The sequence below is a fragment of the Arthrobacter sp. UYCu723 genome, assembly GCF_054059215.1.
The window spans coordinates 114,295-171,965 of sequence record NZ_JBSSBW010000002.1; the positions used below are offsets into that span (position 1 = coordinate 114,295).

The following is a 57,671-nucleotide window of genomic DNA, read 5'->3' on the forward strand; positions in this document are numbered from 1 at the left end:
GAAGAGGCGTGAGAACAGGACGGAGAAGTGCTGACCCTTAACACCCACGTTGTGCAGTCCGTCAATGACTGTCAGCTTTTCGCCACGACGTGCTACTGGCAGAGTCTGCGCCTCGTTCTTGAACACTCCCTGGTCGTAGGCCAAGACGTGCCCGGAGGGCGCCCAACGCGTTTCCTGGCGGAGACGGAAGGACACGTCAACGGTGTACTCGCCGGCTGCCTCCGGTAAGTCGAATGGGAGCGGGTACGACTCCTGCTCTCCAGGGGCCACCGATGTGACCACCGCAGCTCGCTGGAGTTCGCGTCCTTCGCTCCGCAGCGCGACGACACAATCAAACTCGGCGGAGTCGGTAAACAGGAACCGGTTCGTGACCTCGAAGCGGTCCCGCAGCACGTCGATACCGAGGCCCTGATAGAGGTACTTGACTTCCTGCAGCTTTGGGGTGGGCGAATGATCAGTGAAATAGATGCCATTGGCGCTGAACTCGAAGTCGTGCGGCGCTTCCTTATTGTCCCCTCCGTAACCGAAGAACTCCTTGCCGTGCCGGTCGCGCATGCGGATGGCCTGGTCCGCGAAGTCCCAGATGAAGGCACCCTGGAACAGCGGCTCGCGACGCGTCAGGTCCATGTACTTGTCGACGGCGCCAAACGAATTGCCCATGGCGTGCGCGTACTCGCACAGGATGAACGGCTTGCCCCTCGCGGAGCGCAGGAACTCCTCGACGTCAGCAGCCGTGCTGTACATGTTGCTCTCGATGTCGGTGGTGTCGGGGTAGCGGGGGTCCCAGTGCACATGTTCGTAGTGCACGGGCCGCGAGTCATGCTCCCGGAAGTAGTTGGCGACCTCAAGGAGGTTCTCGCCGCCCAGCGATTCATTGCCGACGGACCAGATCACGATGCTGGGATGGTTCTTGTCCCTCTGCAGCATGTTGGCCGCTCGATCCAGCAGTGTGTCCCGCCACTCCGGTCGCGACCCCGGCACCAGCTCCTCGAGCGTTGCCCGTCCCATGGTGACCGCGTCCCACTGGGCGTGCGACTCCAGGTTCATCTCGTCCATGACGTAGAGCCCGTACTCGTCACACAGGTCGTAGAAGAAGGAGTTGTTGGGGTAGTGACTGGTGCGGACCGCGTTGAACCCGGCGGCCTTGAGCATCTGTACGTCCGCCTCGGTTTCGTCGTAGGACACTGCGCGTCCCTGCAGGCCGAACTCGTGCCGGTTGACGCCATTGAAGACCACACGCTTGCCGTTGATCTTCAGCAAGGTGTTCTCGATGGCGAAGCGGCGGATGCCGACACGCTGGGGAATGATTTCGCTGACAGTGCCGTCCTCAGCCGTCACGGTGATCAGGAGCTGGTACAGGTATGGCTTCTCCGCGCTCCACAAAAGTGGCTCTTTGACGGTGATCACCATCGCGCCGTCCCCATCGTCGCTGAACTCCCCCACACCCTCCAGCGTTGCCGTGACGGTTGCGGCGACGCTCGTTTCGGCAGTCACCCGTACGGTTGCCGTGGCGAAGTCGTCGTCGAGATCTGTGACGACGCGGAGGTCATTCAAGTGGGCTGCCGGGCGTCGATGGAGCACGACATCGCGAAAGAGCCCAGAGAATCGGTAGAAGTCCTGGTCCTCTACCCAAGAAGTGCCGCTCCACTTGATCACTTGGGCAGCGAGCTTGTTCTCACCGTCCACGAGGGCGTCGGTGATGTCGAACTCCGACGGGGTGAATGTGTCAGTGGCGTACCCGATGTAGGAGCCGTTCAGCCACACCGCGATCGCGCTCTCCGCCCCCTTGAAGCAGATGGAGACGCGCTCCCCGTCGTCGACGGCACGGTCAAGTGTGAACAGCCGCACGTAGCTTCCGACCGGATTGAAGCCCTGCGGGATCTCACCGGGCTGGATGTCCTCGTGACCATCCCAGGGGTACTGCGTGTTCGCGTACTGCGGACGGTCGTAGCCGTGCATCTGGATGTGCGACGGCACCGGTATGTCATCCCAAGTGGAGCAGTCGACGTCCACGGCTTCGAATCCCGGCAACGTGTGAGAGAAGTTCCGCGCGTAGTGGAACTTCCACACCCCGTTCAGCGATTGCTCGAAACGGCTCTGCCCCCAGGAAGCCTCTTCCATGCTGGCAAACCATCTGTGGTCCGAACGAGGCGGCAGACGGTTTTCCGCCACGAAGGTGGGATCGGCCACACGGGAGTGATCGAAGGACATGCTTTTCAACTCATTTCTCGAATATTGAACGGCTTGGATCCGTGCTAAGGGAGGTCAATTGCGTGTCGGTCGTGCAACCAGAGCCAGGTCGCCAGGTGCCAGTCCTGATCGTTGGCCAGCGGGTCCGCCAGGTGGGCGGTGCGGCCATCCACGGACGACGGCATGACGAAGGCGGCCGTGGCACTGCCGTCGGGGAAGTAGTTCGCCATCCCGGACCGCATGATGGAGAGTGCCGTTCTTTCGGTGCCCTCGGTGCGCAGCCCCTTCGGCAATCTCTGGAGGACCGTGGCGCTCAAGGCGCTCCAGTGGTGCGGGAAGATGTCGCCCCACAGCCGCTCGATCCCGAACCAGTAGCCATCCCAGTGACGGATGGGGACGTCGAGAAGGCGCGAGTGAGGCTGCGGGCCACCAAAGGCGCGAAGCCAACCGAGCGTCTCCTTCACGGCGTCGAGGTAGATCTGGTCCTGGCTGATTTCGAAGGCGTCGATGAAGAGGTTCACCAGCGGCGCCACGATCGACTGCTCGTACACCACTTCGTGCGCCGGCAGGTCGTATCCCAGATCGAGGAAGTACTTGGCGCTGGCGACGAGGCGCTGTTTCAGCCCTTCGGCTCTGGCCGTGTGTCCGGCTTCCTCCAGCGCCACGCAGATCTCGTGGCAGAACTCCGAGCTCATCACACCGAGGAAATGTTCCGCACCCAAGGCAAAGTAGCGCTCGTACAGCTTCGCTGCGATATCGAGGTGCCGCTCCTCCCCTGTGTGGCGGTAGCGGGTGAGGAAAAACTGCCCATGCCACGGCAGGTCGTAGAGTCGCGTCTCGCTGCCACTGTGGACCTGCGAGCCGCGATGCGGGGTGAGTTCCTCCTCGAGCAGTGAGTCCAGGCAAAACTCCTCCCATGCTTGGACGGCGTCAGCTGCCTCCTGCCCCATCCACCCGTTGGTGACTGCCCGCTGCATGAGGACGGCCATGCCGATGCGCTCAGAACCGTCCGACCAGTCGCTCCAGTCATTGGCTGTCTGGGTGAGCCCGGTGCGGGTGTCGAGAGGCACGAATGCATGGGCCAGCAGGCCAGAGCGTTCGCGGGGGCGCTGCCTGTCGAGAATGTACTGGCAACGCGCGACCACGGTGTCTTGCACGCTGCGGTGGAACAGGACCTCGGTGTGACTCTGTTCACCAATGCGCACAATAACAGGCTTGGCCACCGTGGACGAGATGCGGTGGGTCTGCCCGTCCGAGGAGATCTTCACATCGTCGTCCTGCGTTGTGACGCTGACGTCCGTGGCGGTGGTGAGGAGTACGTCCTCCCCCACCTTCGCGGCGATGCCGTCCAGCTTGGCCGGCGCATTGGTGGCGGCGATGAAGTCGTCCTTGCTGCTGAACCACTGCAGCTCCCACTCGACAACGTAGTCCTCACCGGCGCCGATGACGATCACCGGCTGGCCGCCGAAGGCATGGGGGGAGCGGGCACGGTCGGTGGGCTGCAGCACGAAGTGACCCCGGGCGTTGGACAGGGTGTTGTGGTTGCGCGTCTCCAGCGAGTACGCGTTCAGCTCACCCTTTCGAAGGATGAGTCCGAGCATGGGCGCGGCACCGTTCATCGGCTGCGCCAGCACCCACGCCCATCGCCCTCCGGTGAAGGCGTGCACGTTGACGGCCTGGCTGAGGGATTGGCGCGCTGTGGCGTAGTGGTCGGCCAGCGGTGTCTGGATGCCGAGTCCGGTGACGGTGACGGCCTCGGCGGTGGTGTTGGAGAACCGGTAGGTCTCCACCAGGACATCGCCGAACGTGCGGGTCACGGTGAGGGTGAGGGCATCACCCAGCGGGAACGTCCCCTGCAGTGCGTCGTCCTCGATGACGATGACGGAGGGAGTGTGCCACCGCGCGCTGCCCTTGTCCGTGGTGATGAAGCCCGCACCCCACTGGTGTTCGTCGGAGTGCCACAGCACCTCGTCATCCAGTAGGTAGCGCCGTTCGGTATCCTCGTCGCACGTGAACTGCATCAGCGCTCCGCTGGCAGGATGGACAAGAACTTGACCTCGACCGAAGTCACGCTTCAGAAGCGCGTCACGTCCGTTCTTCATGATTCATAGACTTTCGTTAGCGGTGTTTTACACAATGTGGGTTGGGCGGCTGTGCAGTGTATGCGGAGGACCCAGCAGGGCTGGAACCGACTGGGTTCGCACCGTGCTGGGTCCGCCGCATTCACGGGCGGAGTAGAAGCGTCACCCCTTGACCGCGCCACTGAGCAGACCCGACACGATCCACTTCTGGGCGAGGACGAAGAAGATGAACACTGGCACGAGTGCGATCACCGTGATGGACATGAACAATGGATAGTTCGTGGTGAATTGCCCAATCGCCGCATAAACTTGGAGTGGGATGGTCCGCTTCTCGGGCGACGCCAGGTAGATGTTCGGGATCAGGAAGTCGTTCCAGATGTAGAGCGTCTGGAACACGATCACCGTCGTCAGGATGGGTCGGGTGAGCGGAAGGACGATCTTCCAGTAGATGCGGAGCGGCCCCGCACCGTCCATCTTGGCGGCCTCGAATAGCTCTGCCGGCAGCGCTCGCATGTACCCGATGATCAGGAAGTAGCAGAAGAGTGAACCGCCCGTGTAGAGCAGGACCAGCCCCCACAGACTGTCGGTCAGGTGCAGGTTGGCGAAGATGACGTACTGGGGTACTAGCGTCGACTGGAGGGGTATGGCAAACGCGATGGCCAGCAGTGCGCCCAGGGCGACTGTGAGCTTAGTTTTGGCCAAAATCACCCCATACGCCGCCATCGAGCCAATGAAGACTTGGACGCCGACGCCGAGCACCGTGACAAACAGCGAGTTCAGGAGACTCAGCATCAGCGTGCTCTGCGAGAATGCCTCGGCGTAGTTCCCGAACTGCCAGGTAGTGGGCAGCGACAGGGGGTGCTGGAACATGTCGATCGACTTCTTGAAGGAGCTGATCAATACGTAGTAAAGGGGGACGGCTGCAATGGCGGCCACCAGAAGGACCGGCACAGACCTCATCGCGCTACGAATTTTCTTGTTTCTGCCGTATCTCACGAGAACCTCCGAGTGATCGCCCGCAGTGCCCCGAACTGGGCTGCGACTACGAGCAGGGTGGCAAGGGTGAACACCGTAGCCAGTGCGGACCCGATGCCGTATTCGGACTGACGCACGCCTCGCTGGATGATTGCCTGCGTGATGGTGCTCGTGGCATAGCCCGGGCCGCCACTGGTCAGGGTGAACGGCAGATCGTAGATCTTTAGGCCTCCTGTCACCAGCAGGAACGTCGATACCGCGATGGCCGGGACGAGGTAGGGAAGGGTGATGCTGACGAACTGCTGGAGCGGGTTTGCGCCGTCCATGGTCGACTGTTCATACAGGTCTCCGGGAATGGACTGCATGTAGGCCAAGTACAGGGTCGCGTGCCATCCCACGCCTGCCCAGACCGCGATCAGGATGACCGACCAGCGGGCCAAGTTCTCGTCAGCCAGCCACGGCAGGCCTTCAAGGCCAAGGTTGATGAGGAACTGATTGGCTACGCCATTGTCCAACGGGGAAAGGATGAAGCGCCAGACCAGGCCGAGGATGGCGAGTGAGGGAACGCCGAGGAAGAAGAAGACAGATCGGGCGAGGTCGCGTCCGAAAAAACTCTTGTTCAGCACCACAGCCAGAAGGATCGCGAGGACTGTGATGATGAGGGTGGTGGCAATGGCGAACATCAAGGTGAAGGTCAGTGCTGACATCAGGCTTGGATCGCTGAAGACCACTTTGTAGTTGTCCAACCGGACGAAGGCGAAGTCGGCGCTGACTCCGTCGTAGTCAGTGAAGGACCAGAACGTCGAAATGGCCAACGGCAGCGCAGTCAGTGTTGCGAAGACGACCAAGACGGGGATCACAAAATACGTTGATGCAATGCGATCCGCTCTATCGCGACGGCCACGCTTGGCCGGAGGCTTGTTCTTGGGGAGAACCCCGCCCAAGGTTTCGTCAATCGTTGCAGAGGAACTCATCGTTGTTACCTCATTTCCATGTGGGGATTGGGGAGGGGCGGCGGTCTCTGTGAGTCCGCCGCCCCCAGGGGCCTACTTCTTGAAGGCCGCATCCATCGCTTTTGTGAATTCCGCTGGCGATGCTTTTCCTTGGATCATGAGCTGTTGCTGCGTGGTCATGGTGTCGACCATGATCGCTGAGTTCTGGCTCCATTCGATCCAGTAGGACCGGCCGGTGCGCAGGTACTTCTTATACACATCGCGGAACTCTTCGCCCGGGTCGGACGTGAAGTTCTCCGAGATCGATGACGCACCTTGGCCCTTGACGAGAAGGCTCACGCCCTCTTCTCCGGCGAGGTAGGAAAGGAACTTCGTCGCAGCTTCCTGCTTCTCAGTGGATGACTTCGACGAGATGGCGTAAGGCGGGTCTCCGCCACCGTTGATGAAGGGCACCCCGTTGGACGCGGCCGGGAACGGGGCAACGGCGAAGTTGACACCGGAGTCTTGCAAATCCTTCAAGTCCCAGTTGCCGCTGCGGAAGATCGCGGTCTGCCCGGTCAGGAAGGCTGCCTTGATGCCCTCGGCGTCGATGCCGAGGGTGGCGTCAGGCAGCATCTCCGAATCAACGATCTTGGACCAGTCCTCCAGCGCCGGCGTCCACGCGTCAGAGAAGGTCGCAGCCTCGGGCTTGGCGTTGATAGAGAAGTCGCTCATCTTTTCGCCCTCGCCAACTTGGCCGCTGGCGAGCAAAGCGATCAAGGACCCCGAGGGGATGGACTGGTCCTCGAGGAACGGAACCACTTTGTTGTCCTGCAGGGCTTTGCCGAGCTTGACGTACTCCTCGATGGTGGAGGGGAATTCTGTGAATCCAGCTTGCTCCACCAGGTCCTTGTTGTAGATGAGGGTACCCATCCATGCGGTGAACGTGATGGCGTAGACCTTTTCACCCACGGTGTAGTCCGCGAGGAAGGCGGGATCCACTGTTTTGATGAAGTCGGTGCCAGAAAGGTCCACGGCGAGCTCGCCGCCAAGAATGCTGTTGCGGTTCGCCGAAACAATCTGGAAGATATCGGGCGTCTGACCGCCAGTGATACGCGTCTGTAGAGTCTCGGCGTATTGCTCTGAGGCGTCGCTCGCCTTGATCTTGATATTCGGGTTTTCTGCCTCGAACTTTTCGATGATGGGGCCGACCACCTTCATGCCCTGGTAGGGCATGAAGGTGAGTTCGATCTGATCCCCGCCATCCCCACCGCCACCGCCTGAGCAGGCGGACATGGAGGCCGCGAGTGCGATGGCCACAGCGGTAGCCGCCAGCCTGGAAAGCCGGGAAAGTTTCATCTGTCGCTCCCTTGCAACGATTGTTGGCGCCTCGGTTCGGCTGAGCCAGAAGAGGTGGGGATCCGACGCCTGCCCGAAGAGGGGGGTGGTGTCGTCCTTGGATCTTCCGCCTCAGTTGATCCGTTGTCGATGCGTATCGACTGTGGCACAAAATAGTCCCACGCCGCCCCTGTGAAAGTCAAGCCCGGCGGCAAGTCACGCAAAAATCTCGCACGATAACCTGCCGCCGACACGACGGCGGTCGGCTCCACTCAGGCAGGGTGGACGCTCGGCCGCGAGCGTTAGTAGTTGCCTGGCGGCCGACTGTGCACCCGGGTGAACTCGGGGTGATCGACTTCAGGAGTCCGGCATCGTTTCCCACCACTTTCTCCCTGATGCTAGGGGCGGATCCGAGCTGAGCGGCCCCAGTTGGGCGTAAGAGCGCTCATCCGGCAGTCCACGGGTCGTGGGCTGAATTTGTCCGGCGCCGGATACGGGGAGTGCCCAGCCGGAAGCGCCTGGTCGGGTGTGGTCGTTGAAGCGTCGCTTCAACTCCGTCGACAGCAACTGTTGATCATCAGTCACGGACGGGTCGTCGAAGAGGTTGTCCCGCTCCTCTGGATCCCGCTGAAGGTCATAGAACTCACCTGGACCGTCGAAGCGTTCGATGAGCTTGCGCCGTTTGTCGGTGATCATCCGCGCCCGGCCGTACTCACTGGCGACGACCACGAAGTCCTCACCATCGGGGCCCCCGCCCCGCAAGACGTTGGCAAAGGAGGCACCCGCACCCCACCTATCGTCGGGAACTTCAATCCCTGCCAAGTCACAGACAGTGTGGTGCAGGGAAACGCTCGACAGCAGCGCGTCGCTGGTTCCCGTGGCGCCGCCGGCACGTGGACCACGCACGGCACCCGCACGGAATTTTCCCAGAAGTTCAGCGGGTATGTCCCGTTGCCCTTCCCCCAGATGCCATGGTGACCGCAGCTGAAACCGTTGTCGGAGAGGGACACCACCACCGTGTCGCCACTGACACCCTCTTCCTGCAGCAATGAACGGATGCGGCCCAACGAACGGTCCACGGCCGTCAGCGACGCGCAGTAACCAGCGAGGTGCGGGTGCGGGTCCGCGAAGGCATCGGCGAAATCCGCCTTGCGGGGCTCCACCCAAGGGTGTGGCTGCTCGCGCGGCACCGACGGGAAGTCAGTGTCGGCATACAGATCCACCAACTCCTGCGGGTGGTTGTCGATCCACGGGTCGTGCGGTGCGGTGAAGTTCACCTGCAGATAGAACGGTCGCCGACGATCGCGCGTCGCAAGGAAGTCCAACGCGTTTTCGGCCACCGCGTCGGTGAAATACGCCGGCTCAGTTGCCGGTTGCCCATCCCGCCAGATCGGCGCCCCATAATACGGGCCACCGCCATAGCGGTGCGCGAACCAGAACTCGAACCCCGGGGCCGGCTCCTGCGAATGCCCGACGTGCCACTTCCCGCTCATCGCGCACTGGTAACCGGCGTCGTCGAGCACCTCGGGGGTGGTCGGCTGACCTTCCAAATACCGATCGGGGTGCGCGTCGGGATGGCGCCCCCCGATCAGCCAGTCATGTACACCGTGCGCCGACGGCATCCGACCCGTCATCATCGATGCCCGCGACGGAGAACAGACCGGGGAAGCGCAGTACATCCGATCTAGTTCCAGCGACTCCTCCAGAAACCTTTCCATGTGGGGCATCACCAGCTCAGGCATGCGGTGGGGCATCGCCCACCGGCCTTGGTCGTCGGTGAGGATCACCACGAAGTTGGGTCGCGACTCCACCGGTTGATTGCTCATTGCCTCATCCTTTCGCTCCCCTGGCCACAGCAGGGGGGTTGCTTGCCTGCGATTCCGGTCGTAGCCGCCGGGCTGGCGGGCCTTGGACGCTTCCATCCACCGATCCCCCTGAACGTTTCGCCTTGCCTCGGTCTTGCTCAGCCGGTAACGATTTCCAACACAAGAGCGGTCCGGGATTGGCGTCATCCTCAACTTGACCTAGCTTGCCCATGGTAGTCGATGCGCATCGAAAGTATATGCCGGTGGTGCCGGCCCAAGCCAGGATGGACTTCCGAGCACCACGAGAGCCAGGCCACGGGCGTTGGGGCATCTCAGCACCGCGCAACCCTCGTCAACCTGATCGCCGTTCAGCGCAGGACTGCCCACATCCCATTCAGGTGTGAGGGGGTGGGGGCGTCACCGATTGTTCAGCGGAAGATGCCGCTCGTCGAGCGCCTAGCCAATCGGGGACGGACCAGTTGGACCGCGGGCTCGTTGGACTGACCCTTGAGCAGCGAGAACAACACATCGCTCGCCAGGCGCGCTATTTCAGAGGGCTCGGGTGACACGTTGGTGACGGCAACCCGCGTGCTCAACGCGTAGTCGTCGGTGCACAGACCGACCAATGGCACTTCAGTTCCCGGTGCGATGTCCTCTGCGAGAAACGACTGCAGGATGACATCGATGGCTCCGGGGACGCGCGCGACGACGCCCACCCTGCCGTCCCGCCAAAGGCGGACCTGCTCGCGAATGGCGTCTAGGTCGGATGCCCGACGACAGGAGAAGTTCGCGATTTCCAGGTCGAGATCACGCTCGGCCGCCACCTGCAGAGCGCCCGACTCGAATCGGCGGACGTGGTTCGACAGGTTCTGGATGTCGGTGCTCGGAGTCTCCCCTGCCAGAACCACCCTGCTGCAGCCCGACTCGGCCAATTCCTGCACCGCGAGTCGCCCAGCCAGCTCGCCGTCGATGTCGACGCAGTAGAGACCCATCGGCCGATCGGGCATGCCGATTAGCACGACGGGAATATCGAGCGACTTGACGAGATCGACGCGCGGGTCCCGAGAGGTGATGTCCATGAGAATCATGCCGTCAACGATGGCGTGGCCGGCGAGGCGCTCGAGACCGCGAGGGCCTTCGTCCCCTGTGACCAGGACGACGTCGTAGTCCTGACGCCGAGCTTCCCGGGTGATTGTCCTGATGAACGGCAGGGTGCTGGGTATTGCCGTGTCGTCCCCCAACTGCAGGACAAGGCCCAGCACGTTGGTGCGTCTGCTCGCGAGAGCGCGAGCGCTCGCGTTCGGTTGATACGACAATTCCTTCATCGCGTTCTCGACGCGGGTTCGGGTTGCTTCGGAGATGGATCGCGCACCACTCATCACATACGACACGGTGCTTTGTGAGACACCGGCCAAGCGGGCCACGTCCTTGCTGGTCGCCACCGACCCTCCTTGTGAATCTGATGTCACACGCATCGCACCCTCCTTAGGTCATGAGCTTGTCCCCACTCAGCACTGTACGGGCAAAGCCGCCTCGGAATTTGTCAAGGTGAATAACACAGGTTTTTATGGCGTGTCGGATGGCTTGATGGCGTAGTTCCATTCTGGATGGAATTCATGGCGGGTGAGTGGCAGGGCCTCGATGTCCCGGGTGGCGTATTTGAGGCCGGTGGGGTATTCGCCGGTGTCCAGGACGCATTCGACGGTCAGTCCGGTGGAGGTGGTGGTGTTGTCGCTGGTGCTGCAATCACCCGTCCAGAAGACACGATCGTAGTAGTCACGGGCGACGGTGGCGGACTGATGGGCCTGCCTGACCTGGACTCGCTAATACGCACGGCAGAGTCCGCCGTCGTTCTGGTCTTCAATGACGCGGCCTACGGTGCTGAAGTTCATCAGTACGGCTCCCAGGGTATCTCGGAAGCAATCATGCATATCGAACAGATCGACTTCGCCGCTGTCGCGCGAGGTATGGGCGCCCAATCCGCCTGCATCAAAACACCCGGAGACCTCGATCAATTAGAGCAGTGGATTGATCAAGGTGCGACCGGGACCTTCCTAGCTGACCTGCATGTCAGCCAACAGGTAGTCGCCCCATACATCCAGGAAATCATCAATCTGGCCCTGAAGAAGCCAGCGCTGCCGTCCAAATAGCAGCTCCAAGGACCGCCGGGGTTCACCATCTCCGTACGCGGGTTGTGGCTCATCACAGGACTGCCTCGGCGTGACCTTCCCACGGGCTGACGCTGGCCGCACCGCGGCCAAAGCATCTGCCGGTAATGAGAAAGGAACCCTCGGCCATGATGAGTACCGTCGCACATTTCTACCCGTTCGTTATCGGCGTGGATAACCACGCCCGCACCCATACCTATGCCGTGCTTGCCGCCAACGGCGCACATTTGGGAACCGAAGCGTTCCCCAACACCCACGCGGGCAGAACCCGTGCGATCGCCTGGGCATCCCGCCGCACTGGAGGCGACCTTGAAGCCCTCTGGGCCATCGAAGGGACCGGAAGCTACGGGGCACTGCTCGCCGGCACGGTCGCGCGGACTGGATACCGCGTGGTGGAAGCACCCAGGGTCAGGGCCTACGCATCAGCACGTCGCGGGGCAGGGAAATCCGATCCGTTGGACGCTGCCGCGATCGCCGCGTCAGTTCTCGTGCTCGAACAATCCCAGCTGCGCAATCCCCGACACAACGATGGCGTCCGTGCTGCACTGCGAGTCTTGGTCTCAGCGCGGGAGCAGATGACGATCGAGCGCACGGCGAAGGTCAAAGCCCTCACTGCCCTCTTGCGCACTGTCGATCTTGGCGTCGACGCACGCAGGCCGCTTCCTGATACCAAGATCACTGAGATCTCCCATTGGCGCGTTCGAGATGAGCCCATCGCCGCTGCCACTGCACGGGCTGAGGCTCTCCGGCTCGCCAAGCGCATCACCGTGCTTGATTCCGAGCTCAAGGAAAACCACGCCCGTACCACCGAGCTCCTCGAAGCCAGCCCTGCCGCTCCCTTGCTCGAGGAGAGGGGTATTGGTCCTGTCACGGCCGCAGTTGTTTACACAGCGTGGTCGCATTTGGGCCGGGTGCGTTCTGAGGCCGCTTTCGCCGCTCTCGCTGGAGTAAACCCGATTCCCGCATCCTCGGGAAACACCACTCGGCACAGGCTAAATCGCGGCGGTGACAGACGTCTGAACAGAGCCCTACATTTGGCCACGGTCGTTAGAACGGTCCATGATCCCGCTACCCGTGCCTACATGGAACGCAGGAAATCTGAAGGCAAGAGCACACGCTAGATCAGGCGGTGCCTCAAGCGGTACCTGGCCCGCCATCTTTACCGCGCCCTGAATGCACTCCACGCTGCTACTGAAGCGATCCCAATCGCAGCTTGACAGATATAGAAGATTCACCCCTAGATGCCCCTAGATGGTCTCAATCGTCACGGGCGCGGCGTTCGTCAGGTTGGGGCACACCCCAAACAGACGTAAACCCGATGTAGCGCGACCCCAATGAATACGTGTCAACCTGAGGTCCGAATCAACATTTCTTGACACATGAGTGGCAGGCTCTTAGAGTTGACCTGACATTATTTGGGCGGATGGGAACAATGACTGGTCAAACTTTCGGTTACGTGCGGGTCAGCACATTGGACCAGAACACGATCCGGCAACTTGACGGCGAGCAGCTCGACCGGGTTTTCACCGACCAGGCATCCGGGAAAGACCAGAACCGTCCACAGCTGGAAGCCTTGATCGACTTCGCCCGCGACGGCGACACCGTCCTGGTGCATTCAATGGATCGCCTGGCCCGGAATCTCGACGACCTCCGCGCCATCGTCCGGCGACTCAACGACAAGAAGGTCAAGGTCGTATTCGTGAAGGAAAACCTGACCTTCACCGGAGACGACACCGCGATGGCCACATTCCTGCTTTCCGTCATGGGCGCCTTCGCCGAGTTCGAACGAGCCCTCATCCGAGAACGGCAACGCGAGGGCATCACCCTGGCCAAGAAGGCCGGCGTCTACAAAGGCAGGGGCAAGATGCTGAACGCCGAGCAGGCGGCCGCGCTCATTCGGCGCGCCGCCGCCGGCGAAGCGAAAGCCTCACTCGCACGAGAATTCGGGATCAGCCGCCAAACCGTCTACCAATACCTTCAACCAGAACCCAAATAGAACGCCGCGGTCGAATCATGCAGGCGTGTACTGCGCAAACGGACGTTCCGTGCAGACGAGTACGGACAACCCACCGCTCAACACCCGCCTGCACAACCCCGGAAACACGCTGCCCGCCGTGCAGACGGGTACTGAAAATGACAACATGTCAGCAGGCTCCCGCAGCACGGTGATCGACCGGCTTACGGGCAGCATCGCCAAGCTTGGGGAATGAGATCCTCAGTGATCACGGAGGGTCCACGGAGCGCTAGAAGTTCTTTCCCATCAAACGTTCCGACCGCTCAGTTCGCCTGGCCTGTGGAAGACGGTCGTGGACCTCGAGCTCGCGACCCTCGGATGGTTCTATGGCACAACACCTAGCGCCTCCACTGCTAAATCGGCGATTCCCGTCCGCTGAGTTCAAATAGGCGTTCTATGCTGGGCCAAGCCGACCGCAATCAGCTGGTGGTAATTAAACAGCGCGAGTCTCCATCAGACCCAGGGCGCTTGAGTGAGACGGAGGCTTGGATTTGATCCTCTTCGATACGAATGCCGTGAATCTTCTGCCGCCCAACGGCCCCCGGGCCGACATCATCCGGAAGCTGCGGGAGTCCGGGCACCATAGGATTGCCGTGCCGTGGATGGTTTTGGAAGAGATGGCTGCGCATCAGGCGGCGTTCTACCCAGACAGGCATAAGTCAGCAGTAACCGTCCTGCAGAAGCTAAGGGAAATGCTTCCGTGGGAGCTGGAGAGTTCCCTGGAACCACTTGATTTGGAACGCCTCCTGAACCACTGGCGAGATGCTTACCGCGAGATCTTCGAAGTGATCGACATGAGTGGTGACACCGCACGCAGGGCCTTGGCTCGCGAAGCAATGTCGCTTCCGCCGGCGAAGCGTAATAAGGACCATTCTGAGGGTGCACGGGATGTGGCCATCTGGTTCTCCATCCTGGAATTTCTCAAGGAAAACCCCGAAGAGCACGTCTGCTTCGTTACAAGCAATACCAACGACTTCGGAGATGGGACCGCCTATCCCTATCCGATGGATGAGGACGTCCGCGGCCTTGAGGACAGGCTCACGCATCTTGCGGATTTCGACCAGGTGGTCTCCCAGTTCACCAAGGAAGTCTCTGGTAAGGAGGCGGAAACTGCTGCAGGAGACCTGCTCCGATCAGTTCCGATACAGTCTCGGCTGGCTCAGACAGCTGTCGAGATTCTCACCTCGCCCACGGGTTTCGTAGGCATGGGCGTCACTGATGGTGTGGTGCAGTGGCGTTCATGGATGACCCCGCCCGAAGCAGAACTCCTTGGCGTCACGGACGTCGTCGGCCATGAGATCGAGGGGGACGTCTGGTATACGGCCAAGGCGCGGTGGCTGCTGTACGGGGTTGTGACCGACGGCAACGACACACAGAGCATCGCCTGTGTATGGGAGGTGAAAGTCCTCTTCTCGGCAAGCGAAGAGGACCAGACGCCAACTCTCCTCACGCCTGGAGAGCCCTCGATGCCTGACATGGCTGACGAGGGGTGCGCGGAGGCTCTAAAGAGACTCAAAGGAAAGGCGGCAGACGTGGCTCGGCGAAGCCTCGCCAATTTGTCTGCGCAGTCTTCTGCAGCTGGAAGTTACCTGGCTCAGCAGATGGCCGCCGCCATGCCCAAGCTCGACATCGCTGGCTTCATGGGCACCGCGAACCTGGCTCAGCAGATGGCCGCCGCCATGCCCAAGTACGACATCGCTGGCCTCATGGGCACCGCGAACCTGGCTCAGCAGATGGCCGCCGCCATGCCCAAGTACGACATCGCTGGCCTCATGGGCACCGCGAACCTGGCTCAGCAGATGGCCGCCGCCATGCCCAAGCTCGACATTGCAGGGCTCTTGCCCAGCGTGAACTTGGCTCAGCAGCTCGCTGCGTCTATGCCCAAGTACGACGTCAGTGGGTTGCCGTACTTGGCGAGAGCAACCGAGCCGTCCTCGGACGAAGAGACGGAGTCGAACGAAGACGAAGAGACCGAAGAAGACTAAGGAGATTCGCCGCAGCCATCGAGTCGAGCGCCCATGCGTAAGGCGTGGTAACCGGGACGAATGGATCCTAGGAGGCATGCAGATTCTCACGGCCGGTGCCCTGCTCTCGCCTGAAGTCTTGGCGAAAGCAAACGCCCGGTGAAGGATCGGCTTACGGGCGCGGGGACGACATCAAGCGATCACAGAACGCCGCCAAATAGCGATCAAATCCACAACGCAAAGCGGCGGCTTGGTCCGATATTTTTGGTCAGAACCCGTTCCCGGTATCAAAGCTGGGCGGAACGCGGCGCCGGCCACGGCCCCATCAGTTTGAGTGCTTGTCTTGCGGCCCCTATTTGGTGTCGGAAAGGCCGTTGTCGACATTTCCTTGGTCCAAAACCGGTGGATGTCGCTGCTCTGCTATATGTTTTACGAAGTGTCTGAAATTGGGGGAAGCATTGGAATTTGAAGTTGTGCCGCCGGGGCCGCAGCTCATGGAATCCATGAGGGCTGTGGGGTATTCACTGAAGACGGCGATCGCGGATGTCATCGATAACTCGATCACGGCAGAAGCGACAGCAGTCGACATCAGCTTCAGCGCAGAACCGGGCAACACCTACGTATCGATCAGCGATAACGGGTTTGGCATGGACGCCGCCGCGGTGCGTCACGCGATGAAACTTGCTGGCCGGAACTCCACGTCCGCCAGAGACGCCGGCGATCTTGGACGGTTCGGTCTTGGCCTGAAGACAGCATCTCTCTCACAGTGCCGAGTCCTGACACTGATAAGTAAGCAGAATGGAAACCTGGTCGGCGTCCAATGGAATCTTGACCGTCTCGCCGAATCCGGCCAGTGGCAGCTGTTTATCCTTTCCGACGATGATCTCGTCGGGTTGCCACATGCCCGCTATCTCGACGACAAAGTGTCGGGGACCGTTGTGCTGTGGGAAGAGATCGACATTTCGGACCCCGACCACGCTAGGTTCACTGAAGATTTTACGGCCAGGATGGCTGCTACCAAGGAGCATCTTGCCCTTGTCTATCACCGGTTCCTTGAAGGTGAAGATGGGCAGAAAATCAGCATCAGTCTGAACCTAGACAGAATCGAACCAGCGGACCCGTTTCTCAGTCGCAACAGGGCTACCCAGCCAGGGCACCGGGAACGGATCCGTGTCGAGGGCGGGGCGATTACCTTTCGGCCGTACACCCTGCCGTTCATCAACAAAATGTCTGCCAAAGAACGGAGCCAGGCCCAGATCAACGGTCCGCTGAGGGACAACCAAGGATTCTATATTTACCGGGCCAAGCGTCTGGTGATCTGGGGAACATGGTTCCGGTTGATTCCGAGAGGTGAGCTGGGGAAGCTCGCCCGGGTACAGGTGGACATTCCCAACACCTTGGACCACCTGTGGGCCTTGGACATCAAGAAGTCCGCAGCCAGTCCTCCGCCTGCGATTCGACAGGCTTTGAAACAGGTCATCGACCGCATCATCCAGCCGAGTGAACGCGCCTTCCGGCATAAAGGCGTCGCTGAAGATGCACGGCGGGGCGTGATGCGCACCTGGCTGGGGTTGAGCAGCAGAGAGGGGTTCTACTACCAGATCAACCGGGATCATCCTCTCGTGGAAAACCTCGTGGATCAGCTCAACGCTGAGCAGTTGCTTGCCCTTGATACGGCTTTGAAAGCCATCGAGTCTTCCTTCCCCGTTACGGATGCCTACGTCAAGCTGAGCGGGGACCAGCCGCAGAAGGCGCCGGAAACTACAGAGGCTGCCTTGAGGGACCTTGCCATCGAATATTGGCGGCAGTGGTCCGCCGGCGGAGGATCCGCTGAGGACTTCATTAACGGGTTCAAGGCCGCAGAATGTTCGTCTGACAGCAATCCGCTCACTGTTCGCCTACGCCGCGTTGCGTCATCCGGAGCATGCGCTGCTGATCCAGCGTGTTCTCGCCATCCCGCCGAAACGGTTCGACAAGCGCATCGTGACGTTCCTGACCCCGCCCGAGATCGACGCCATCGTCGCGGCCCCGGATCAGTCCAGATGGGAGGGCCGGCGCGACAGGGCACTGATACTCCTCGCCATCCAGACCGGGCTGCGGGTTTCCGAGCTCACGGGTCTGAACTGCGCCGATGTCATGCTGGGCACCGGCGCGAACGTCCGCTGCGAAGGCAAAGGACGCAAACAACGCGCAGTTCCACTCGCCACTCCCGTCGAGGGACTGCTGCGTTCCTGGCTGGCAGAACGAGCCGGAAAACCACACGAACCAGTGTTCCCGACCCGGACCGGGCGGCGGCTCTCCCGCGATGCCGTCGCGCTGCGGGTCAGCACACACGCGGCGACCGCTGCCCGAACATGTCCATCGCTATCGGGCAAGAAAATCCACCCTCACGTGTTTCGTCACAGCTGCGCGATGACCTTGCTTCAAGCCGGGGTCGACACGTCGGTGATCGCCCTCTGGCTCGGCCACGCCGGAGTCCGGTCCACCGACGCGTACGTCCATGCCGACATCACCATTAAGGAGAAAGCCCTCGCTCTCACCGCCCCAACATCCGCGAGCCCTGGCCGATACCACCCAACAGACAAGATCCTCGCGTTCCTCGAGAGCCTGTAACTATGCCGAGCCGCAAGTCGCAGGGTCCCCGCACACCAGCCCGGGCCGGCGGCAGCCTCGGCATAGTCGCGGGCTCGGCATAGGTCGATCTATGCGGATGTCCGCATAGATTGACGAACTGGGCTACCTGCCGATCGACACCGAAGGGGCCCGGCTGTTGTTCCAGGTGATCGCGGACGGGTATGAAAAACGCAGCCTCATCATCACCACCAACCTGGAGTTTTCCCGCTGGGGAACGGTGTTCGGAGATGACAACATGGCCGCCGCTGTCATCGACCGCTTGGTCCACCACGGACGCCTCCTGCAATTCCGCGGAGAGTCCTACCGGGTCAAGAACGCCCTCATGAAATAGCCAACTGCTGAAATGGACTAAAAACGTGCCGCGGTGGCCTAATCCTTAGCGCCGAAATGGCCTACTTAAAGTTGACGAAACACAAGGGGTTCCCAAAGACCGGGAATTCGCCACGAAACCGGTGCTGGCCGCGGACATGATTGACCGGGCCCTCGCGGCCGGGATACCGGCCCGCTGGGCCACCGGCGACGCGGTCTACGGGCAGCACACGGGGCTGCGCCGCCGACTGGAAGCCAAGGGCCTGCACTACGTGCTGGCCGTTCCCATGAACCAAAACATCATCGCCCCCACCGCCGGGATCGGCGAACAATGGCGCGCCGATAAACTCATCGCTTCCCTGCGCGGCACTGCCTGGCGGACCCGGACCGCCGGGGCCGGAACCAAGGGCGACCGCCGTTACTCCTGGGCGCGGACCCGCATCAACGGACCCGCCGAAACCGGGGAACACTGGCTGCTGGCCCGCCGCTCCCTGAAGGACCCCACCAACCTGGCCTACTACATCTGCCACGGCCCAAACCGGGTCTCGCTGGCCGAGCTGGTGAGCATCGCCGGCGCCCGCTGGGCGATCGAGGAAACCTTCCAGACCTCCAAGGGTGAAACCGGGCTGGACCACTACCAGGTTCGGCAATACGCCGGCTGGTACCGCCACATCACCCTCTCCATGCTCGCCCACGCCTTCCTGACCGTCATCCGCTCTAAAAAAGGGGCCCTGCCGCCGGCGACGGGGAACTGATCCGGCTCTCCCTGCCCGAGATCAGGCGCCTGCTGGTCCGGCTGATCTGGTACCGGACACTCCACCCGGACCGGATCCTGGGGCATTCGATCTGGCGGCGGAAACACCAGCAGCGTGCACGATACTGTCATTACAAGGCCCGCGGGCACACCCCATAAACGCGACTGTAGTACTAGCCGGAGCCGTGTGGACCTCCGATGTCTCCCGCGCCCATCACATTGCCCGCGAGGTGAAGGCCGGCACGTTTTGGATCAACTCCTACAAGACCATCCACGTGGCAGTCCCGTTCGGCGGCTTCGGCGATTCCGGCCACGGCCGTTCCTCCGGTCCCGGCGTCCTGGACGAGTACACCCAGACGAAGGCCATCTGGGTGCCCACGCGCGCAGCCGGCTCGCCCTTTCCGTCGCTTTCCTACTAAAGCGCCCCACCGAAGCGTCCTACCAAAGCTTTCTACTAGAGCAGGCAGATACTCATGGAACTGACAGACACAACCGCCGCTATGGCGACCCTGCGCGCCGCCCTCGCTGACGGCGTCGAGGACTGGAAACCGCAGGTCCTGGCCCTGGCGCGGGACATCCACGCCACCAAGGAGGTTTCCTTCGAGGAGGTCCGCTCGGCCGAAGCGGCAGCGGCACTGCTGGCCGTCGGCGGCTTCGAGGTTGAACGCGGCACGGGCGGCCTGCCCACAGCCTTCACCGCGAGTGCCGGCAACGGCGACCTGACGGTGGCCCTGTGCGTGGAATACGATGCGCTCCCCGAAATCGGGCACGCGTGCGGGCACAACCTCATTGCGGGCGCCTCCGTCGCCGCGGCCCTTGCCCTGCAGCCCTTCGTGGACCAGCTGGGCATCACGCTGAAGGCGATCGGAACGCCCGCCGAGGAGCACGGCGGCGGCAAGGCCCTCCTGCTGGAACGGGGAGCGTTCGACGGCGTCGGCCTGGCCCTGATGGTCCATCCCGTCCAGGACGGCCTGACCTACAACCCCGCGGGCACCAGCGCCCAGGCCGTAGGCCGGTACAAGGCGACGTTCACTGGGAAGGCCGCGCACGCAGCAGCAGCCCCGCACCAGGGCGTCAACGCGGCGGACGCGGCCGTGCTGAGCCAGGTGGCCGTCGGGCTGCTGCGCCAGCAGATCCCCGGCGACCACCGCGTAGCCATGTACGTGGCCGAGGCCGGGCACGTCACCAACATCATTCCGGAACGGGCCGTGGTCCAGTTTGAGTGCCGGGCCTTCACCCTTCCGGAATACGAGGCCCTGCTGGACCGCGTGCGCCGCTGCTTCGAAGGAGCCGCCCTCGCCACCGGCACCACGCTGGCCATCGAGGCAACGGAACCCCTCTACGAACCCCTGCTCCAGGACAACGCACTGGCCGCGCACTGGACCGAGGCAATGGAGGCGTTCGGCAAGGACACCTCGCCCTCGGCCGGCCTCAGCGGCGGCTCAACCGACATGGGCAACATCTCCCAGGTCATCCCGTCCCTGCATCCCTGGCTGAGCATTCCCGGTGCGGACGTGCCCATCCACTCCCACGCGTTCGCCGCGCTTGCAGACTCCCCGGAGGCGTACGGGGTGATGTTCGAGGCAGCCACCGCGCTGGCCTGGACCGTCGCCGCAGCAGCCTCAACCCCCACCGAACGAGCACGCTTCATCAAAGCGGCATACCGCCGTCGTACTTTCACCCAGGAAGGCACCTCATGAGTACCAGCACCCCAAACGCGCGGATAGACAAAGCTGGTGCCCGGATGACACTGCCGGTCGCCGCCTTGGCCTTTGTCATTGCCGTAGCCGTCCAGCTGATCGGCCAGGCCAAGATTGACCTCGGAATCGGCGCAATCGTCATCTTCCCCATGGTCTGGGGCCTCATCCTTGGGCTTTTGGTCTCCATCCAGAAGTTCAAGCCGCTGGGCCTGGACTTGCAACGGATCGCGGCCGCCCTGGTGGGCGTGGCCGTTCTGCTCCTGGTGGCCAGGCTGGCGTTCAACATCGGCCCCAGCCTCCCCAGCCTGATCAAGGCCGGGCCCGCCCTGCTTTTGCAGGAAGTGGGCCACCTGCTGGGCACCATCGCGCTGGCCCTCCCGCTGGCTGTCCTGCTCCGGATGGGCAAGGCAACGGTAGGGGCCACGTTCTCCCTGGACCGCGAACCGTCCTTCGCCATGGTCTCCGAAAAGTACGGTCCCGATTCGGACCAGTACCGGGGCGTGCTGGCCATGTACGTTTTCGGAACCCTCTTTGGCGCCGTGTTCATCACGCTGCTCACCTCGCTTGTGGCCAACTGGAAGATCTTCGACCCCCTGGCCCTGGCCATGGGTGCCGGCGTGGGGTCCGGCTCCATGATGGCGGCAGCCTCGGCCAGCATCATCGCGGCCTACCCGGCGGACCAGGAAGCCATCCTCGGCATGGCGGCAGTGTCCAACCTGATCACCACCATCCTTGGCGTCTACGTCGGAATCTACATCGCCCTGCCGCTCGCGGACCGTTTCTACAAGGTCCTCACCCGCAAGCAGACCCGCGAAACCGCGGCCGCCGCCGCAGGTACCACCGCGGAGCGCGGCCGGGCGGACGTTGAGCGCGACGAGGCCCAGGCCGAAGAAAACCGCCGGTTCCGCGAACAGGTCGCCGAATCCTCGGCACCCATCAGGCTACCGTTGTGGCTGTCCCTGTCAGTCCTCACGGTCCTGGGCATCGGCACGGCCTCGGTGGCGGCCAAGGGGTTCAGCCTGACGATCGTCGGTGGGTACTCAATCATGCTCGCCCTGGTCCTGGTCAGCATCGCGCTGGCGAAGGTCACCAAGAAAATTTCGGCGATCGTCTACATCACCACCATCGGCGCCTACATCTCCAGCCCCTGGTTCTTCGGCGCCGAAGCTCTCACCACGGTCATCAAGTCCGTCGACTTCCTGTCCATCGCCACTGTCATGCTGACGCTCGCGGGCCTCTCTCTGGGCAAGGACATCCCGTTGCTGAAGACCATCGGATGGAAAATCATCCCCGTGGGCCTGGTCGCCATCACCGCGTCCTTCCTGCTCTCCACAGTCATCGCGGAGTTCGCCCTGGGGCTCTGGCACTAGCACGCAGGTTGGGTGTCGCTGTTGAGGCGGCAGCGAAGGGCCGACGGCGGGACCTCCCGCCGTCGGCCCTTCGCGATTAACGGGCCTTACTCCTGGCTCGTCAATTGACGGACGGGGACACCCGCCAGCCATGCTTGGACGTCCTCGAGGGCTCCGCCGTAGAACTGCGTGTAGCTCTCGTGCGTGACGTACCCCAGGTGCGGTGTCAGGAGGGTATTCGGGGCGGCCCGAACTGGATGGCCCACCGGTAAGGGTTCCTGATCGTAAACGTCGACAGCAGCGCCACGGATCCAGCCTTCTTCGAGGGCACGGATGAGGGCACGCTGGTGCACGAGGGGGCTCCTGGCCGTGTTGACGAGCATTCCGCTGGGGCCTAGTAGTACTTAGTTAGGTCGGCGTGGCGGCTTTTAATCCCTGACCGATCCTGTTAATTTTCGAGGCATGAAACCGGATGAGCTTGCCGAGACCAAAGCGGAACTGGAAGCGTTCGTTCAGGATGTGTTCGCGTCGCTTCCGCGTAAGGATCAGCGGAACAAGGGGAACCTGTATCTGCACGGTCTGATGCTGGACGGGCGGCGGAAATCGATGCAGCCGATGGGCGGCCGGCTCGGGGTCGATTACCAGCAGCTGCAGCAGTTCGTCTCGTCCTCGCCGTGGAAGCTCGAGCCGGTCCGCCGGGTCCTGGTGCGCAAGGCCGTCGAGGTGATCGGCCCCGACGCGTGGGTGGTTGACGATACCGGTTTCAAGAAGGACGGCGGCTCCTCGCCGTGCGTTGCCCGGCAGTATTCGGGCACCCTGGGCAAGATCGGCAACTGCCAGATCGCCGTCAGCATCCACGCGGCCACCGACCAGGCGTCCTGCCCGCTGGACTGGCGGCTCTATGTGCCGGAAGCCTGGGATGACACGTCCGCAGACACGAACGCCCACGCCGAAATGATCGCCGCCCGCCGGGCCAAGGCGCAGATCCCCGAGATGCAACGCCATCGTACGAAGTGGGCGATGGCGCTGGAAATGATCGACGAACTCGGCGCCTGGGGGTACCGGCCCCCGATCATGGTCGGGGACGCCGGCTATGGCGAGATCACCGCGTTCCGGTCCGGGCTCAGCGAACGAACGATCCCCTACATGGTCGCCGTCAAGCACTCGACGACCGCGCACCTCCAAGACGCAGCCATCGGCGTGGCCGAGTACGCCGGCAAAGGCCCCCGCTCAAACCAGCGCCGATACCTGGACGCCCCAAAGTCACTCAAAGACCTCGTCATGGACGCCGGCCGCCGGAAGCTACATCAGGTCACCTGGCGGCACGGCACCAAGTCCACCACCAGCAACAAACCCGCGTCGATGACCTCCAGGTTCATCGCACTGCGGGTCCGGGCAGCCAACCGCGATATCCCCCGCGCCGAGGACGGTTCCCTCCCCGCCGAGTGGCTGCTCGCCGAATGGCCCAAAGGCGCACCCGCGCCCACCGACTACTGGCTCTCCACCTTGCCGGAGACGACACCGCTGAAGGAACTCGTCCGGATCGCCAAAATCCGGTGGCGCATCGAGCACGACTACCGCGAACTGAAGACCGGTCTCGGCCTCGACCACTTCGAAGGCCGCACCTGGCTGGGCTGGCACCACCACGCCACCCTCGTCACCGCCGCCCACCTCTTCATCACCACGCTGCGCCTGACACGCCCAAAAGCGCCTGGGGCAGCCTGAGTCTCTACGGCATCCTCCGCGAGCTCCAACACCTCGTCGCCGTCCGGACCGGCTACTGCCCCTACTGCCAACCGCGAGCTCCAACCTAACTAAGTACTACTAGGTCCCAGCGGCGGTCCAGCTGGCTGCCTGTCCATACGGCCGCATTGGGCTCGGGCGAGTTCGCTCAAGACATTCCATTGACCAGCCGCTCAGGGTGGGGCGGCGGGACGGCACCGGGGTCCTCGGAGATGGAGTAGACCGTTTCGACGTTTCCCGTGAGCTGGTCGAAGTCCTCCGTGGTGATGTTGATGGCAGCCGAGCGGTTGCGCAGGTCTGCACCGCCTCGGTCTGTGGCCACAGGATTTTGTCGATATAGGTGGGGAACGAGCGGCCGCTGGCGGTGACGTAACGCAGGACTTCCTTGGGGTCGGTCACGCGTCGGCCGAGGACCAGTTCCACGTCGACATCTCCCAGTGGATCAATCCAGAGGTTGAGGTAGCTTCCAAAGAGCCTCAGCAGCTTCACGTAGCTGGGCTTGCCGGGATCTGCGTTGTAGGCGCGGGCCCGGTCGAGCATTTCAGCGACCAGCCGGTCGGCTGTCTTCCGGGTGATGGGTTTACCGAAGCTGGCCATGGCCAGAGCATTGCCCAGAGTTGTAGTCATCCACCAGAGCCCGTCGGGGGAGTGATCTGCCCGTTCGATGTACCCGTCCTCTTCGAATCTGGTCAGAGTGGACCCGGGGTCTGCGGCGCCGCGGGAATTCAGCAGGGACCGCGCCCATTCCTCATCGAAGTCCGCGTGGCTGACCCGGCGCAGGAAATATCTTGCATCCGCGGCGGGCAGCCCTGCAATGATGTCGGTCTTCGCTATCCTCATGGGCGCCTCAGCGGCACTCCAGTCCGTACATGGCAAGGACATAGTCCAGGTCCGGGTCGGTGCGGTGAATCTCTGCCTCGTCCAGGACATCGACCGGGTCGGCGCCGAGGTTGTCGTCTCTGCGGCGCGTCCAGTACGCCCAGCACACGCCGCCACCATACTTCGAATGCGCGCGTACGCCGGCTGCATAATTGCCGTCGTCCAGGACTTGTTCGCGCAGCCACGCAGCCATGTGTGTCGTTGGTTCGCGATCGTCCCCGGTCAGTGTCGCCAACGTGATGTCGGCGATGCCGAAGGCGTCCTCGAGCTGCTGGCCGAGGTGGCGGTTCAAGGCGGCGATCGATTCCGCGGCGGTGAGATCGACCCAGCGCTTGGGGCCATTGATCTGCAGGCTGTACATCAGGCGTCCGTCGCGCCAGTTGGCCGGCAACCAGCCCGGCACCATGTTTCCACTCCTCGTCCAGTCGTCCTGGATCATCCTCCGGGCTTCCTCCACGGGCACGTCGAACTGGCGGGCGGCAAAAGCAATGGCGTTGCGGAAGCCCTTGACCACCCGCGCCATCGCCAGGGCCTCGGCGTAGGCGGTCCTCTTGTCACTGGCCAGATACACGGTGGATCCCGGGGTGTCGAAACGCGACCACGAGGACCGGTCGGCGGAGCCGGCCGTGCGCGGCAACGGGCTTAACGGACCGTAGGAGGATTTGGCGATCCTGTAGCCGATCACCGGCCCCTCCACGAAGGCCAGACCCATGGCGGAGCAGACCTGCGTCAAGCGGAGAACCTGTCCTCGGTCATCGCGGCAGCAGCGCCCATGACGTCCTTGGCGCGCATGTCCCGGATCGCTTCAATCGGGGATACCTCACCGAGCCAGGGGTTCGCACCGACAAACCACAACCGGGCCACGTGTTCACCCTCTACACTTGCCACTGCCGTCCAGGCGCGGTGCGCCAGCTGGAGCCGGGCCTGCGCCTCGGCCCGCGGCTCAGGCCCGTCCGTGCGGGCCCAACGGTAGCTGATCTTCGGGTCCCTGCTGCCCGAGAGTGCGGCTACCAGCGTCGCCCCGAGAGCGCTGTTAAGCTGCCGGACGATCTCCCGGATGCCCAGGCGCGCGGTTCCACCGTGGGCGGCACCCACGTCGATGGAGATACTCACAAACACCACGCTCCTTCCACTTAGTCACACAAGTCTAACGGAAAGCACCGAAAAACCCACCGAAAAAACACTAAAAAAGTATCTCTAGTCGACTCGGGAACGGGCTTCGCCGCGTAATCGCGGCGACGGGCCATGCCGGCTGAAAGTAGCGGCGGCCGGACGCGGCTGGGTATCCGCGGTGCCGGCCAACAGCGACGTTACGGGTAACCCTCCGTGTATAGCGCTCTCAGTACACGGGGGAGCGGGAAACTCCTGACGGGGAGCCGTTTAGACGATCCGGCGTGGACCGTGCCCCGCGGCCGTCGGCCAGCCGCCCTCACCCCCGGTTCCGGAGCGGTTCACCGTAAGGCGATCGAAGTCACCGCCCCAACAAACATCGGCAACAAAGCCAGCGACGCCAGAAGGAGCATGCCGCGCCCCGTCCAGAGGGCGGCCCGCGGATGCCGCGAACGGGTGGCAGGGACTACCTTGGCCCAAGCCATCACCAGCAGCGCGCCGAGTCCGAGCAGGAGCCCCGCCGGGAGTAAAAGGACCGCCCCGAGCAGCGGCAGGTAGGATTTCCAGGTCGTTCTGTCCAAGGGGAGAAGTCGGTCACTGACCGCCCCTGCCACTGCCACGACGAGCGCACCGTGAAACACGGCGAGGGCTGCGAAGAGGACGACCGTCAGCCACCCGGGTTCGACAATATCGAAGTCAACATTCTCCGGCCGCAGCGGATCCACGGAAGCTCCGAAGCCCAGCAGAAGCACTGCACCCAGCGCCGGACCCGCCCACCGGCCGGCGGGCAGCCACCGGCGTATCAGCACGTAGCCGAATGCTGCTGCGAAGCCCGCCGGGAGGCCCGCGAAGATCAACAAAGCCAGCGTGCCCTCGACCGTGGGAATGCCCACGATCGCCTGAGCCTCGGTAACTCTTCCTTGCGCCGACGCCGGTGACGTGAGGGCCAGGATGCGCATTACAACCCGTCCGCCGGGCCACGCAACCAGGAACGCGGACGCGATTGCGGCTACAGTCGCCACGTTCGCCCACCACAGATATCGGCGGAACGGCCCAGTAGGAGTCTGCAAACCGGTCGCATGCCGGGCAAGGACGGCCGGCGGGCGTACAGGACGGTTTCCAAAGGTCACGACCAGCCCCGCGCCGATGACCAGCAGCAGCGTGCAGACCACCACAATCATCAAAGACACGACACCATCACCACCCAGAAACCGGTGCACTCATTGTCACCTGAAGGCCAGCCGTTTGCCAGACCGGCGGGAGAGCAGCTGCAGACACGGCTATCCACGACGAAAGACCGGTTCGTTGAACAAATTCCTACCCCTCTCGGGCGCACGATATGCGTCACCATCCGCGAGGGCGAGAACCATCCCGACGAGGGGACGTCTGAGTGCTCTACGACGAGAGTTGCGTGTCTATCTTTCGCATTGTGCGGCCGTGTTCAGACCAGGGTCAACTCCGCCCTTGTTTCAACAGCCTGAATCTTTCGAGGGCAGCTTGGCTGCGGCGCAAAACGGCCACCTGAACTTAGTCATAGAAGAGGGACGCCGACAACTGGACCGCCAGCTCGGTGACCTGGAGCGCGTCAGGTCTCGAAGTGCGCTGCTCGTCACAGTTGGAATAGCCGAGATCGGTTTTCTTGGCCGGGGGAGAGGCTCAAAAAGGGGCTGCGCGTGACATCAAGCAAGGGTGTGTTATCCCAAGAAACTTTGGGGCTCAGAACTGGTCGGCCAGCGCGCTGTTGACGGCGGGGATGTCCAGGAAGGCAGGATCAAAGGGCTCATCCGATCCGGATATTTCGGCCACCCAAGTCGAGTGTTCGGCGTGGTCCGGATGTGAACGGTCGGCCAGGGCATCCATGATCTCGTCGTATCCAGGAAATCCTCCCGAATCTTCGAGCGGTCCGCGCCGTGCACTGCTGCCTAGGTCCGGCAGCCGACTAGCTGCCCTTTCCGGAACAGAAGAAATTGCGTATCGCCTACGCTCAATAAAGCCGCGAGAAAAGAGTGTGCTGTGGCTCGCGGGGTGCTTTGGATCAATGGCTTGCGGCAGCTATGGTACGGCAGTGAGCAGCGGGTCCGAGGCCTGAGCAGTGGCATGGTCAGGGGCGGGAAGTTCGACCTGCCTCTCCGGTGCCTTGTTCGCGACCGCTTGATCGGTTGGTGGGACGCTACGGCAGGCCAGGATGGACGCACGGCCGCAGCGCGGGCATGTCGTTTCCCCTAGCCCGGTGGGATCTGGGCAGTGCAACTGGGCGCGAAAGAAATAGTCCCGCTCGTGCCCGTGACCGTCCTCAACGTGCTGGACATCGTAGTCCGCCACCCAGGCATGGTCACAACCAGTGCAATTGAAATTGAACCGTTCGAACGAATTTTCCTTAAGAATCATGAGTTTTCCTTTCAGCCTGTCCGGCCTTCTATAATGCGAAGGAGCATTTGCCGGTGAAGAACTTCATTGCGTTGTCATGGGTTTCGAATTTCACTGTTGTTCCCTTTGGGAAAGACAGCACATCAGGAACTTACATTGGAGGCGATTGGCTCCCTTCGCTGACGTGACCCCGGTCATGATTTGTCGCCGTTGATTTGGTCATCGACCGGTAGACTTCGGATGGGACCTTGTGGGTGATATTCATCCTCTAGGTACAAACGAATAGAAGGAACTCTCCTTTCGAATAGGTTCGACCACACTTTAGAACGGTTCGGTAGTATCAGCCCCATTCGGCAAGGTCGGAGACGTGCTCGCCGCCGGCGGCGAGCATCACCGCCAGCGGCCCGAGCAGCCTTCCGGGCCGGTGCGAGGCCATCGCGGGGACGAACTGCCCGAGCCGGTCCTCGCACAGATCCCGGAACCCGAGGGCGTCGATGAAAGACGTCAGGAGCCTGGCACCGGCATGGGAGACCAGCGACTGGCCGGTGAAAGTGACCGGGACGGACGGGAAGACCTTGGTAGGCTGGTGCATCGAAAAGGTGCTCCTTCAAGACACGGAAATAACGGCGTAGACACCCCTATTTTCCCTTGTCAGAGCACCTTTTCGTCTCTTAAACACACCCCTCAGCCCAACATTGATGAAAACCCCGGGCTAAGGCCATCCGATGGCGTATGCCCCGCGGCATTCCCCTTGGCGCGTTCTAGGGGTTCGTCGAGCCCCCACAGCGGAGTAGTTCAGACGCCGGCCTTGATCAGAAGTGCATCAATCATCATGAAGAACTGGGCGCGGTAATCGGTAGCCTTCGGGTCGGTCATGTATTGAATGGCGGCCCCGTCGTAAATCATGAGAAAGAGCCTCACCAGCGTGGGGAAGTCTATGAGGCACTGGTCACCGTTGCTTTGGGCGGCGGAAGAGAATATATTTCCCAGTTCCACTTCATAGGCGGGATAGATTTTCGCCGCCAGCGGACTGACGGCGGCATTGCGTGTTGCCCACAGAATCAGTTCGATCTCGGAAAGGATGCTTGCAGGCTCTTCCTCCAGTGCGCGCCAGTAGCCTTCGGCCACTTGTTCCACAGCTTTGCGTAGTCCCAAATGAACCGGGGCGCCGCTGGAAAAGCGGCTCAGGTTCTTGAACCAGGCCTCGGCGGCCGCGTCCATGAGCTCTTCTTTATTGCTGAAGCAATAATGAGCCGTAGCCAACGGAGCGTTAGCCTCCTTGGCTATAGCCCGAATGGTCACGGACTGGATACCCTCACGACGCATCAGTTCGACCGTCGCTGAAATCAGCTGTTCTTTTCGATCTTCAGCGGATACCCGCATAGTTCACTCTCCAGTCTCCCGGTTAGGTCCGACAGGGACACTTCCTTAACCCTATTGCTTGGCTGGAGAAAAAAGGTTGGCGGTGTCAACTCGTCTAAGCAACGTTGTCGTTGAGTAGCTTGTTGAATACTTCCCGTGGCGTGTAGAAGCCTAGAACTTTTCGTGGGCGGTCGTTGAGTTCGTCGGCGATGGAGTCCAGGTAGGGCTGGTGACTGGTCAGCTCTGTGCCCTTGGGGAGGTACTCGCGGATGAGCCCGTTGGTGTTCTCATTCGTTGGCCGCTCCCGCTCCCATGGTGAATGCGGGTGGGCGAAGTAGACGGGCAGGTCCGTTGCCACGGTCAAGGCGGCGTGGCGGGCCATCTCGGTACCCTGGTCCCACGTCAGGGAGCCACGCATCAGGGCCGGCAGATCGTGGACCCGGTCAATGAGAACGTCCGCCAGGCCGTGTGCCTTCTTACCTTCGGGCAGGCCGAGCATGATCACGAACCGGCTCGATCGTTCCACGAGCGTTGCCACCGCGGATTTACCGCCCTTACCCACGATGAGATCCCCCTCCCACGCGCCAGGAACACGCCGGTCGGTCGCTTCCTCGGGCCGGTCATCGATGCTGACCATCCCGATGATCCGGCCCCCGGTCCGCTCGCCCAGGGGCTTACGGCTTTTCCGCTTCGTGCGCTTGGATTGCAGCAGTATCCCGGCCTTCGCCAGCTCGCCTTTAGGCAGGGCGTAGATCCACCTGTAGAGCGCCTCGTGGGAGATGGTAGCGCCTTCGGCATCAGGGGATTTGGTCATGGTCTCAACGCTGGGCTCTGACGCTTCCAATTGCAAACGCCCAGCGATCTGCCGCGGCGTTCTCGACCTCTTCAGATCAGCACGGATCCGGGCTTCGAGCACCGGATTCCCATCGATCTTCCGCGGCTGCGGACGCGACCTCCGCTTCTCTGCGTTCACGTCCGCCGTGACCGGCCGGTATGCCCGCGTCTTCGTGGAATTACGGCGACGCTCCCGCCACACGATCGTGTGATCACGGCCAATATCCGCACCGATCCGCCGGTCCGTCCAGCCCGCCTTGATGCCTACCGCAATATCCGCCCTGTCAGACATCGCCAACGCCCTGCGAACCACCAGCAACTCCCACCGCTCAAACCAATGTTGTTGCTACGACGCTATGACACCGCCGTTCCCTCCGCCGTTTAGATATTTAATGAGTTGCCTTCAATCGGGAATGTGAAAACTTTTTCAGCGTTAACCGATGAAGCTTGGGCCGGCGCGCCAGTCAAACTGCGCGTGTCCGGAGACTGGACGGTACAAGAACGGACACAGGTATTGAAGCCCTAAAAAGTTGCCTCAGGCAACCAGCCTTACATAACGTCGGTAGTGGGTATCCGGTTAGCTCAGGTTGTGCTTTTCGATCCCGGACCGTGGGCGACGATTTGGCGATAGGTGGCTGGCGCCTGCTGTGCGCCGAGACCGAGCAAGGATTGGAAGGCCGCCATGGGTGTGCTGCGCCGGTTGTAGCGGAACGTGAACTCGTCGAGGTACACCTGCAGGTGTTCATTGCCCACGGAGCGGTGGGTTCCCCGCAGCCATGTCTTGAAGTTGCTGATGGCGCGGTGCACGCGGGGAAGGACAGGGTCGGGGTCGCCGGCTCTTTTGGCGGCCCGCTGGGATCGCGGGCGGTGGTCGTAGCCTTTGTTCCTCAACGGGACGTACCCCATCCAGCCGTCGGTGTGCACGATGGCGCCGGGAGCCACAGTGTCTGTCACGAAAGTGCCCAACGTGTCGCCGGACGCGTTGGGGATCACCTTCATCCGGACGCGTCCGGAGCCCTGACCACGCACCTCCACCGCCACGACTATCTGCGCGGCCCGGGCCGTGAGATTTCTGCCGCCGCGCCGGCCCACCTCCGGGCCGCCGACTTCGCATTCGTCCACCTCTACCTCGCCGGTCAGCAGGGTGCGTTCGGGGTTGACCATGGCGCGGCGCAGTTTGTGGAGCATGGTCCAGGCCGTCTCGTAGCGGCTGAGTCCGAGCTGGCGCTGCAGCTGCCTGGCCGAGATCCCCGGAGTTCCCGTCGTCATCAGGTAGGCCGCCCAGAACCACAAATGCAGTGCAGTGTGGGTCTTGTGGAGCACGGTACCGGCTGTCAGCGAAACCTGGTAACGGCATGCGGCGCATTCCCACAGCCCCCGCGCCGCCACGGGCCAGGCGGACTCCCCCTTGCACCGGGGACACGAATAGCCATCCGGCCAGCGGCACTCAAACAGATAGCCCAGGCAAGCCTGCTCGTCGCCGAATCTCGCCTGGAACTCCAGAATCGTCTTCGGAAAGTCCGGTCTCGACATTTACGCAGTCTACCTGAGCTAACCGGATACCCACTACGTCGGTTATCGGTGTCCAAAGCACGGGAGTAGAAGCAGCTGCGAGAACTCCCGTTCCGTGACGAATTCGGCGTTTCCGCAGGTCAAGCTATTTTTCTGGGGCTGACTGCATTCGGACGCCGGTGCGTGAATTTGCCCTTGGTCGCTTGCCGCTGTAGGTTTCCTGCATCTAATGCATGTTTCCATGGTTTAGGGGTTGCAGTGAGTGGTGCCGTTCCGGGTTTCGTCCCGCGGATGCTGGTGGATCCGGGTGTCGGGCTTTTTAGAGCTGACGAGCGGGTTTTCACGGCCATGCTGGATGGCTGGCGTGCGCAGATGCTGGCCCGTGGGCTCACGACGCAGACCATCAAGCAGCGCTGCCAGCTGCTGGAACGGTTTCAGGAGTTCACGGGCGAATTTCCGTGGCAATGGCGTCCGGTGGACATTGAGGAATTCCTGGCCGGACTGCGCTCCGGTGAAAAGCCGATCAGCCTGAAGACGCTGCGCTCGTACAGCAATGCCGTGGCGATGTTCTGCTCCTACCTGACGCACCCTGGCTACGGTTGGGGTGAGTTCTGCGAACGCACGTTCGGCGATATTCCAAGCCAGATCTGCTTTGAATGGAACACGCCCAGGCACACGACCGATGACGCCGTCCCGGCAGCGCGGCGGGCGTTCACCAAGGCGGAACTGCAACGGATTTTCGATCACATCGACGATCTGGTTGACCGTGAGTACGCGGCCGGGAGCAAGCGCTGGCTGCCCCTGTTCCGTGATTCGGTGGCGTTCAAAGTCTGTTATGCCTATGGGCTTCGCCGGCGCGAGATGACGATGCTGGATCTGGAGGACTTCGGCCCGAATCCACACGTGAGTGAGTATGGCCGTTTCGGTGCCATCCAGGTGCGGTTCGCCAAAGGCACTGCAGGTTCAGGGCCCAGACGCCGCACCGTACTGACCGTGCCGGAATTCGACTGGGTCGTCGATCAGCTGAGGACCTGGACCTCCGGAGGAATGCGGGCAATGTTCCCCACGGCGGACCGGTCATCGGCTCTCTGGCCAAGCGAACGGGGCGCCCGGATGTCCCTTGGGTCTTTCGGGGATGCCTTCGCAGCTGCACGGGACGCCGTTGGGCTGCCCAAGGAACTGGGGCTGCACTGCCTCAGACATTCCTATGTGACCCACCTGATCGAAGCCGGCTACGACCCGGCATTCGTGCAGACACAGGTCGGCCACTCGTACGCCTCGACCACCGGCCTCTACACATCAGTATCGTCGGACTTCAAGCAGAAAACCGTGCAGCAGATGATCGCACGCCGCATCGCTACCCTGGAGGACCCAGATGCCTGAACAGCGCCGGATCGGCTACCGCTGGAACCTGCGTGCCCTCATGGCCAAACGCAACCTCTGGAAGACCACCGAACTGATGCCCCTTCTGAGGTCCCGCGGAATCAACCTCTCCGAGAGCCAGGTTTACAGGCTGGTCACGGCCACGCCGGAACGCATCCCTGCCAGAACGTTCGCAGCGCTCTGCGACATCCTGGACTGCACCCCGAACGACCTGTTCGAACCATTCATTGAGATGCGCGCCGCGGCAACAGCCAACGCACCCCAGCGCAGCGAAGACCTCGGAATCCAACCAGGGAACCCGATCGCCAAACGCATCCGCCTCGTCACACCCGAGGACGGTGAGTAGGCCACGCAAAGCAGAGGACCCCATCCGCTGGCCGGTCCCCTGCAACCGCTGCGGCCAGCACCACCAAACCGTCGCACGATGGCCCGACGGCGGAGTCTGCGGCTACTGCTACCAACAAGCCAAACGCACCCGCGGCACCTGCGCCTGCGGACACGAAGGCGTCCTCCCCGGCCTCATCGACAGCCAACCCGCGTGCCGTCGATGCTCAGGCATCCGACTCAACATCGACTGCCGGACCTGCGGAGCCGAGGACGAACTTCACAGCGGCGGCCGCTGCTGGACCTGCGTCCTCGGAACTGTCGTAGATGACCTGCTCACCGACCCGGCCACGGGATCCGTCGCCAACGATCTGATCCCGCTTGCGGCGGCGCTGAAGTCGATGAAACGGGCCAACAGCGGCCTGACCTGGATCCGCCAAAAGCACGTCACCGCGTTCCTCCGAAACCTCGCGGTCGCACCAAAAATCACGCACGAAACCTTCGACGAACTTCCCGACTCACGCACCCGCGAGTACGTCCGCGGCCTCCTTACCGAACACGGGGTGCTCCCCCAACGCGACGAACTCCGAACGCGCTACGACAGCTGGGCCGCACAAGCCCTCGAACGCGTGAGGGATCCTCAGAACCTTGACGTGATCCGCCGCTACATCCGCTGGCACCATCAACGACGGATGAACCACATGGACGAAGTCGCCCGCGGCACCTTCCTACGCGCCAAACAGGAAGTCACCGTGGCCATCGATCTGCTCAACTGGCTCACTGCGCATGACATCAAACTGCCCGAGCTGCAGCAATCCCACCTCGACGTATGGCAAGCCGAAGGGCCCACAACCCGGCGCATCGCCGAGCGCTTCCTCAAATGGGCCATCAAGACCAAAGCCGCCCCAGCCGGTCTCATCATCGTTCCGCACCACCGCGGCACCAGCCCAAGACTCGCCAAGCCCGGACAGGACGAAGCGCTCAAACGAGTCATCCACGAAGACGGACTCGAGGCACGTGACAGGGCCGCCGCGATCCTCATCCTCGTCTTCGGACAACAGGCTGAAAAAATCGCACAACTAACCTGGAACGACGTGACCATCACCGAACAACTGGTCACCATCCAGCTCGGGACCACCCAGATCGCACTGCCGGATCCACTGGACAAGCCCTGGCGCGAACTCGCCGCAAACCCAATGCACGACCTGACCGCCTCACATCCCAATACCAAGTGGGTATTCCGCGGAGCCTCTCCCGGGCGTCACATCCACCCCGGACATCTCACAACACGCCTCAGCAAGCTCTTCAGCACCCGTGCCGCGCGGCTCGGAACCCTCCACGAACTCACCAAACTCGCACCCGTGGCCATCATCGCCGAAACCCTCGGCTACTCCCCCACAACCATCGAACGCCACGCCACCGACTCAGCCGCGGCCTACGCTCAATACATTGCAGCGGCGAAAATGTCGCTTGGCAGATTTGAGAGCGCCCACCGCTAACGGCATTGGCGGCTTATGGCGCCCCAGACAGACAGTTGCGCATGTGTCTTACTGCCTGCTGTGGTCCCTTGGCTCCCGCCTGCTCCGTCGCCATACTCTGGCCATATTCACGGCCAGCACCAGCGACACGAGCCCGGATATTAGAAGAAGAACCGTGATCCCAGCGCCACCCGCATACGTCGCTGCAATGATGAACAGGATGAGAGCGGACGCAGCAAAAACCACGCCAAGTGCAGGAATGAGCCATGGGGGCGTCCCAGGCGGAATAACAGGATGACCGATGCCGGAATCTTTCTGCGCCATCACGGATCTACCTTTCGCCCCAAAAGAAAGTGCGCCCAGGCCCTTACGGGCCACATGAAGCGCCCCGACATGCTGCCAGTGCATAAGGATGCGACGTCCGGTCAACGCTCTACCCGAATCTCGCCATGAACTTCTCCAAGTCCTCTTCCGACAATCATCAGCGACTCTCCAGTCCCGACGCTAAGCCCACTTCGTGAAATCAGCAACGGAGGCCCAACTCCCGTCTCACGAATATCCGTGCATGCCAGTTAAGAATGCGAGGGGGAGCCCTTGTCCGGCCGCGATATCTGTTGTCTTTTCCATCTAAGGTGACGCAGTTCCAACTTATTGGACGCATTGGCCGGCGTGTTTCATTACCGTTGACGCATGTTCGCGTCGGTGGCACTGGCAATGAACGAGGAAAGCCGGCTTGACCGGCCTGCCAGTTCGTGTGTGCTCACGGTTCGTGAAAACGCTGGTGGGTCGCTGAGTTCACAGGGCGTGGTGGGAGCCTTGGGGCTTAAGTTTGAGGACTTCGCTCCCGTCCGGTCGACTGCCGTATTTAGGCTCTCCTGACGTGAATGTGGGTTCGGTTATTTCTGGTATGGGAGTTCGATCTCGACGGGGCCGCAGGCGAGCATTATCAGGGCGAGGGCGGCTTCGGGTGTGTGGAATCCGTAGGAGCGGCGGGTCCAGGGCTAATGCAAAGTCGTGGGGTGGGTCCGGCAGGCTGGCGGTGACACGCGCCCAGTGCGTGCTTTTAAAGTAGGGGAACTCCTGTTAAACAGGGTGATTGTCTAGATCACTGTGTACCAGGAGTTCCTTCATGCCATCTTCCCCTATCAATACCATTGCCCGCCAGTTGGAGGTCATTCCGGAGCCGGTGAAGTCATCGCTGACGCCGGGGACGATGCGGGAAGTCCTTGCTTCCGTTCCGGATCCTCGGAAGCGCCGGGGCATCAGGTACGGGCTGGCGGGAATCCTGATTTTGGCGGTTTGCGCCATGCTTGCCGGGGCGAAGTCGTTTGCCGAGATCGCTGAGTGGGCCGCCGACACGGGACGCAAACCCTTGGCCAGGGCCGGCGTCAGTGTCCCGCATGTGACGACCATCCAGCGGGTGCTGGCCCGGGTGGACGGAGATGCCTTCGACACCGCCCTGGGCGCCTGGGTCATGGGCCAAGTGAAACCACAGGCCATTGCCGTGGATGGGAAGGAAGTCCGCGGGGCGAAGAACGGTGGCGGTGACCGGGTCCACTTGATGGCCGCCGTTGACCACGGAGCCGGCACCGTTCTGGGACAGGTTGACGTCGGCATCAAGACTAATGAAATCACCCGCTTCGAGGACCTTCTGAACACCATCACGAACCTCAAGGACGTGGTGGTCACGGCCGACGCGATGCATACCCAACGCTCCCACGCGGAATACCTCCATGGCCGCGGAGCCCATTACGTGCTCACCGTGAAAGGCAACCAGTGTGCCCTGCAACGGCAATTGAAAGAACTGCCGTGGGAGGACGTCCCGGTTGGCAACAGGCAGCGGCACCGCGGCCATGGCCGCGCCGGTTCCCGGGCGATCAAGGTCGTCACCATCGATGCCGGCATCCTCTTTCCGCATGCCGCCCAGGCAGCCCAGATCACCCGCAGGTCCCGGAAACTCAAGGGTAAAAAGTGGAGTGCTGAGACGGTGTACATCATCACGTCCCTGCCGCTGGAGACCACCAGCGCCGCCGAGCTCAACACGCTTGTGCAAGGTCACTGGACCATCGAGAACCGGCTCCACTGGGTCCGTGACGTGGTCTTCCTGGAAGACAAGTCCATGGTCAGGTCCGGCAATGCTCCCCGGCTCATGGCGTCCCTGCGAAACCTCATCATCAGCCTCTACCGGATAGCGAAAATCACCAACATCGCCAAAGCCACCCGACACACCGCCAGAGACGCCAAACGAGCCCTCAAACTCGCCAGAATCAACCCACTACCCACGACTTTGCATTAGCCCTGGCGGCGGGTCATGGTGCGGATCTTGTTGTTCAGTCCTTCGTGGCGGCCGTTGGAGAGTTTCCTGGTGACGGCGGCGTAGATCCCTTCGGTGTGGGATCGGATCGTGGCGGCGGCCCTGGCGAACTCGCGGATGTTGGATTTGGCGGCGAGGTCGCACCAGGTGGTGATCATCTCCATCACGTCATTGGGGTTGAGGTCGCCGGCGAAGACTTCCCGGAGGGATTCCTTGAGCTGGTAGGCGTCCCAGAGCAGCCCTCCGGTGCGTTCGAGCCCGGCCAAGGTGACTTGTTGCTTTTCGGTCAGGTTCTGCGGGTTTTTCAGCAGCACCCAGCGGGTTCCCTTGAACTTCTTCGCGATGTGCTGATCGGGCAGTTCACGGGCGCGTTGCCAGATGGAACGGCGGAAGGATTCCAGCGCGTTCGTGGCTAGCTGGATGACGTGGAACGGGTCGTAGCAGATGACCGCGTCCGGGGCGTTGGTCTTCACGGACTTGGCAAAAGCGGGCCCCATGTCCATGCTGACGGCCTCGATGGCCGTCGTGTTCACCGGTCCGATTTCTTTGAAGAATCCATCCAGTGTCGCCGCGTTTTTCCCCGGTGCACCCCAGACGATCTTCGAGGTGGAGTGGTCGGAGACGAGGGTGAGGTAGCGGTGGTGTTTGCGCCAGGAAATCTCATCCACCCCGATATTGAGCAGGCCTTCGAAGCGGCTCTCGTCGAGCTGTTCGGCCACGACGCGTTCACAGATCGCCCCGACGGTCCGCCACGCTATCCGGGCGAACTGGGAGACGGTGGTCTTGTCCGCCCGGATGACCAGCCAGGCGATCATGTCCTCAAAGTCCGTGCTGAACCGGGAGCCGGGCCGGGCGAACGGCACGCCCTGCACCACGACGCCGTGGCCGGGGCAGACCAGGCGCCGGCGGAGCATTGTGAGCACCAGGACCCTGCCGGAGAAATCCAGATGCCGCCACGTGGATTCCGCCCAGCGGGTGTCATATCCCGCCATCGTTGAGTAACTGCAGTGCGGGCAGTCAAGGCGCTTGCGGGCCTTCAACGCCACCCGCACCAGCATGGGACCACCGGAGCCGGGATCAACATCAACAACCCGGACCCCCGTCAGGTTCAAGACGCGGTTGAGTAGAGTAGTAGCACGCATGGGTAGCTCCGAAATTTGGACAGTGTGAGAACTCCCAAATCTACCGGGCTACCCATGCCCTCATAGCACACAAACCCTGACCCACACGTACGTCAGGAGAGCCCGTATTTAAGGGTCAGCGTAATTTCTCCGGCGAATGGTGGTGCTCAACCAACGGCCGGATGGTTCCGCATGAATCGTGGCTTGAACGCGACCATCTGATGAGCATGGACCAGGCCCCGAAAATTATTGGTATCGCCTCCCAACCCTTCAGGATCGACTTCAAGCTGCCCCACGGGCCGCGATGGCATGTCCCGGACTTCTTCACCCGCCTCAAGGACGGATCCGCACTTGTTGTTGATGTCCGGCCCGACAGCAGGACCGGGACCGCCAGGTATTCGAGGCGACCGATTCCCTTTGCCGCGGGCTTGGTTGGAGGTACAAGCGTGTGGGTGGACTCCCCCGCGTCTACCTGGCAAATCTGAGATGGCTCTCGGGCTACCGGCATCCGCGGCGCTTGGTGCAGGACATCTCCGCAGCCATCACCGGGTACTTGAGCGGTACCCCTGGTTCCTGCGCGCTTGGGCAGGTGGCGGCCGTTGTCGGCCATCCCGTGGCCACGTATCCCACCCTCTACCATCTGATGTGGTGGGGCATCATCAGCGCTGAGCTCCACGCTGCCCCGCTCGGGCCTCACCGTGACCTTCGAATCGCTGGATAGCGATGAGACCAATCGCGGAACATGTGCTCCGGGTCGGCGGATACCTTGAACTCCGCGGCCAGGCATACCGATTGCTGAGCCTCAACGGAAACATGGCCGTCCTTTCAGCCGCTGACGTGGCCCCGACGGCGGTAAACGTGCAGGAACTCTTCGCCGACCCGACATTCATGCCCGGGACGGGCCCGGCTCCTGGCCGCCGGCCACCGGCTTCTCCGGCGGTTTTCGATGCACTGCCGGCAGACATTCAGCAACGAGCGCGATGGCTGTGAGGGCTACTCAAACGAATATCGAAACCGAGCATCGAGTCGACTAAGTAAACGGTATTGCGAGTAACCCAGACCTTCCAACACGTACCTATTAATCGTGGCGGCCTTCGCGGAGGCCGCCAACCAGCTTTGCCGTCGGCGCCTCCGGCTAGAGCGTCAAATTGTCAGCTGACGCCTGGGCCAGCGCCAGAATGCGGTTTCGGTTCAGACGCCTCGTGTTTCCGCGCCGCCCTGTTGAGAGATTCCAACACCCGCGCGTTGTTTGCCGCGTCCGTGAGATGGTAGCGGAGCGGCGTACCGTTTAGGACGCTGTCGGCGAAGTGTTCGCCCATCCGTACGAAATGGTTTTCGCCTTTGAACTTGTGATGGGTAGTGTCCTGCCCGAAGTGATGCTCCTCCAGGACCGACTCTTCCTCCAACAGCCCAAAAGGATTGTCGAGGTAGAGCCGGCCCTCGGTGCCCGTCACTTCTAAGAAGTTACGGCGCTCGAGGTTCACTCCGGTATCAAAAAGCGCGGTTGCGCCGCCGGGGAAGCGCAGCATGCCCGCAATGCTGGTGTCAATTAGGCCGCCGTCGTTGGCGTCGCGGTAGTTGCCAAAGGCGGCGACTTGAGCAGGCTCCTGCGCCGTGACCATTCGGCTCATGTTGACGCAATAGCACCCCGTATCGAAAAGTGCGCCGCCGCCGAGACCGGCATACCAGCGGATGTTGTCGTCCCCGCCCGCATCGAAGGAGTGACCAACGTGGACAAATGTCAATTTGCCCACGGCACCGGCCGCGAGCAGCTCCTGCATCTTCTCGAAACGCGGGTGAAAACGGTACATGAAGCCCTCTAGGACTTTGAGCCCGGTCTCGTCGGCCTTGCGCGTAATCTCCTCGCACTCCGCGGCGCTCATCGCCAAGGGCTTTTCACAGAGGACGTGCTTGCCTGCGTCCAAGGATTTTAGGATCCACTCGAGGTGCAGTGCGTTCGGCAGCGCAATGTAGACGGCGTCGATGTCCGGGGACGCGAGCAGCGCCTCATAAGAGCCAAACGCCTGTGGGATGCCGTGCTTGTCGGCGTACTCCCTAGCCTTTTCCAAGGTGCGGGAAGCGAAACCTACGACCTCACCGTTTTTCGTTTCCTGCAACGCCGGAATTGTCTTGCGGACGATGCGGGCGCTGCCCAGGACGCCCCAACGCAATTTCTCGCTCATTGAACTCTCCTTTTCTAATGCCTACCCCGCCTGGGAGGGTTCTGCACCTACTGCGGTTCCTTCCTGACCAAACGACCTGTCGGCCCCTACCCAGCCGTCGCAAACACGATTTCCGGCGCAGAATGCGGTGTCATAACCGGGTGGGCTGCCCACCAGGCGGCGCACGCGGCGCGCCAACTGTTAAGGTCGTTTTCACGGCCATTGACCCTTACCGTCGATCCCGATGCCCGGGCCACTGCCGTGCCACAGGAGTAGGCTCCGTCGTCGGCCGTGATCGCGGGGTACTCCACGTAGAGTTCGCCCAGAGAACGAATCAAGTAGTTCGGACGCTCGTCCAAGCGTGCAGCCAGCGCCGTTTGGACCGAGTCCACGCCCGTGAGAACGAGAACCGTGGCCATGCCTGCGCGATTTCCGCCGAGGATGTCGGTGTCCAGTCGGTCGCCGACGACGAGAGCGCGCTCAACGCCGGAGTGGCGCGCCGCCGTCTCGAAGAGGGCTGCTTCTGGTTTTCCTGCTACTAGGGGCGACTTGCCGGTGGCAGCAGCAACCGCGGCCACCAATGACCCGTTCCCGGGAGCGAACCCCCGCTCCTGTGGAAGGGTCATGTCCATGTTTGTCGCTACCCAGGTGGCACCTGCTGTGACCGCGTAGGCGGCTTCTGCCAGGTCCTTCCAGCCGAGGTCAGGGGAAAATCCCTGGATGACTGCGTCTGGCCGATCATCCGAGCTTGGCACGACGACGAGCCCTTGCGCCCTGACGGAGTCTGCGAGGATCTGACTGCCCACGACGAGCACAGCCGCACCGGCGGCCATCTTGGCGGCCAACAGCTCTGCACCGGCCAGCGCGGATCCGAATACCTGCTCAGCGGTGGCAGGTGCTCCTAATTCCCGGAGGTGGGTGGCAACCTCCTCTGGTGAGCGCGACGCGTTGTTTGTCACGTATGCCAGGCTCTTGCCCTCACCCTCGAGCTTGTCGAGTGCGTTGGTAGCGCCATCGATCGCCCTCGGTCCGGTATACACGACGCCATCGAGGTCCGCCAGCACTCCGTCAAAGCCGTCAATTAACCGCCTGCTCATTGATACCTCACCTTCCGCTGGTGTTGATCACCTGCTTGCGCTCTTATGGGAGCCCTTGTCGAAGTCAGCAGGAGACGGTGTGACCCCTGGCGCTACCTTTGACGCTTCGTTGTGCCTGGTTCGAGCTCGGCAGCGGTCTCGTGTCAGGGCACGAAAATTACAAAGAACTTTCTGATGCGTTCTTGGATCTCCCATGTCCCCTGCCACCCGATGGGGAAGACAGCGCAGGTTCCGGCCTCCAGAGTGATCGGTTCAGCACCATCCTGGGTGACCACCATGCGGCCTTCCAGGATATGAATCGCTTCACCGCGCTCAAGGAATTCCCACCGCGAGAGGCCTGGGTCGGCCTCCCAGACTCCGGAGAGGATGCGGGAGTCGTCGCTGGTAAAGGGAATGGCAATTCGCGTTGGTATTTCGTCGCCGAGTACCTCGGCCAACGGAGGTCCGAGCAAGGATTCGTCTAGTTTCCCCTCGAAGAGTTCGGCGGGCTGAAAAGTTACGCTCATTGGATTTGCCTTTCTGCTTTTACTCGCCGACAACGTCTCCGGCGGGCTGATGAGTGACCAGATAGAGGCACTCTAGCCCAGCCTGTTCGGGTGGGCAAAGGGCCGCGCTCCGCCACGGCGCGCCGCTCAGACTACCCAATAGGGTAGTCAAAACCATCCGGAAATGGCGTTTCCCCTATCCGTAAATGACAGGACCATGGAGGCTAGGCCAAGCTCCAACAAATCAGCCATTGCGAAAGGACGCCCCATGCTACAACCCTCAGATTCTTGCCTTGTGACGTGGATGGGCCGGGAGGCCCTTGCCGAGGCCATGATTCCGGTGATTGGTCGGCTGTACCGCGAAAACAATGTGGTTACGAGCATCCACGGCCGCAGCCTGGTCAACAAGTCCACCATGAACATCCTGAAGGCGCACCGCTTCGCGCGTCGGGTCAGTGAAGACGAGCTGCTCCTGGAGGAGACCGCCCCGCTCCTGAACGCCCTCGCCGGATTGGAGTTGGGCGCGGCAGCTATCGATATCGCCCGCCTCAACCAGAAGTTCAAGGAAGAGGGCGCCGGGGTAACGCTGGAGAAGTTCCTCCGTACCGAACTCGCCGACGTCGTCGGCCGGCGCGGCGCTGATGACCGCACCAGCACTGACATCGTGCTCTACGGCTTTGGCCGGATCGGCCGCCTGCTTGCCCGCCTCCTGATCGAAAAGGCAGGTGGCGGCCACGGCCTGCGCCTGCGCGCCATCGTGGTACGCCGAGGCTCGGACAAGGACCTCACCAAGCGCGCCAGCCTCCTGCGCCGCGACTCGGTCCACGGCTCCTTCGAGGGGACCATCCGTGTGGACGAGGCTGCCAACACCATCACCGCGAACGGTGTCCAGGTCCAGGTCATTTACTCGGACAATCCCGCCACCATCGATTACACCGCCTACGGCATCAGGGATGCCCTCGTAGTGGACAACACGGGCCGCTGGCGCGACGCTGAAGGCCTGTCGCAGCACCTGCAGAGCAAGGGTGTTGCCCGCGTGCTCCTCACTGCTCCGGGCAAGGGCGCGCTGAAGAACATCGTGCACGGCATTAACCACGGCAGCATCGAGGATACTGACCAGATCGTGTCCGCGGCGTCCTGCACCACCAACGCCATCACCCCGGTCCTGAAGGCAATCAATGACAGGTTCGGCGTGATCCACGGTCATGTGGAGACCGTCCACTCGTTCACCAACGACCAGAACCTGATCGACAATTTCCACAAGGGCGACCGCCGCGGCCGCTCCGCCGCGCTGAACATGGTGATCACGGAAACCGGAGCGGCCACTGCTGTGGCGAAGGCGCTGCCGGAACTTCTGGGCAAGCTTACGGGAAGTTCCATCCGCGTCCCTACCCCGGACGTCAGCCTGGCCATCCTGAACCTCAGCCTGGAAAACGGCACCACCAAGGATGAGGTCAACAGCTTCCTCCGCGACATGTCACTGCACTCTGACCTGCGCAAGCAAATCGACTATATGGATTCACCCGAAGTTGTCTCCACGGATTTCGTCGGTTCCCGCCATGCCGGCATTGTTGATGGCCTAGCCACCATCTCCAACGGCAAGAACCTCGTCCTGTACGTCTGGTACGACAACGAGTTCGGCTACAGCTGCCAGGTAGTCCGGGTTATGGAGGAAATGGCAGGCGTTAACTGGCCGTCGTTCCCCGCGAGGGATGTGGTCCAGGAGGCCATGTCAGTGCTTGCCGCGTTGAAATCGGCCTAGTTGAAGGAGGACTCAATGCTCTTTGTTGATTCCTCTGCGGCTAAGGAGCCGCCTCTCACACCGCCGTCGCCAGGCCAGCCTCCCGCTCCCACTCCTCTCAGGAAACCTGTTCCCCTCTCCCAGGTACGGCCCGTCCCAGGCCGTGACCGCGAAGTGCAACAGCTTATCCACGACCTCGCCGTTCTGGCAGCAAGGCATGATCAGCAGGTCAGTGGAGCGCAATCCCGGACAGGAGTTTCGCCTTGAAGCGGCACGTGCAGCTCAGGCTTGTGCGGTGTGGCGCACCCCGGATCTGCAACCGGTTTGTGCCCTACTACCTAGCTCCTACAACACTTCCAGGTGCGTCAGTGTGGCGCTCTTCCTGTAAACCCTCTCCCAGAATTTGAGCCGAAACATGAAAATTGGAATCCTCACCAGCGGCGGCGACTGCCCCGGCCTGAACGCGGTCATCCGCGGCGCCGTACTTAAAGGCATTACCGTCCACGGCCACGAGTTCGTCGGGTTCCTGGACGGCTGGCGCGGCGTGGTTGAGGGCAACATCATCGAGATCCCCCGCACCATGGTCCGCGGCATTGCCAAGCAGGGCGGCACCATCCTGGGTACGTCCCGCACCAACCCGTTCGAAAACGGCGGCGGACCCGCGCTCATCAAGGCCCACATGGACCGCCTGGGCATCGACGCCATCATTGCCATCGGCGGTGAGGGAACCCTCGCCGCCGCGAAGCGGCTCACCGACGCAGGGCTGAAGATCGTGGGCGTCCCCAAGACGGTGGACAACGACCTCGACGCCACCGACTACACCTTCGGCTTCGACACCGCCGTGCAGATCGCCACCGAAGCGATCGACAGGCTGCGCACCACGGCAGAATCCCACCACCGGTGCATGATCGCCGAGGTCATGGGCCGGCATGTGGGCTGGATTGCCCTGCACGCAGGCATGGCCGCGGGCGCGCACGCCATCCTGATTCCGGAGCAGAAGATCAGTATTGGACAGATCGCTCAGTGGGTGAAGGAAGCCCACGCCCGCGGACGCGCGCCGCTGGTAGTTGTGGCCGAGGGCTTTGTTCCAGAGCATATGGAATCCCCGTACTCAGAGCGGGGCCTGGACACCTTCGGCCGGCCCCGTCTGGGCGGCATCGCGGACCAGCTGGTTCCGGAACTGGAAGCCCGGACCGGCATCGAAACCCGAGCCACCATTCTGGGCCACATCCAGCGCGGCGGCGTTCCGTCGGCCTTCGACCGCGTCCTCGCAACGCGCCTGGGCATGGCCGCCATTGATTCCGTGGTTGAGGGCTGCTGGGGCACCATGGTGGCGCTGAAGGGGACGGATATCCGGCACGTGAATTTTGAGGAAGCATTGGGCCAGCTGAAGACCGTGCCACAGGACCGCTACGAGGAGGCAGCGGTCCTGTTCGGCTGACCTTTTCTTTAGAACGTTTTTCCGGCGGAGCCGAGCTGCTTGGTCGCTTCCACGAGGCGGGCGGACAGGCCGGCCTCGGCGGAGGCACCCCAGATGCGGGGATCGTAGAGCTTCTTGTTGCCCACTTCGCCGTCGACCTTCAGCACGCCGGCGTAGTTCTTGAACATGTGGTCCACCACGGGACGGGTGTAGGCGTACTGGGTGTCGGTGTCGATGTTCATCTTGATCACGCCGTAGGAGACGGCGTCGGCGATCTCCTGGTCGCTGGAGCCGGAGCCGCCGTGGAACACGAGGTCGAACGGGCTGTCGTTGCCCAGCTTGGCTCCCACTTGAGCCTGGATGTCCTTGAGGATCTCCGGGCGCAGCTTCACGCCGCCCGGCTTGTACACGCCGTGCACGTTGCCGAACGTCAGGGCAGTCATGTAGCGGCCGTTCTCGCCGGCACCGAGGGCCTCGATGGTGGCCAGGGCATCCTCGACCGTGGTGTACAGCTTGTCGTTGATGGCGTTTTCCACGCCGTCCTCCTCGCCACCGACGATGCCGATTTCAACTTCCAGGATCATCTTCGCGGCGGCGGTGCGCTCCAGCAGTTCGCGCGCGGTGCTCAGATTCTCATTCAACGGCTCATGCGAACCGTCCCACATGTGCGAGTTGAAGATCGGGTTGCGGCCGGCCTTGACCTCGGCCTCCGAAGCTGCCAGCAGCGGCAGGACAAAGCCGTCCAGCTTGTCCTTCGGGCAGTGGTCCGTGTGCAGGGCGATGTTGACGTTGTAGTTCTTCGCCATCTCACGGGCGAACGCGGCGAAACCGAGTGAACCGGCCACCATGTCCTTGACCGATGCGCCGGACCAGTAGGCGGCACCGCCGGTGGACACCTGGACGATGCCATCGGACTCAGCCTCGGCGAAGCCGCGCAGGGCGGCGTTCAGCGTCTGCGAAGAGGTGACGTTGACGGCCGGGAATGCATAGCCACCGGCCTTGGCACGGTCGATCATCTCGGAGTAGATCTCTGGGGTTGCAATGGGCATGCTGACTCCTATGCTGAGTTTTCGTCTATGCGCCCGTTCCCATTTGGTCCAGGCGCTCTACGCCTTCCGGTTCGGAATTCAACCAGGACGGCGACTTAAACAAGAAGGCGGCTACGCCATAGCCCCGCCGCATGGGACGGAGCTATGACGCAGCCGGGTTTTATTCGGCCACCTCGCCGGTGGTTTCGTAGGTGGCGATCTTGCCGATGCGGCGTTCGTGGCGTTCAGCATTGCTGAACGGTTCTGCCAGGAACGCTTCGATCAGTTCGGTCGCCTCGTGAACGGTGTGCTGCCGCCCGCCCACTGCCACCACGTTGGCATTGTTGTGTTCGCGGGCCAGTTTCGCCGTGTCGAGGTTCCAGGCCAAGGCCGCGCGGACGCCTTTGACCTTGTTCGCGGCGATCTGCTCACCGTTGCCCGAGCCGCCCAGTACGATTCCGAGGGCGTCCACGCCCGCGGCCTGGTCGGCCACGACGGCGGCTGCTGCCTTAATACAGAACGCCGGGTAGTCGTCCTCGGCGTCATAGGCGGCCGGCCCGTGGTCCACCATCTCGTAGCCGTTGGCAGACAGTGCATTGATGAGGTGGGCGCTTAGCTCCATCCCGGCGTGGTCGGTTGCGATGTGAACGCGCATGTGTGGTCCTTCAGGCTGGTTGGGGTGCGGTGTTGTTCAAGTGGAGAGCCCTTCGGCCGAAGGCGAGCTGCCCGTTCGTGCGCAGTGACTCGATGGCGTCCTCGGGCGAGGGCCTGCCGTAGACGGCTGATCCGGCCACGAAGACGTTGGCGCCGGCTTCCGCGGCGCGGGTGATGGTTTCTTCCGTGATGCCGCCGTCGACCTGGATGGCCACGTTCACCCCGGAACCCTCGATCGCCGCGCGGGCACGGCGGATCTTGGGCAACATGACGTCCAGGAATGCCTGGCCGCCGAAGCCGGGCTCCACCGTCATGATCAACAGCATGTCCAGTTCCGGGAGCATGTCCAGGTACGGTTCCACCGGGGTGGCCGGGCGCAGTGCCATGCCCGCCTTGGCCCCGCGCGCACGGAGTTCGCGGGCGAGTTTGATGGGGGCGTCGGATGCCTCCACGTGGAACGTCACAGAGCTCAGGCCGGCGTCGGCGTACTGCGGCGCCCAGCGGTCCACATTGGCAATCATCAGGTGGGCGTCCAACGGGACGGGGCTGACCTTCTGCAGCCGTTCTACAACAGGCAGGCCGATGGTCAGATTTGGCACAAAGTGGTTGTCCATGACATCCACGTGCACGGCATCGGCGTTGCTGATGCGGGCAAGTTCGGCCTCGAGGTTGACGAAGTCGGCCGAGAGGATGCTGGGGTTGATGCAGCAGTTCAGAGGTGATGCGGACATGATGTCAGCCTTTCGGTAGCGGTCAGAGCTCGGGTCAGGATGCCTTCCGTGCGGTGGCGAGTGCGCCTTCGACGTCAGCCAGCAGTTCCTTCCAGCTGGCGACGAACTTGTCCAGGCCCTCGGATTCCAGGAGTGCAACAACCTCGTTGTAGGAGATACCCAGGGCATCCAGGGCATACAGGGTGCCCTTGGCTTCGGCGTAGGCGCCGGTGATGGTGTCGCCGGTGACGACTCCGTGGTCGAACGTGGCGTCGAGGGTCTTCTCCGGCATGGTGTTGACGACGTCGGCAGCAACCAGCCCGGTCACGTACAGGGTGTCCGGGTAGGCCGGGTCCTTAACACCGGTCGAGGCCCACAGCGGACGCTGCGGGAGGGCGCCGGCGCCAGCCAGGACCGCCCAGCGTTCGGTGGCGAAGAGCTCTTCGTAGACCTGGTAGGCCAGGCGGGCGTTGGCCACGCCGGCCTTGCCCTTGAGGGCCTTGGCCTCGTCGGTGCCAATGGCGTCGAGGCGCTTGTCGATCTCGGAGTCAACGCGGGAGACGAAGAACGATGCCACCGAGTGGATCCTGGCGAGGTCGTGACCGTTTTCCTTGGCTAGCTCCAGGCCGGACTGGAAGGCGTTGATGACTGCCCGGTAGCGCTCCAGGGAGAAAATCAGGGTCACGTTCACGCTGATGCCCTCGCCCAGGGTTGCCGTGATGGCCGCGAGGCCTTCGAGCGTTGCCGGGATCTTGATGTGGACGTTGTCCTTGTCCACCTTCTTGTAGAGGTTCTTGGCCTCGGCGATGGTGCCCTCGGTGTCCCAGGCGAGACGGGGGTCAACCTCAATGGAGACACGACCGTCCACACCCTTGGTGGCGGCGGCGATTGGGGCGAACAGGTCGCAGGCGTCAGCGACATCGGTGGTGGTGATCTCGAAGATGGTCTCCTCGACGCCGGCGCCCTGCGCGGCAAGTTCGGCGATCTTTGCGTCGTAGTCCGAGCCGGAGGTGATCGCGGCCTGGAAGATGGACGGGTTGGTGGTCACGCCCACCACGTTCTTTTCGTCGATGAGCTTTTGCAGGCTGCCGCTGGCGAGACGCTCGCGCGAGAGGTCATCGAGCCAGATGGATACACCGGCGTTGGACAGCTGGGCGGTGGGGGTTGCGTTGGTCATGGCTTCTGCTTCTTCCTTCAAAATTACGGACAGGTGACAGTTCGCGGCGGTGCCGCGGGACGCCCCCCATGAGGCCGTCCCGCGGCGCCGGCCGCAGTGCAGTGGAAAGGTTAGTTGCCGGCCGCGGCGAGGGAATCCTTGGCAGCGGCGGCAACAGCCTCCGCGGTGATACCGAACTCCTGGAACAGGCGCTTGTAGTCAGCGGAAGCACCGTAGTGCTCCAGGCTGATGGAGCGGCCGGCGTCGCCAACGAACTCCTTCCAGCCCAGGGCCAGGCCGGCCTCCACGGAGACGCGGGCCTTGACGGCGACGGGAAGCACGGACTCGCGGTAGGCCGCGTCCTGCTTGTTGAACCATTCGACGCACGGCATGGAGATGACGCGGGCGGCGATGCCTTCGGCCTGGAGGGTTTCGCGGGCCTGGACGGCCAACTGCACCTCGGAACCGGTAGCGATGAGCAGCACGTCGGCCGGAACGGTAGCGCCGTTCCTCGATGCCTCGGCCAGCACGTAGCCGCCCTTGGCCACACCCGCCGGGGAAGCAAAGGTGTCACCCTCAGCTGCGCCCTTGCCGCGGGCGAAGGTGGGTACGTTCTGACGGGTCAGGACGATACCGGCCGGGTTTTCGTGGTTCTCCAGCATGGTCTTCCACGCGATGCCTACCTCGTTCGCGTCACCCGGACGGACAACGTCCAGGCCCACGATGGCGCGCAGGGTGGAGAGCTGTTCCACCGGCTGGTGGGTGGGTCCGTCTTCGCCCAGGCCGATGGAGTCATGCGACCATACGTAGATGGACGGGACGCCCATGAGTGCGGAGAGGCGGATGGCCGGGCGCTGGTAGTCACTGAAGATCAGGAACGTGCCGGAGAATGCGCGGGTCCGGCCGTGCAGCGAAATGCCGTTCACGATCGACGCTGCGGCGTGTTCGCGGATGCCGAAGTGCAGGACCCGGCCGTACGGGTTGCCCTTCCAGGCATCCGTGGAGCGGGAGACCGGAATGAATGACGGCGAGCCCTCGATGGTGGTGTTGTTGGACTCCGCGAGGTCGGCCGAACCGCCCCACAGTTCCGGCATGACCGGGCCCAGCGCATTCAGGACCTTACCCGACGCCGCGCGAGTGGAGACATCCTTGCCGGCTTCGAAGACCGGCAGGGCTGCATCGAGTCCGGCGGGAAGCTTCTTGGCTTCGATCCGCTCCAACAGGGCAGCGCCCTCAGGGTTTCCGGACTGCCATGCCTCAAACGAGGAATCCCACTCACTGCGGGCGGCAGCACCGCGGTCGACGACGGCGCGGGCGTGGGCCAGGACGTCCTGGTCCACCTCGAAGGACTTAGCAGGGTCAAAGCCCAGGACCTGCTTGAGGCCTGCCACTTCGTCGGCACCGAGGGCTGAACCGTGGATCTTGCCGGTGTTCTGCTTCTTCGGCGCCGGGTATCCGATGATGGTGCGAAGCGAGATGATCGACGGCTTGGAGGTCTCGGCCTTCGCAGCGAGCAGGGCCGAGTACAGCTCCTGGACGTCTTCTACGTATTCGCCCGTCTCGGTCCAGTCAACACGCTGGGTGTGCCAGCCGTACGCCTCGTAACGCTTCAGGACATCCTCAGTGAAGGAGATGTCGGTGTCGTCCTCGATGGAGATGTGGTTCTCGTCGTAAACCACCACGAGGTTGCCCAGTTCCTGGTGCCCGGCCAGGGAGGAAGCCTCCGAGGTCACGCCTTCCTGGATGTCGCCGTCGGAAGCGATGACCCAGATGGTGTGATCGAACGGGGAAGTGCCCTCGGCAGCGTCGGCGTCGAACAGGCCGCGCATCCGGCGCTGGGAGTACGCGAAGCCGACGGAGGAGGCAAGGCCCTGGCCCAGCGGGCCGGTGGTGATTTCGACGCCGGCGGTGTGCTTGTACTCGGGGTGGCCCGGCGTAAGGGAATCCCAGGTGCGCAGCGCTTTAAGGTCGTCCATTTCCAGTCCGTAGCCGGACAGGAACAACTGGATGTAAAGGGTAAGCGAGGAGTGGCCGGGTGACAGGATGAACCGGTCACGTCCCAGCCAGTCCGGGTCACGGGGGTCGTGGCGCATCAGCTTCTGGAAGAGGAGGTACGCTGCCGGTGCAAGGCTCATGGCCGTGCCGGGGTGGCCGTTGCCGACCTTCTCCACAGCGTCCGCCGCCAAAACACGGGCTGTGTCAACGGCGCGCTCGTCCGCGGGCGTCCAGTCAAGTGTTGCTGAATTTGTAGTGCCGGAGAGCATCACATTTGTTGTCGGGTTCACGGTTTGTCCTTTTGGATCTGGTCGGCCTGGAGCGGCCGGACGGATACTTTCTGGTTGATATCAATGATTGCGAACCAAATGGGCAGGGGTAACACTGTTTTCTGACGGTTCTTACTACCCTTTTGGGTTGGTTGGACGCTTCCGCCCCGGTAAGCTGTTCGGATGAGTGCAGCACCGGACGCATCCCTGAAGGACCCCACCACGCCTCTTCCAGACCTGCCGTGGCCGCTTTTGCAGAGCGTGGCAGCCTTGGCCGATGCCCCCCTAGCCCAGATAGCGGAGCGGTTGCGCGATGCCACACTCCGCTTCATGGGAAGCAGTGCGCTGGTCATCTTCACCGAAGACTGCACGGGGCGGCCACAGAAAAAGGCGGGCGATGAAGAAATCATTTCCCGCGTCTCCATCACTGAGCTGGACACGCTTCGGGCCGCCCTTAAGGATGAGGTCCCCTGGTTCGGGGAAGCCGAGCTCGCCGGCCGGACCCGCCCCGTGCTCGCCCTCAAGCACGCTCCCAGTAACGCCCTCCTGGTCCTCACCGATCCCCCTGCCGATGCAGGGCACACCGCCGGGCTGGAGCTGGTGACGTATCTGTGGCGCCTCACTGCGCGGCGGATCCGCGAGAAGGTGGCCGATGCGCCGCCGTCGTACCTGCTCGAATCCCGGGCGGCATCCGCTGAACGTCTTCGCGTGACGGCGGAACTGACCGATCTGCATTCCACCACCCTGGAGACCCTCCTGGCAGCGCTGCGCTCATCCTCCCTGGACGACGCGGCAGCCCGCTCAACCGTCACCGACCTCACCGCCAAGGCGTTGATCGGGCTCCGGACCCACAGCGACCGCACAACGGACCTGGTGAAGGAGCCGGTCGCGAAGGCCTTCGAGCGCTTGCGGGAGGACCTGCGGCCGCTCACACGCTACAGCGGCATCGAGATCGAATTCATCGAACCGCCGCTGAACGGAAGGGCCCTGCCCGGCGAAGTTGCCCACGCGGCACGGGCCATCGTCCGCGGACTTGTGCTGGCCATGACGGAACAACCGGACGTCAGCAGGGTACGGACGCAGTGGGACTGCGACGGCGAAAACCTGCTGATCAACGTCCGCGACGACGGCCGGGGTGCACTCAAAGCCGACGCGCCGAGCATCGCCCGCCTGGACCGCCGGGTCCAGGCGCTCACCGGACAGTTGCGGATCGACGTCATGCCAGGCTGGGGTGCAGACGTCTTCGTGACACTCCCCCTGGACCTGCAGACCCGTCCGGCCGGCAACGCCGCCGGCTGGGACCTTGCCGCCCGGGAACTCGAGGTACTCCAGCACCTTGTCGCCGGACACCGCAACCGGACCATCGCCACAACGCTGGGCATCAGCGAGAACACGGTCAAGTTCCATGTGCGGAACCTGTTCAGGAAGCTCAACGTCAGCTCACGCACCGAGGCCATCGCCCTGGCACACAGCCACGGACTCCGGTGACGGCGTAAGAAACACTGCGGTACCGGGACAATCTGCCGCGTCCATGGATGACCGCGAAATGGGCAGCCTACCTCTGGCGAGGCATCGCCGTGCTGCTGCCCGATAGTCGGCAGCTCAGGATTCCCGCATCTGGACCATCGACGGCGAGATGAAACAAAGTGGAAAAGTGCTGGGCTCGGCCTGGAAGGCGGAGCAGTAAGCGCGGCCGAGGACGGTTCAGGCGAGAGCCCTGTGGCGAAGCGCGGGTACCATCATGCGGACATGGTGGCAAACATTAGGGCCATGGCAGCTGCGCCGATTACTTCGAGCCCGTGTTCTGTGCGGACAGACAGTTTTGGCATGGCCTTGTTGGGGAGTGTGGTTGTCGATACCCGGAAACGGAGCAGAAGGACGGCGAATACCACCGCAGCAACTCCGAAGACTATTGTCAGGAGGAGCGCTAGGTCGGGTGAGTGATCAAATGGTTCGGCCGGAGGGCTTTAGGTTTCGGCTGTCATCGCGTGGTGGGCGTGAGGCGTTGACGTTCCGCCGGCCGGCATTTCATGGCTCGTTGTGGTCACGTGACCCATCATGGCGACCATGAGAGCAGCGCCAGCCATGTTGATGCTGTGGTAGGCACATTTCAGTCGGCCGTCGCTGCCCTCGCAGAGTGTTTTGAATTCCGGCCGTGCGACCGCTTGGATGACAAACCACAGTGCCGTGCCAGTGAGGACGGCAATCTGAGCAAGCATGAACGACGGCGCGAGGTTCCGTAGCATGACAGCCATCAGGACGTTGATGATGGCGTGGAGGCTCTGGTTAACCCTATCCGTGCGTTGCTTGGACTTTGTCGCCGGCAGGATCTGATAACTTCCGGTAAGTAGCAGACGAAGGCCTTGAGGGTCCAGGTAATGGCGATATTGAACACACGGATCACGCTCTCCCTACTGGTTTGAGTTAGTTAACGGGACCGGTCCCCGACGCTGCTTCCACAGCACCGGGGACCGCCTGTTTAGGACTGTTCCCTCTCCAGCTCTAGTTCATCTTCATCACTCAGTTCGAGCTCACCCAGGGGATTCTTCCGCTCGAGTTCCCTGATGCGTTCGAGATCGATCGGGCGCATCGGCTCTGGATCTTCTTCGTCCAGGACCGGGCCGTGACCGTCCTCGGCGAGAACAACGTAGCCGATGGTTTCATACTTGAGCGGATTGGACTTCCGCAGGTATAGGGCCAAGCCTGCCCCGGCGATGAACAGCCCCGCGGCGATGTAGGGGATGAGCTTGAAGAGCAGAGACGATGCTGCAGGCCCGGCAGCGGTGTCCAAATTCATGCACATCAGGATGACAACACCGAGCATCCCCACTCCACCGGCTACGGGTGCCACCTTGGTGCGCCATACGTTTTCTCCCGGGTGGTGGTGCCGGAAGTAGTTGAATACAGCGGCCATGGTGATGGTCTGCACAATCAGTAGCGTGAATGTCCCGAGCACCGCCAGCAGAACAAAGACATCCAGGTATGGATCCTTGTTGAAGAACCAGAACCCGAGAATCCACAGGATTGCAATGCCTGTCTGGAGGAACGACGCGATGTGCGGGGACCCATGCTTCAGGTGCGTTTTGCCAAGTACGCTGGGGAGGATTCCTTCCCGACCAAGTGAGTACATGTACCTTGATGCCGCGTTGTGGAAGGCCATCGCACAAGCGAAGGATCCGGTCATCATCAGCCATTCCATGACCAAAACCCACCCGTGCCCGACAAAGACGTCCGTGGGGTGAAAGAACATGTCGAGCGGATTGGCGCTTTGCGCCAAAGCGATGGCTTGTTCGGCGCCGTTCCCTGCGACGGACATCCAGGAGACAAACGTATAGAAGATACCGACGCCCGTGACTGCGATCAACGTGGCGATGGGGACAATCTTCTTCGGGTTCTTCGATTCCTCCCCATACATGACCGTCGACTCGAATCCCGTCCAGGACCAGAACGCGATGAACATCGCGAGACCCGGCGCGGCGACCTGCAGACCGTTTGGCAGGAATACATTAATTGGATTCAGCGTCTCAGGCATCAGCCCGTCGGGGCCCCCGCCCTGGAGGAGCACGCCGAAGGCCATTATTGCCAGAATCCCGATCTCAGTGGCCAGCAGCAATGTAAGGATTTTTGCTGCGAGGCTGATCTCGAAGTAGGTCAGAAACCCGATGAGGAGGAGGCCGACCACGGCGAAAACGACCCAGTGAACATCCAGCCCGAGCTGGTCCTGAAAGGCTAGATGGCCGAAGTAGGAGAAGATACCGATGATGCTGGCTTCAAAGACGATGTAGCTGAAGGTGACCATGAAGCCAGTCCCGAGGCCAAGCACGCGTCCCAAACCGCGGGAAATGAATCCGTAGAAGGCCGCTGTTGAGGTCACGTAGCGGGCCATGGAGACATATGCGACCGCAAAGACCGTCAGGATAACCGTCGCCCAGATATATGTCGCCGGGGTTCCGGTTCCGACACCGTAGCCAACCGCAAACGGTACATTTCCGCTCATCACCGTAATCGGTGCGGACGTCGCCACAGCCATGAAAACAACATCCCACAACCCTAGGCTGTTGGCTTTAAGCTTGCCTGGTTGGGAGCCGTGCTTGGCTGGAGCGTCCGCGCGGGGACTTTGCGTGCTCATGATTCGTGTCCGGAGCTGCAGTGGTTTGAGGTTTCTGGGCTGCAGTGATCAGAGGAGGCCGCCGAGCTGGGGAGGTTGAGGGTTGGGTTTTGGTTGAAGAAGCCGTGGGGTTCGAGCATGAAGCCGATGTTTTGGCGGGGCATGATGGGCCAGTCTTCGAGGCGGACGACGTGGTGCATGCCGAAGGTGTACCAGACTACGAGGTCCTGGTCGACGATGTTCCGGTCTGCTTGGGTCCAGATGTGCAGGCCGTCGTCGGCGCCGGTGGCCTGGTTGGGGAATTCGCCGGCGGCGAAACGTTCGGTGCGGTCGTAAGCGGTGACCCAGAGGTTGTTGCGGGCGAATTGTGCTCGTTTGCTGACGAAGGACTCGTCGCCGGCGGCCAGGGTGATGGCGTTGGTGGGGATGAGGCGGTAGGCGACTGGTTCGTCCACGAGGTTCCTGCTGTCGCGGTTGGCGATTTTCCAGAAGCGGTGCTTGTCGTGGTCTGCCTTGCGGATTGCTGCCTGTTCGGTTTCGAGCAGCCGGTCCACGGCCTTGAACGCGGTGTGGGTGGGGTTGTGCTCGGGGATTTCCATGTCCACTTCGTAGACGACGTTCTTCGGGCCGTCGATTTCGAAGTCCATGCGGACGTTGAACATGTGCTGGTGGATGGGTCCGTAGAGTCCGTCGTTGTTCAGCGTCTGACCGTACGGGGTTTTCTCGCCGGGCTTCTGGCCGGCTGTGGAGAGGATGCCGGTGGCTTTGACGAGGAACTCGATGCTGCCGTCGAGGAAGAGGTGCCAGTAGAAGGCGTATTCGTAGTTCGCGACGGTGGCGATGAAGGAGATCACGAGTTTGCGGCTGCGCCGGGTTTCGGCGGTGCCCTCGCGGAAGTCGAAGTGCTTCCAGAGGATGGAGTCGTCTTCCTCGTGCATGCAGATGGCGTTCTCGATGGTCCACGGGTTGCCGTGGCTGTCGGTGGTGATGCCATCGAAGTACTTGATTTCGCCCAGGCAGTCGCAGCCGAGGGTGAGGGAGTTGGCCATGTTGCCGATGTTGTATTCGCCCGAATCGAAGGCGTTCTTCTTTGCCTGGACGGGGGCGGTGTCACCATAGGGGACGACCATTTCGGACAGTGATGCCCGGTTGATCACCGGACGCTCCACGCCCTGGTCCTGGAAGCGGAGCTGGTGAAGGACCAGGCCTTCGCGGGGGGTGAAACCGACGCGGAAGGACCAGTCGGCCCACCGGACGTGGTTTCCGGTGACCGTGAAGGACGCGCCTTCGGGCTGGGTGATGGAGATGGGCTTGAGGTCGGTGCGGGCCGGTCCGACGTACTTGGGCAGGTAGTTGCCGCTGGCGCTGGGGACGGGGATGGCCTGGTCGTCCTCGACCTTGACGACCTCGCCGGAGTTCAGGTCAACGATGACGATGAAGTTCTCAATCGGGTGTGCGTACGGGCTGTCGTCGGCTTCCTCGCGGACGAAGACGAGGGCGCGCATCAGGCGCCGGCCCTCGTTGTCTTCACCGAAGTAGCCCACGGACCACGGTTCGAAGCAGACCAGGCCCATGTCGGTGATGCCCCGCTTGGCCAGGGCCGCCCGGACTTCAAGGTTTTTGCGGCAGCTCTCTTCACCCTCTGCAAACTCGTCCAGCATGAAGGGCGGCTGAACGCCGGAGGCCAGCTGCTTCCACGCCGTGACGATGCCCGACTCAAGGTCGATGATCGCTTCGTAGGACCGTCCCTCGGCACGGTTGACCAGGACCGCGTCAGCCTCGCGCACAGTCGTGGCGCCGCTCCGCAGCAGTTCCTTCTCCGGTTCGCGAAGTTCAACGCTGATGAAGCGGAACGATTCCGCCGCGGCCGGGCCATCCTTCAAGATGGAAGCCGCCCGGGAAATCTCGGCGCGGGACAACGGATCCAGAGGATGCGCTACCCCTACTACAGTTTCGGTTTCAGTGTTGAGAGTCATGCTTTTCTCCTTGGTTCTTTCTTAAGGATGAGGATCGCGAATGGCCTGAGTGTCGAAGTGCCCGCAACAGATCGGGTTTGGCGAATACTTGGCAGCCAATGAATGTGCTGGAAATCTGCCTCTGAGGACGCCCGGACAGGACTAGCGGCACCTGACCCGCAACGTCCCGGTACCGGCGAACGAACCGGCATCCTTAAGTTCCTAAGGGCCCAGTGGAGCTCTTCTCTGAA

45 protein-coding genes and 9 pseudogenes (1 of these 54 running past the window's edge) are annotated in these 57,671 nt (G+C 62.4%); 21 read left to right on the forward strand and 33 right to left on the reverse strand.

The features are described 5' to 3' along the window. The 9 genes and pseudogenes from ACVWZ8_RS22765 to ACVWZ8_RS22805 form a co-directional block, all read right to left on the reverse strand. A protein-coding gene (locus ACVWZ8_RS22765; protein ID WP_456506093.1) for a glycoside hydrolase family 2 TIM barrel-domain containing protein crosses the window boundary here: on the reverse strand, positions 1 to 2,121 show its 5' portion. Its footprint begins 867 nt before the window's first position; the window shows 2,121 of its 2,988 coding nt (coding positions 1–2,121); its start codon is at positions 2,119 to 2,121; its stop codon lies beyond the left edge, outside the window. A 134-nt stretch (positions 2,122 to 2,255) separates the two neighbouring features. Next, on the reverse strand, positions 2,256 to 4,292 hold the full coding sequence (locus ACVWZ8_RS22770; protein ID WP_456506094.1) for a hypothetical protein: 2,037 nt from the start codon (positions 4,290 to 4,292) through the stop codon (positions 2,256 to 2,258). A 141-nt stretch (positions 4,293 to 4,433) separates the two neighbouring features. Then, complete coding sequence (locus ACVWZ8_RS22775) at positions 4,434 to 5,231, reverse strand: carbohydrate ABC transporter permease (protein WP_456506095.1); 798 nt, start codon at positions 5,229 to 5,231, stop codon at positions 4,434 to 4,436. A 32-nt stretch (positions 5,232 to 5,263) separates the two neighbouring features. After that, positions 5,264 to 6,106, reverse strand: coding sequence for a carbohydrate ABC transporter permease (locus ACVWZ8_RS22780; protein WP_456506096.1), 843 nt, complete (start codon positions 6,104 to 6,106; stop codon positions 5,264 to 5,266). Positions 6,107 to 6,292: 186 nt separating this feature from the next. Continuing rightward, positions 6,293 to 7,537, reverse strand: coding sequence for an ABC transporter substrate-binding protein (locus ACVWZ8_RS22785; protein ID WP_456506097.1), 1,245 nt, complete (start codon positions 7,535 to 7,537; stop codon positions 6,293 to 6,295). Positions 7,538 to 7,873: 336 nt separating this feature from the next. Beyond that, a complete protein-coding gene (locus tag ACVWZ8_RS22790; RefSeq protein WP_456506098.1) occupies positions 7,874 to 8,422 on the reverse strand; it encodes a sulfatase/phosphatase domain-containing protein in 549 nt (182 codons plus the stop codon). Next, positions 8,404 to 9,528: pseudogene (locus ACVWZ8_RS22795) on the reverse strand (sulfatase-like hydrolase/transferase); the annotation flags it as partial. The pseudogene ACVWZ8_RS22795 and the gene ACVWZ8_RS22790, both read right to left, overlap by 19 nt. Positions 9,529 to 9,749: 221 nt before the next feature. After that, positions 9,750 to 10,763, reverse strand: coding sequence for a LacI family DNA-binding transcriptional regulator (locus ACVWZ8_RS22800; RefSeq protein WP_456506099.1), 1,014 nt, complete (start codon positions 10,761 to 10,763; stop codon positions 9,750 to 9,752). A 123-nt stretch (positions 10,764 to 10,886) separates the two neighbouring features. Next, positions 10,887 to 11,030, reverse strand: a complete 144-nt coding sequence (locus tag ACVWZ8_RS22805; RefSeq protein WP_456506151.1) for an ISAzo13-like element transposase-related protein — start codon at positions 11,028 to 11,030, stop codon at positions 10,887 to 10,889. Positions 11,031 to 11,039: 9 nt separating this feature from the next. Here ACVWZ8_RS22805 and ACVWZ8_RS22810 point away from each other — a divergent pair. The 6 genes and pseudogenes from ACVWZ8_RS22810 to ACVWZ8_RS22835 form a co-directional block, all read left to right on the forward strand. After that, positions 11,040 to 11,471 (forward strand): annotated as a pseudogene (locus ACVWZ8_RS22810) (thiamine pyrophosphate-dependent enzyme); the annotation flags it as partial. Positions 11,472 to 11,620: 149 nt separating this feature from the next. Beyond that, positions 11,621 to 12,706: pseudogene (locus ACVWZ8_RS22815) on the forward strand (IS110 family RNA-guided transposase). 215 nt (positions 12,707 to 12,921) lie between these two features. Beyond that, entirely contained in the window at positions 12,922 to 13,485 is a 564-nt protein-coding gene (locus tag ACVWZ8_RS22820) for a recombinase family protein (RefSeq protein WP_456506100.1), read from the forward strand. A gap of 49 nt (positions 13,486 to 13,534) precedes the next feature. Next, positions 13,535 to 13,699 carry a hypothetical protein gene (locus ACVWZ8_RS22825; RefSeq protein WP_456506101.1) on the forward strand — a complete coding sequence of 55 codons (165 nt, stop codon included), beginning with the start codon at positions 13,535 to 13,537 and terminating at the stop codon, positions 13,697 to 13,699. 295 nt (positions 13,700 to 13,994) lie between these two features. Further along, the gene (locus tag ACVWZ8_RS22830; protein WP_456506102.1) at positions 13,995 to 15,488 is read left to right on the forward strand and encodes a PIN domain-containing protein; all 1,494 of its coding nucleotides are present in this window, start codon (positions 13,995 to 13,997) and stop codon (positions 15,486 to 15,488) included. Between the two features lie 482 nt (positions 15,489 to 15,970). Continuing rightward, positions 15,971 to 16,285: pseudogene (locus ACVWZ8_RS22835) on the forward strand (ATP-binding protein); the annotation flags it as partial. Here ACVWZ8_RS22835 and ACVWZ8_RS22840 read toward each other — a convergent pair. Then, a complete protein-coding gene (locus tag ACVWZ8_RS22840; protein WP_456506103.1) occupies positions 16,229 to 16,513 on the reverse strand; it encodes a hypothetical protein in 285 nt (94 codons plus the stop codon). The pseudogene ACVWZ8_RS22835 and the gene ACVWZ8_RS22840 overlap by 57 nt on opposite strands. A gap of 739 nt (positions 16,514 to 17,252) precedes the next feature. Between ACVWZ8_RS22840 and ACVWZ8_RS22845 the strand changes: the two genes are divergently transcribed. The 6 genes and pseudogenes from ACVWZ8_RS22845 (at position 17,253) to ACVWZ8_RS22870 (ending at position 22,234) form a co-directional block, all read left to right on the forward strand. Continuing rightward, positions 17,253 to 18,080, forward strand: coding sequence for a tyrosine-type recombinase/integrase (locus tag ACVWZ8_RS22845; protein ID WP_456506104.1), 828 nt, complete (start codon positions 17,253 to 17,255; stop codon positions 18,078 to 18,080). Positions 18,081 to 18,189: 109 nt separating this feature from the next. Beyond that, positions 18,190 to 18,432, forward strand: a pseudogene (locus ACVWZ8_RS22850) (ATP-binding protein); the annotation flags it as partial. Positions 18,433 to 18,508: 76 nt separating this feature from the next. After that, positions 18,509 to 19,165: pseudogene (locus tag ACVWZ8_RS22855) on the forward strand (IS701 family transposase); the annotation flags it as partial. Positions 19,166 to 19,319: 154 nt separating this feature from the next. Continuing rightward, positions 19,320 to 19,583: an aldehyde dehydrogenase family protein gene (locus ACVWZ8_RS22860; RefSeq protein WP_456506152.1), complete on the forward strand. Its 264-nt coding sequence runs from the start codon at positions 19,320 to 19,322 to the stop codon at positions 19,581 to 19,583. A 54-nt stretch (positions 19,584 to 19,637) separates the two neighbouring features. Continuing rightward, positions 19,638 to 20,864: an amidohydrolase gene (locus tag ACVWZ8_RS22865; RefSeq protein WP_456506105.1), complete on the forward strand. Its 1,227-nt coding sequence runs from the start codon at positions 19,638 to 19,640 to the stop codon at positions 20,862 to 20,864. Then, entirely contained in the window at positions 20,861 to 22,234 is a 1,374-nt protein-coding gene (locus tag ACVWZ8_RS22870) for a DUF3100 domain-containing protein (protein WP_456506106.1), read from the forward strand. The genes ACVWZ8_RS22865 and ACVWZ8_RS22870 overlap by 4 nt, the downstream gene beginning before the upstream one ends. An 86-nt stretch (positions 22,235 to 22,320) precedes the next feature. Here ACVWZ8_RS22870 and ACVWZ8_RS22875 read toward each other — a convergent pair. Beyond that, positions 22,321 to 22,614: pseudogene (locus ACVWZ8_RS22875) on the reverse strand (NAD(P)-dependent oxidoreductase); the annotation flags it as partial. A gap of 61 nt (positions 22,615 to 22,675) precedes the next feature. Here ACVWZ8_RS22875 and ACVWZ8_RS22880 point away from each other — a divergent pair. Beyond that, positions 22,676 to 23,938 carry an IS701 family transposase gene (locus tag ACVWZ8_RS22880; RefSeq protein WP_456504078.1) on the forward strand — a complete coding sequence of 421 codons (1,263 nt, stop codon included), beginning with the start codon at positions 22,676 to 22,678 and terminating at the stop codon, positions 23,936 to 23,938. Between the two features lie 99 nt (positions 23,939 to 24,037). Here the strand turns inward: ACVWZ8_RS22880 and ACVWZ8_RS22885 are convergent, their stop codons facing one another. From ACVWZ8_RS22885 to ACVWZ8_RS22925, 9 genes and pseudogenes are all read right to left on the reverse strand, one after another. Further along, positions 24,038 to 24,796: a hypothetical protein gene (locus ACVWZ8_RS22885; RefSeq protein WP_456506107.1), complete on the reverse strand. Its 759-nt coding sequence runs from the start codon at positions 24,794 to 24,796 to the stop codon at positions 24,038 to 24,040. Between the two features lie 7 nt (positions 24,797 to 24,803). Then, the gene (locus ACVWZ8_RS22890; protein WP_456506108.1) at positions 24,804 to 25,568 is read right to left on the reverse strand and encodes a hypothetical protein; all 765 of its coding nucleotides are present in this window, start codon (positions 25,566 to 25,568) and stop codon (positions 24,804 to 24,806) included. After that, on the reverse strand, positions 25,565 to 25,948 hold the full coding sequence (locus ACVWZ8_RS22895; RefSeq protein WP_456506109.1) for a hypothetical protein: 384 nt from the start codon (positions 25,946 to 25,948) through the stop codon (positions 25,565 to 25,567). The genes ACVWZ8_RS22890 and ACVWZ8_RS22895 overlap by 4 nt, the downstream gene beginning before the upstream one ends. Before the next feature lie 338 nt (positions 25,949 to 26,286). Continuing rightward, positions 26,287 to 27,135: a hypothetical protein gene (locus ACVWZ8_RS22900; protein WP_456506110.1), complete on the reverse strand. Its 849-nt coding sequence runs from the start codon at positions 27,133 to 27,135 to the stop codon at positions 26,287 to 26,289. Positions 27,136 to 27,661: 526 nt separating this feature from the next. After that, a complete protein-coding gene (locus ACVWZ8_RS22905; protein ID WP_456506153.1) occupies positions 27,662 to 27,997 on the reverse strand; it encodes an IS1096 element passenger TnpR family protein in 336 nt (111 codons plus the stop codon). 670 nt (positions 27,998 to 28,667) lie between these two features. Next, positions 28,668 to 28,904: pseudogene (locus ACVWZ8_RS22910) on the reverse strand (IS1380 family transposase); the annotation flags it as partial. A gap of 203 nt (positions 28,905 to 29,107) precedes the next feature. Continuing rightward, positions 29,108 to 29,695, reverse strand: a complete 588-nt coding sequence (locus ACVWZ8_RS22915; protein WP_456506111.1) for a TetR/AcrR family transcriptional regulator — start codon at positions 29,693 to 29,695, stop codon at positions 29,108 to 29,110. Positions 29,696 to 29,789: 94 nt separating this feature from the next. Beyond that, a complete protein-coding gene (locus ACVWZ8_RS22920) occupies positions 29,790 to 30,821 on the reverse strand; it encodes an IS30 family transposase (protein WP_456506112.1) in 1,032 nt (343 codons plus the stop codon). Positions 30,822 to 31,090: 269 nt separating this feature from the next. Then, positions 31,091 to 32,041: an IS1595 family transposase gene (locus tag ACVWZ8_RS22925; protein ID WP_456505508.1), complete on the reverse strand. Its 951-nt coding sequence runs from the start codon at positions 32,039 to 32,041 to the stop codon at positions 31,091 to 31,093. Positions 32,042 to 32,278: 237 nt separating this feature from the next. Between ACVWZ8_RS22925 and ACVWZ8_RS22930 the strand changes: the two genes are divergently transcribed. From ACVWZ8_RS22930 to ACVWZ8_RS22945, 4 genes are all read left to right on the forward strand, one after another. Further along, positions 32,279 to 33,403: a tyrosine-type recombinase/integrase gene (locus tag ACVWZ8_RS22930; protein WP_456505472.1), complete on the forward strand. Its 1,125-nt coding sequence runs from the start codon at positions 32,279 to 32,281 to the stop codon at positions 33,401 to 33,403. Then, the gene (locus ACVWZ8_RS22935; protein WP_456505471.1) at positions 33,396 to 33,749 is read left to right on the forward strand and encodes a helix-turn-helix domain-containing protein; all 354 of its coding nucleotides are present in this window, start codon (positions 33,396 to 33,398) and stop codon (positions 33,747 to 33,749) included. Before ACVWZ8_RS22930 ends, ACVWZ8_RS22935 begins: the two co-directional genes overlap by 8 nt. Next, complete coding sequence (locus ACVWZ8_RS22940) at positions 33,742 to 35,226, forward strand: Fis family transcriptional regulator (protein WP_456505470.1); 1,485 nt, start codon at positions 33,742 to 33,744, stop codon at positions 35,224 to 35,226. The genes ACVWZ8_RS22935 and ACVWZ8_RS22940 overlap by 8 nt, the downstream gene beginning before the upstream one ends. 1,108 nt (positions 35,227 to 36,334) lie before the next feature. Beyond that, entirely contained in the window at positions 36,335 to 37,501 is a 1,167-nt protein-coding gene (locus tag ACVWZ8_RS22945) for an ISAs1 family transposase (RefSeq protein WP_456504820.1), read from the forward strand. Here the strand turns inward: ACVWZ8_RS22945 and ACVWZ8_RS22950 are convergent. Further along, positions 37,498 to 38,661, reverse strand: a complete 1,164-nt coding sequence (locus ACVWZ8_RS22950; protein ID WP_456506113.1) for an ISL3 family transposase — start codon at positions 38,659 to 38,661, stop codon at positions 37,498 to 37,500. The genes ACVWZ8_RS22945 and ACVWZ8_RS22950 overlap by 4 nt on opposite strands. Positions 38,662 to 38,774: 113 nt before the next feature. Here ACVWZ8_RS22950 and ACVWZ8_RS22955 point away from each other — a divergent pair. Next, positions 38,775 to 39,125, forward strand: a pseudogene (locus tag ACVWZ8_RS22955) (hypothetical protein); the annotation flags it as partial. 666 nt (positions 39,126 to 39,791) lie between these two features. On the opposite strand, the gene ACVWZ8_RS22960 reads toward ACVWZ8_RS22955, so the two are convergent. The 3 genes from ACVWZ8_RS22960 to ACVWZ8_RS22970 form a co-directional block, all read right to left on the reverse strand. Then, positions 39,792 to 40,823 (reverse strand): Gfo/Idh/MocA family protein, encoded by a 1,032-nt coding sequence (locus ACVWZ8_RS22960; RefSeq protein ID WP_456506040.1) that lies wholly within the window; start codon positions 40,821 to 40,823, stop codon positions 39,792 to 39,794. 86 nt (positions 40,824 to 40,909) lie between these two features. Further along, positions 40,910 to 41,899, reverse strand: coding sequence for an HAD-IIA family hydrolase (locus ACVWZ8_RS22965; RefSeq protein ID WP_456506114.1), 990 nt, complete (start codon positions 41,897 to 41,899; stop codon positions 40,910 to 40,912). Between the two features lie 143 nt (positions 41,900 to 42,042). Beyond that, positions 42,043 to 42,405: a cupin domain-containing protein gene (locus ACVWZ8_RS22970; protein WP_456506115.1), complete on the reverse strand. Its 363-nt coding sequence runs from the start codon at positions 42,403 to 42,405 to the stop codon at positions 42,043 to 42,045. A gap of 247 nt (positions 42,406 to 42,652) precedes the next feature. Here ACVWZ8_RS22970 and ACVWZ8_RS22975 point away from each other — a divergent pair, with 247 nt between their 5' ends. Together ACVWZ8_RS22975 and ACVWZ8_RS22980 are read left to right on the forward strand one after the other, a co-directional pair. Next, complete coding sequence (locus ACVWZ8_RS22975) at positions 42,653 to 44,146, forward strand: glyceraldehyde-3-phosphate dehydrogenase (protein ID WP_456506116.1); 1,494 nt, start codon at positions 42,653 to 42,655, stop codon at positions 44,144 to 44,146. 394 nt (positions 44,147 to 44,540) lie between these two features. Further along, entirely contained in the window at positions 44,541 to 45,566 is a 1,026-nt protein-coding gene (locus ACVWZ8_RS22980; RefSeq protein ID WP_456506117.1) for an ATP-dependent 6-phosphofructokinase, read from the forward strand. Between the two features lie 8 nt (positions 45,567 to 45,574). On the opposite strand, the gene fbaA is transcribed toward ACVWZ8_RS22980, so the two are convergent. From fbaA to tkt, 5 genes are all read right to left on the reverse strand, one after another. Beyond that, positions 45,575 to 46,594, reverse strand: coding sequence for a class II fructose-bisphosphate aldolase (fbaA, locus tag ACVWZ8_RS22985; protein WP_456506118.1), 1,020 nt, complete (start codon positions 46,592 to 46,594; stop codon positions 45,575 to 45,577). A gap of 160 nt (positions 46,595 to 46,754) precedes the next feature. Then, entirely contained in the window at positions 46,755 to 47,228 is a 474-nt protein-coding gene (locus ACVWZ8_RS22990) for a ribose-5-phosphate isomerase (protein ID WP_456506119.1), read from the reverse strand. A 10-nt stretch (positions 47,229 to 47,238) separates the two neighbouring features. Beyond that, positions 47,239 to 47,958, reverse strand: a complete 720-nt coding sequence (gene rpe / locus ACVWZ8_RS22995) for a ribulose-phosphate 3-epimerase (protein ID WP_456506120.1) — start codon at positions 47,956 to 47,958, stop codon at positions 47,239 to 47,241. A 34-nt stretch (positions 47,959 to 47,992) separates the two neighbouring features. Next, positions 47,993 to 49,114 (reverse strand): transaldolase, encoded by a 1,122-nt coding sequence (tal, locus tag ACVWZ8_RS23000; protein WP_456506121.1) that lies wholly within the window; start codon positions 49,112 to 49,114, stop codon positions 47,993 to 47,995. A 110-nt stretch (positions 49,115 to 49,224) separates the two neighbouring features. After that, positions 49,225 to 51,357 carry a transketolase gene (tkt, locus tag ACVWZ8_RS23005; protein ID WP_456506154.1) on the reverse strand — a complete coding sequence of 711 codons (2,133 nt, stop codon included), beginning with the start codon at positions 51,355 to 51,357 and terminating at the stop codon, positions 49,225 to 49,227. A 183-nt stretch (positions 51,358 to 51,540) separates the two neighbouring features. Here tkt and ACVWZ8_RS23010 point away from each other — a divergent pair, with 183 nt between their 5' ends. Beyond that, positions 51,541 to 52,845, forward strand: coding sequence for a LuxR C-terminal-related transcriptional regulator (locus tag ACVWZ8_RS23010; protein ID WP_456506122.1), 1,305 nt, complete (start codon positions 51,541 to 51,543; stop codon positions 52,843 to 52,845). Positions 52,846 to 53,096: 251 nt separating this feature from the next. Here the strand turns inward: ACVWZ8_RS23010 and ACVWZ8_RS23015 are convergent, their stop codons facing one another. From ACVWZ8_RS23015 to ACVWZ8_RS23030, 4 genes are all read right to left on the reverse strand, one after another. Continuing rightward, on the reverse strand, positions 53,097 to 53,276 hold the full coding sequence (locus ACVWZ8_RS23015; protein WP_456506155.1) for a hypothetical protein: 180 nt from the start codon (positions 53,274 to 53,276) through the stop codon (positions 53,097 to 53,099). A 48-nt stretch (positions 53,277 to 53,324) separates the two neighbouring features. After that, positions 53,325 to 53,732 (reverse strand): DUF5134 domain-containing protein, encoded by a 408-nt coding sequence (locus ACVWZ8_RS23020; RefSeq protein WP_456506156.1) that lies wholly within the window; start codon positions 53,730 to 53,732, stop codon positions 53,325 to 53,327. 104 nt (positions 53,733 to 53,836) lie between these two features. After that, positions 53,837 to 55,486, reverse strand: coding sequence for an APC family permease (locus ACVWZ8_RS23025; protein WP_456506123.1), 1,650 nt, complete (start codon positions 55,484 to 55,486; stop codon positions 53,837 to 53,839). Further along, on the reverse strand, positions 55,483 to 57,441 hold the full coding sequence (locus tag ACVWZ8_RS23030) for a primary-amine oxidase (protein ID WP_456506124.1): 1,959 nt from the start codon (positions 57,439 to 57,441) through the stop codon (positions 55,483 to 55,485). Before ACVWZ8_RS23030 ends, ACVWZ8_RS23025 begins: the two co-directional genes overlap by 4 nt. Positions 57,442 to 57,671 lie beyond the last annotated feature (230 nt).

Excerpts from the sequence above, each read along its gene's own strand:
- ACVWZ8_RS22990 (WP_456506119.1), bottom strand. The coding sequence starts at position 47,228 with ATGCGCGTTCACATCGCAACCGACCACGCCGGGATGGAGCTAAGCGCC.
- ACVWZ8_RS22865 (WP_456506105.1), top strand. The coding sequence starts at position 19,638 with ATGGAACTGACAGACACAACCGCCGCTATGGCGACCCTGCGCGCCGCC.
- ACVWZ8_RS23025 (WP_456506123.1), bottom strand. The coding sequence starts at position 55,486 with ATGAGCACGCAAAGTCCCCGCGCGGACGCTCCAGCCAAGCACGGCTCC.
- ACVWZ8_RS23010 (WP_456506122.1), top strand. The coding sequence starts at position 51,541 with ATGAGTGCAGCACCGGACGCATCCCTGAAGGACCCCACCACGCCTCTT.
- ACVWZ8_RS22870 (WP_456506106.1), top strand. The coding sequence starts at position 20,861 with ATGAGTACCAGCACCCCAAACGCGCGGATAGACAAAGCTGGTGCCCGG.
- ACVWZ8_RS22785 (WP_456506097.1), bottom strand. The coding sequence starts at position 7,537 with ATGAAACTTTCCCGGCTTTCCAGGCTGGCGGCTACCGCTGTGGCCATC.
- tkt (WP_456506154.1), bottom strand. The coding sequence starts at position 51,357 with ATGCTCTCCGGCACTACAAATTCAGCAACACTTGACTGGACGCCCGCG.
- ACVWZ8_RS22915 (WP_456506111.1), bottom strand. The coding sequence starts at position 29,695 with ATGCGGGTATCCGCTGAAGATCGAAAAGAACAGCTGATTTCAGCGACG.
- ACVWZ8_RS22970 (WP_456506115.1), bottom strand. The coding sequence starts at position 42,405 with ATGAGCGTAACTTTTCAGCCCGCCGAACTCTTCGAGGGGAAACTAGAC.
- ACVWZ8_RS22975 (WP_456506116.1), top strand. The coding sequence starts at position 42,653 with ATGCTACAACCCTCAGATTCTTGCCTTGTGACGTGGATGGGCCGGGAG.
- ACVWZ8_RS22880 (WP_456504078.1), top strand. The coding sequence starts at position 22,676 with ATGAAACCGGATGAGCTTGCCGAGACCAAAGCGGAACTGGAAGCGTTC.
- ACVWZ8_RS22960 (WP_456506040.1), bottom strand. The coding sequence starts at position 40,823 with ATGAGCGAGAAATTGCGTTGGGGCGTCCTGGGCAGCGCCCGCATCGTC.
- ACVWZ8_RS22935 (WP_456505471.1), top strand. The coding sequence starts at position 33,396 with ATGCCTGAACAGCGCCGGATCGGCTACCGCTGGAACCTGCGTGCCCTC.
- tal (WP_456506121.1), bottom strand. The coding sequence starts at position 49,114 with ATGACCAACGCAACCCCCACCGCCCAGCTGTCCAACGCCGGTGTATCC.
- ACVWZ8_RS22980 (WP_456506117.1), top strand. The coding sequence starts at position 44,541 with ATGAAAATTGGAATCCTCACCAGCGGCGGCGACTGCCCCGGCCTGAAC.
- ACVWZ8_RS22820 (WP_456506100.1), top strand. The coding sequence starts at position 12,922 with ATGACTGGTCAAACTTTCGGTTACGTGCGGGTCAGCACATTGGACCAG.
- rpe (WP_456506120.1), bottom strand. The coding sequence starts at position 47,958 with ATGTCCGCATCACCTCTGAACTGCTGCATCAACCCCAGCATCCTCTCG.
- ACVWZ8_RS22945 (WP_456504820.1), top strand. The coding sequence starts at position 36,335 with ATGCCATCTTCCCCTATCAATACCATTGCCCGCCAGTTGGAGGTCATT.
- fbaA (WP_456506118.1), bottom strand. The coding sequence starts at position 46,594 with ATGCCCATTGCAACCCCAGAGATCTACTCCGAGATGATCGACCGTGCC.
- ACVWZ8_RS22775 (WP_456506095.1), bottom strand. The coding sequence starts at position 5,231 with ATGAGGTCTGTGCCGGTCCTTCTGGTGGCCGCCATTGCAGCCGTCCCC.
- ACVWZ8_RS22925 (WP_456505508.1), bottom strand. The coding sequence starts at position 32,041 with ATGTCGAGACCGGACTTTCCGAAGACGATTCTGGAGTTCCAGGCGAGA.
- ACVWZ8_RS22885 (WP_456506107.1), bottom strand. The coding sequence starts at position 24,796 with ATGAGGATAGCGAAGACCGACATCATTGCAGGGCTGCCCGCCGCGGAT.
- ACVWZ8_RS22770 (WP_456506094.1), bottom strand. The coding sequence starts at position 4,292 with ATGAAGAACGGACGTGACGCGCTTCTGAAGCGTGACTTCGGTCGAGGT.
- ACVWZ8_RS23030 (WP_456506124.1), bottom strand. The coding sequence starts at position 57,441 with ATGACTCTCAACACTGAAACCGAAACTGTAGTAGGGGTAGCGCATCCT.
- ACVWZ8_RS22965 (WP_456506114.1), bottom strand. The coding sequence starts at position 41,899 with ATGAGCAGGCGGTTAATTGACGGCTTTGACGGAGTGCTGGCGGACCTC.
- ACVWZ8_RS22950 (WP_456506113.1), bottom strand. The coding sequence starts at position 38,661 with ATGCGTGCTACTACTCTACTCAACCGCGTCTTGAACCTGACGGGGGTC.